We start from the raw sequence: 55,834 nt of genomic DNA on the forward strand, positions 1-55,834 counted from the left end.
AGGTTTGATCAAATTATTGCGCCGCCGGCCTGTCGCCTGCCCTATGCGCGGGCAATTCCTGCTCTGAAAGGGGCGGGGCAGTACCGGCACAGGCATGGGAACGTTTCTCTGAATATCGGGATGAATTCAGAAGAATGCTCAAGTCCTGACGCAGGCGCGCGCAAGGCTGGTGGCAAGGATCCGCAATTTGCGGAACATCCGGACCGGCGCGCCCCGGCGGGCCTGCGCGGGTGACTTGAGTTTGACTTCCCGCGCTTTTACACCTGAGGCATGAAAGCGGGCATGGCGCCCGGAGAAAGACCCCGGGGGAAAGACCCATGCGAATTCACAGCGATCTGGCGGGCATCATCGGCAATACGCCGCTTCTGAAACTGAAAAAGGCCTCAGAGCTCACCGGCTGCACCATCCTTGGGAAATGCGAATTCATGAATCCGGGCCAGTCGGTCAAGGACCGGGCGGCGCTTTACATCATCCGCGACGCGGTGGCGAAGGGGCTGCTCATGCCCGGCGGCACCATTGTCGAGGGAACGGCAGGGAATACCGGCATCGGCCTCGCGCTGGTCGGCAATTCGCTGGGTTTTCGCACCGTGATTGTGATCCCCGAGACGCAAAGCCAGGAAAAGAAGGACATGATCCGCCTCGCCGGGGCGGAACTCGTCCAGGTGCCGGCGGCGCCCTATAAGAACCCCAACAATTATGTGCGCTATTCCGGGCGTCTTGCCGAAGAGCTGGCAAAGACCGGGGATAAGGGCGTGATCTGGGCCAACCAGTTCGACAATACCGCCAACCGCCAGGCCCATATCGAGACCACGGGGCCGGAAATCTGGGACCAGACCGGCGGCAAGGTGGACGGGTTTGTTGCGGCGGTGGGCTCTGGCGGGACGCTCGCGGGGGTTGCCATGGCGCTGCAGCCGAAAGGCGTGAAGATCGGCCTCGCCGACCCGGAAGGTGCCGCGCTTTACAGCTATTACACCAGCGGCGTGTTCGAGAGCCCCGGCAATTCGATCACCGAAGGCATTGGCCAGGGCCGCATCACCGCAAACCTTGAAGGCTTCCGCCCCGATATGGCCTGGCGGATTTCCGATGCCGAGGCGCTGCCGCTGGCCTTTGACCTTCTGACCGAAGAGGGACTCTGCGTGGGGGGGTCTTCGGCCATCAATATCGCCGGCGCGATCCGTATGGCGAAAGAGATGGGGCCGGGCCATACCATCGTCACCGTGCTGTGCGATTACGGCAATCGCTATCAGTCGAAAATGTTCAATCCGGCCTTCCTCAAGGATAAGGGCCTGCCGGTTCCGGAATGGCTGGCGCGCGGCAACCGGCCGCTGCCGGCGGTCTATCAGGATCTCTGAGGGGGACGGGTGGCGGTTTTGTCTCACAGCTCTCTGCGCCGGATGAGGCCGCTTTTTTTCCTGTCGCGCCTGGTGCTGGGGCTCTGGCTGGCGCTGGCGGTTCTGGCGCCCGCGCCTGGCTTTGCCCAGGGCGAGGACCAGAGCCAGCCGCTTGACTATGCCGCCTGGGACAAACTCGCGACCACCGCCGAGGCCGAGCTGGGCTCGGATGCGATCAGCGATGAGCGGCTGGACGAGCTGCGCGCCACCATCGTCGACTGGCGCGCCAGGCTGACTGTGGCACAAAGCACCAATGCCTCGCGCATCGCAACCGTGCGCGAGCAGATCAACGCCCTTGGTCCGACCCCGGCCGGAGATGCGACAGAAGCACCTGAAATCGCTCAGAAACGCAAGGAACTGGGCCAGCAGCTGTCGCTGTTGCAGGCGCCGGGCCTTGCGGCGGAAGAGGCCTATCGCCGCGCCGATGGCCTGATCCGCGAAATTGACGGCAAGGCGCGCGGTCGCCATGCCGATCAGCTGTTGCAGCTCTGGCCTTCGCCGGTGAACCCGGCCAACTGGCCCGACGCCGCGATTGGCATAACCGACACCACGCTGCGGCTCTGGGGTGAGATGAGCAGCGGCTGGACGGACAGCCGCGCCAGGGCACAATTCTGGAATTCGCTGCCGCTGATCCTGCTGCTGCTGGCCGTGGCGGTGGCGACGACGCTGTTCGGACGGCCCTGGATCGAGGCCTTTGCCGATCGGCTCCGCATCGGCAAGACCGAGGCGCGCCGCCGCATCTTTGGGCTGCTGGCTTCGCTGGGGCAGATTATCGTGCCCTCTATCGGCATGGTTGCGCTGTCGGTGGCGCTGATCCGCACCGGATTCATGGGCAAGATAGCCGGCCAGGTGGCGCTGTCGCTGCCCGTGCTCGGGGGCATCATCTTCTTTGCCTTCTGGGTGGCGGCGCGGGTGTTTCCGCGCGTCGATGTCGACCAGGCGATCCTGCCGCTGCAACGGGGCGAGCGCCGGGAGGGCCGTATCCTCTCTGCGCTGATGGGGGTGGTGCTGTCGCTGGAAGTGTTGCGCCGCCTGACCATGGACGGGCAGAATTACGGCGATGCGGTCACCTCGGTCGCGAGCTTTCCGATGCTGGTCGGCGGCGGCATTCTCTTGTGGCGGATGGGCCGGATCCTGCGCCTCAGCCGGGAACAGGGCGAGCAGAACAGCTATGGGGCAAAGCTGCTCGGGCTGCTTGGCCGGGCGCTGAAACTGATCGCGGTGGTGGGGCCGGGCCTCGCGGTTTTCGGCTATGTCACCGCCAGCGCCGCGCTGGTCTATCCGGCGATCATGTCGCTGGGGCTGCTGGCGCTCCTGATCATCCTGCAGCGGCTTTTGGCCGATATCTGGGCGGTGATCTACCCCGCCGCCGATTCCGAGGCCGAGAATGAACGCCTGGTGCCGGTGCTGCTGGGCTTTGCTCTTGCGCTGGTCTCGGTGCCGCTTTTCGCGCTGATCTGGGGCAGCCGCGTCGCGGATCTGAGCGAGATCTGGACCCGGTTCAGCGAGGGGTTTCAGCTGGGCGATACCCGCGTCTCGCCCTCGGATTTCCTGCTTTTCGCGGTGATTTTCGTCATCGGCTATCTGATCACCCGGCTGTTTCAGGGCGCGCTGCGCAACTCGATCCTGCCGCGCACCCGGATGGACCGGGGTGGCCAGAACGCGCTGGTCTCTGGCACCGGCTATGTCGGCATCTTCCTTGCGGCGCTGATCGCGATCAACGCGACCGGGATAGACCTTTCGGGTCTTGCCATTGTCGCCTCGGCCCTGTCGGTCGGTATCGGTTTCGGCCTGCAAAACATCGTACAGAACTTCGTCTCGGGCATCATCCTGATGATCGAGCGCCCGGTTTCCGAGGGGGACTGGATCGAGGTCGGCACCACCCAGGGCATCGTCAAGACAATCTCGGTGCGCTCGACCCGGATCCAGACCTTCGACCGCAATGTGGTGGTGGTGCCGAATGCCGATCTGGTCAGCCAGCGGGTCACCAACTGGACGCGGTTCGGCCTTGCCGGCCGGCTGATCGTGCCGGTCGCCGTGGCCTGGGGCGAGGACAGCCGCCGGGTGGAGATGATCCTGCGCGAGATCGCCGAGGCCCAGCCGATGGTGATCCTGAATCCGGCACCGATCATTGTTTTGCAGGGCTTTACCGGTGGAGTGCAGAATTTCGAGATCCGCGTCATCCTGCGCGATGTGAATTTCCAGGGTACGGTGCGCAGCGATATCAACCACATGATCGCGCAGCGTTTTATCGCGGAAAGGATCAGAATGCCTTCGACCAGCGCCGAAATCACCCTTGGCAATGCGGATGAGCTTGGCGCGGCGCTGAGGGGCGGCGCCGGCGATCAGACCACAGATCCGAAGCTGGCCACAGATCCGGGGCTGGGGCGATAATGCAGCATCATTATCGGTCGAAACCCTATCTCCAGCACAGCGAGTCGCTTGTCACCGGCCATTCCCCCGAGGGCGGCATCCTGCTGGAACGCACCATCTTCTTTCCGACCGGAGGAGGGCAGCCCGGCGATTCCGGTCAGCTGACCTGGGAGGGCGGGCATATCCAGATCGGCACCACCACCCGCAATGGCGACGGCATGGTCGTGCTGGTGCCGGGCCTGCCACAGCCCCTGCCGCCGGTGGGAACCAGGGTTGCGCAAAAGCTCGACTGGGAGCGGCGCTATCGCCATATGCGGATGCATACCGCGCTGCATTTGCTGGCGGCAGTGGTGGCGCGTCCGGTGACCGGCGGCCGGATCGGGGCCGCGAAAAGCCGGCTGGATTTCGATATCCCCGACCCGGCGCCCGATGCGCTGCGGCTGGAGGAAAAGCTGAACCTGCTGATCGACAGCGATCTGAAAGTGACAGAAAGCTGGATCACCGAGGAAGAGCTGCATGCCCGGCCCGAACTGATCCGCACGCTCTCGGTCCGCCCGCCCCAGGGACATGGGCGGTTGCGGCTGATCGGCATCGGCGAGGGTGCGGCCCAGATCGACCTGCAACCCTGCAGCGGAACCCATGTGGCACGCAGCGGCGAGGTCGGGCGGCTGAGCATTGCCGAGATCGTGAAGAAAGGCCGCAGCAACCGACGGATCACGATCCGGCTGGAGAGCTGAGCCCCGCAGCGCCAGTGCCGCTTTGGATCAGGCCTGGCCGCCATTCATTTCGGTTGGATTTGATCTGAACCGGGATCGGCTCGGTGGTTCCATCGCTGGCTCCATCTGTGGTTCCAGCGGCAGGGGCCGCTGGTGGTTAAGAGAACAGAGACCTTTCCGCTTTGCTCTGATCGCCCGCCCGGCGCAGGTGGCCCTGGCAATTTACACACAGTGTTCCCACCGTAAGGGACAGGTTCTCGCCCACCTCGCCGGGCTCAGGCCTCGTTCCCGGCTCATATCCGGCAGAGGAGGTTGCGGCGCGCGAGGCATCCCTTGGGGCTATTGTCGTAGCGGGTTGCACCGTATGAGGAGGATCAGCATTTGATTCGGGGGGCAAATGCCCTGCGATTGTGCTTTCCTGACGCCTGGCCACTCTTCGCGCCTGCCAGACTTGATCCCGATGCGGTAGCGGCGTTTGTTGGGGCGCCTGTCTTGGCTGAGGGGCTTTCCATGTGATTTACGGCCAGAAATACGGGGCCTTAAACCCCTTTTCAGGGCATCTCTGAACCTGTCAACATCATACCCGCTTGCTCCGGGCACCCCATTCCGCCTTCGGGAAATCACCGGGAAGCGCGTCGTCACTGCGCTTCTCCTGCCGTCCTGGAGAGGCGGATCGGGCGGTTATCGGCATCCGAGACGGCGTGTCGTCTGGTGGCGAGGCCCCCCTCTGGTTCAGCCGATCACGCCCACTGGTCTTGGCCCCCTCTTTTGACCGCAGCCCCGAGGCCCTGCGATGCGCTTTGAGGTCCGCGCATCCGAACCCATGGCCTTCGCCCGCTCACAGCGGCCATCACCGCCTTGGGCCCGGCCCCGGAGCGAGCCCCGCATCATCCGGGCGGACACTCCTTTGTCGCTCCACCGCGTCCAGCGGTTGCAGAGGGTCTTTGCGGGGTCCTGCTCCCTCGGGGCCTCCCGCCACCGCAACCCATTGTGATTCCGCAGGACTATACCGCTCAGCACAGGGCGATTATCGACGCGTGGTCTGCGAAAACAGCCTCCCGGACTGTCTTCCGATCTTCAGAACCCGTTGGGAAAGCAGGGCGAGAGCCGCGTCATCCGGGTCGTCGGGAAAACAGTCCACTGGACTGTTTTCTGCCCCTCCTCCATCTGTCTGCCAGCGCAGGGTGCTCGTCAGAAGGGGCTCATCAGGGTCTCTGAAACACGTCAGACATGTGCAATCCGTGGGTCCTGACCTTAGGGGAACAAAGCAGGGGGCGCGGACCGGCAGTGTCTTTTTATGTTTGTCGCTCGCCCTGTCTGCGGACCGAACATTCTCCCCTGGCCGAAGTTTTTGATCAGACGCCGGGGATCAGGCTGCTATTTGAACGGCCCTGACCGCCGGCGGATGGGACGAACGGACCCAGGAATGCGTGGCGCGTTGCATGGGGTCTTCGGTGATGCCTCGCGTGACTGGGGGAAAGCGGAGGCAGGCGGTAGGCCTCCTGTCAGGAGTTGCATTGCCTTGCAGTCGGGCCGGCCGCAGGACTGTTTGCTGATCTGAGCGGCGGTGAGATTATGGCTGGCCGCATTGTGCCGGCCCTGGCAGCGGGCAGCGGTGATCCTGCCACTGGCAGTTCGCCCATTTGCCCAGGCCTTTCACCGCGCCAGCGGCAATGCCTGCCGTTTGCGGCTATGGCTCAGCAACTCCCCCGCGATACGGTTCAGCGGCAGGCTCTCCATCGCCGCACCGATTTCAACCGCCGCACGCGGCATCCCGTAGACGGTCGAGCTCGCCTCATCCTGGGCGATGGTCATAGCGCCAGCCCGGCGCAGCTCCAGCAATCCCGCAGCGCCATCCCGCCCCATTCCCGTCAGCAGCGCTGCCGTGACCGAGGGCGCAAAGCCAACCGCCGAGCGGAACAGCATATCAACCGATGGCGTGTGCCCGGAGACCGGTGGGCCGACGACAAGATCGCAAAGAGGGGGAGAGCCCGGTTTCAGGATCAGATGTCCCGGGCAACCGGCGCCGATCACCACGGTGCCGGGAACCAGCTTCTGCCCGGCGGCGGCGGGAACAACACTGGCGGCACAGCAGCGCGCAAACAGCCGCACCAGGCTGTCCGAGAAACCTGCCCCGGTATGCTGGACGATGGCGCAGGGCGGGCAATTGGCGGGAAAGGCGGAAAGGATTGTCAAAAGCGCGTCGATCCCGCCCGTTGAGGCGCCGATCAGAATGATACGATCGGGCAAAAACTGTCCGTCAGGGGCGGGGCGGGGTGTCGCCGCGTTGCGGCGCACCGGCATCAGGGGCGCAACCGGGCTCTGCCTTTGTGCACTTTCCAGCCAGTCAGCAAGGCTTTGGCCCTCTGTTCCGCTGCCGGTGGGACCGGTTCCCGTTATTGGCCTGCTCTCTCCGGGAGGGCTTTCCGGAATCTCCAGCCAGGCGGTCTCGGAGACGCGAAACAGCGAAAGCAGGCCTTCGAATTCGGGTAACCGCGTGAGTTCGCTGCCGATCAGGGCCAGCGAGGGTTCGCAGCTTTCGCTGAGGATATAGGCTGACGAAAGGTCCTGGGCCTGACCGCAGATCTCATAGCCCGGCAATTCCGCGATGCGCCGGCTCAGCCTCGCGCCGGAGATGGCGCGGGCCGTGGCAATCAGGATTTTGCGTGATTTCATTGGCGCCCTCCCGCTGTGACCGGGTCGGAAAAACCGGTGGTCCCGCCAGAATTTCTGCGGTTCGCGCCGGGGAGGCAGGGTCCTGGCTGGCGGGTCATGGCATTTCTTGTCCGCGTGTTTTGAATGGGTCAGAAAAGAACCGGATCATCGGATACCGGGCTGGCAGGCCAGGGCGCCGCCGGAAGACCCGGGATAATCCGACGGATTTCGGCAAGCCGGACCCTTCGCGCCAGGTCTGCGGGCGTAAGCGGCGCGGACATTCCGGCGCATCCGGCGGCCAGGCTCTCGGTCAGCGATTGCAGATCACCCAGCCGCTGCCCGATGCGGTCGATATCCTGGAGGCGCGCGAGAGGGGGGCCGTCGGAATGGGTCAGCAACGCGTCTTCCAACCCGGCAAGCAGGGCGCGGCTGTCATCAAGCCCCAGGGCAATTGCCGCCAGAAACGCAGTCAGGCCGGGTTGCAGTGGCGTTTCAGTCGGATCGTCGGCTTGGGTGCTGGCGTCTTTCATAGCGGTCCGACCACTCTCTCAATTGCGGTTTTCACTGTGGCGGGGGTAAAGGGTTTGCGGATCAGGTTGTTCAGACCCAGCTCCTGCCCCCGCTTGAGCACCTCGGGCGACGGGGTGCCGGTGATCAGGATGAAGCCGATTTTCTGGGTCGCGGTATTGCCCCGCAGAGCTGCAAGCAGGTCGAGGCCCGAGAGGCCCGGCATGTTCATGTCCGAGATGACGAGGTGAACCGGGCTGGTGGCCAGTTTGCCCAGAACGGCCCCGCTGTCGGATTCGGTGGCGAAATGTTTGATCCCGATCTCTTCGAGAGATTGTGAGATCAGGGCGCGGCTGACCGACATGTCGTCGACCACCATGACACGCAGATTGTCTTTCAGACTCATGATGTTACCTTTTCGGATCCTGGATGCGACGATAGGTTGTGATGCCGGCGCTTAAGAGCTCTTCCAGTGCCGGCCCGGCCACGCGTTCGGAGTGGCCTATGAAAAGCAGGCCGCCCGGGCGCAACAGGGCGGCGAAACGGCTCCAGAGTCTTGCCTGGGTCGGTTTGTCGAAATAGATCGCCACGTTGCGGCAGAAAATGGCGTCAAAGGGGCCTCGCATCGGCCAGTCGCCGACCAGGTTGAGTTCGGCATAACGGATCAGGCTGCTCACCCGCGCGTCGGGCATGAACTTCCCCCCGCTGCCGGGCTGGAGGAAACTCTTGCGGAAAGCGGGCGGAATGCCGCGGATTTCCTCTTCGGGATATGTCGCGGCCCGCGCTTTCGCGATGATGGCCGGATCAATATCGGTGGCGAGGATGCGGATGTTCAGTTTTGCCGCCTCGGGGATCAGGTCGAGAATCCGCATCGCGACCGAACAGGGTTCCTGACCGGTCGAGCAGCCTGCCGACCAGACCCGCAGCCGCTGGCCGGCTCGGAGCCCGGAAAGCCCGGGCTTCAGCAGTTCCTCGGCGAAAATGTCGAAATGGTGGGATTCGCGAAAGAAGCTGGTCACATTGGTGGTGAGCGCGGAGATGAATGCCTCCAGCTCGGCCTGGCAATTGCCCGATTCCAGCCACGAGCAGAAGGTGGCGATATCGGGACAGCGGAAATCCTGTACAAGCCGGGCAAGCCGCGAATGGACGACCTGTTTTTTGTTCTCCTGCAGGGCGAGACCGTATGCGCGCTGTGCGAATGCGGCGACACGGCGGAATTCGGCATCGCTGAAATCCGCATCGGAACGGTCCTGATCACCGGGCGGGCGGGGGGCGGTAAGGGTCATGCTGCCTGTTTCGGTTTGCACTGGATGACGGCTTCGAGGTCGATAACCCTGGTCATGCCTTCTTCCATCTGGATGATGCCGGTGATGGAGGCGCGGGTGCTTTCCGAGCGGATATCGGGGGTTTCCTGGATCTGGCTTTTCGAGACCGACAGGATTTCCGAAACCGCCTCGACCAGCAGGCCCACGGTCTGGTTGCCGATGGTGGCGACCACGACGACATTGCGTGGATTGTCCTGGGTCGGGCCAAGGCCGAACCGGGCCGAGAGATCATAGATCGGGATCACCGAGCCGCGCAGGTTCATCACTCCAAGAACCTCTTTCGGCGCATGCGGAAGGGGCGTGACGGTACTCCAGCGGCGGATTTCGCGCACATGCGAGATGTCGAGTGAAAAGCTCTGCGCACCGGCGAAGAAGGTGACGAATTCGGCGTCGAGGCGGCTGGCGGGGTCAATGGATTGCATGCGAGGCTCCGGTCTGGGGCTGGGGCAGGGCTTGCGCCCGGGTGACCAGCGGCTGGAGGGGGGAGGGCGGCTGAGGCGATGCGGCAGCGACCGCGGGCAGATAGCCTGCATTGCTGCGGCCAGAGATCAGCCCCGACATGTTGGAGGTCAGGGCTTCGGTATCGAGGATCAGGGCAATCTGGCCATCGCCGAGCACGGTTGCCGCAGAAACACCCGGGATCGCTCCGTAATTGGAGGCCAGCCCCTTGATCACCACCTGACGCTGATCAAGCACCGCATCGACGATCAGCGCGCAATGGGTCTGGGCGTCGGTTTCGACCAGCAAAGCCAGCGGTGCCTGCGCCGGGTCGCGCCGGCCAAAACCGAGGCATTCCGCGACATCGATCATCGGCAGGAAGCGGCCGCGAATGGCAAGAAGCCGGTCGGAGGTGCCGAGGAGGTGCAGGTCGGCGGCCGAGGGGCGGATGGTTTCGATCACCGAGGCGATCGGGATGACCATGGTTTGCCCGGCGACGGAAATGACCATGCCGTCCATCACGGCGAGGGTCAGGGGCAGTGAGATGGTGAATTCGGTGCCACTGCCCAGGGTCGAACTGATCGCGATGCGCCCGCCCAGGGCGCCGACGGCATTTTTCACCACATCAAGGCCGACACCGCGTCCCGACAGGTTGGAAATTTTTTCGGCTGTGGAAAATCCGGGCAGGAATAACAGGTTGTCGATTTCGGCATCGGCCAGTTCCGCCCCTTCGGTCACCAGACCGCGCGAGACCGCCTTGGCGAGGACGCGGCTGCGGTCGAGGCCGCCGCCGTCATCGCTGATGGTGATGATCACGCTGCCGGAGCGATGGGCGGCGGAGAGGCGGATTGTGCCTTCCGGGTCCTTGCCGGCGGCAATCCGGGCCGCAGCGCTTTCCAGCCCGTGATCGACCGCATTGCGGATCATATGGGTCAGCGGATCGGCCAGCCTTTCGACCACGGTTTTGTCGACCTCGGTTGCCTCGCCATAGGTGACGAGCCGCGCGGCTTTTCCGGTTGCCTCGGCGGCTTCGCGCACAATGCGCGACATCCGCTGGAAAAGCGGTTTCACCGGCTGCGCGCGGATCGCCATCACCGCTTCTTGCAGGTCGCGGGCAAGCAGGCGGTAATCCTCGGTATGGGTTATGATTTCGGTATCGGCGGGCAGGGAGAGATCGGTGACGCTTTGCTCGATCATCGCCTGGTTGATGATGAGTTCGCCCACCGCGTTGATCAGGCGGTCCACCCGCTCCAGATCGACGCGCAGGGTCGGCTTCGGGCCGCGACCTTCGGCATCTTCCTCGCTCTTTGGCGCGCGTCGGCGCAGCGGGGCTGCGTTTTCGCTGGCTGTGTCCAGTTCAGGCTGAGGAGCGGGCGGCGCTTCGGCGGCTGCGGGGGCCGGTTCCCCGTCGCCCGGAGCGGTTTCCGGAACGGGAGCGGCAGACATGTTCAGAAGCGGAGGGATCGGCGCATCCAGCGTGGCGGGCGGCGCGTCTGCCGGCGTGATGGTCAGGTCACACAACCCGCGCACGAATTCGAAATGGGCGTCGATATCCGCAGCGGATATATGTTCAGAGGGCGCAATTTCCCATGAAACACAGGGCTTTGCCGGGTCGAAATCAGTGAGATCGGGCAGGGTGGAGAGATCAGGGGTGATGTCGACCTCTGCCTGTGCCGCGAGGCTGGTGAGCAGCACCAGCGGGTCATGGCCATTGCTGTAAAGCTGCGGCCAGGGCGTGAAGCGGATCAGGTGGCGCTGTCCCATTGCTGCGGCGGGGCGTTGCGAGGCGTCTGCCGGTGCGTTCGGCGGCAGCGCGACCTGCTCAGGCTGTGTCAGCCCGGAAGCAGGCAGATCGGTCACTGAAAGATCGAATGCGGGCAGATCGGGTGCGGGCAGATCGGGTACCGCGCCGAAATCCAGCGTGATGGCGCTGAAACCGAAATCCTCCTCTGCGGCAGGTTCCTCAAAGCCGGCCTCGGTCAGGCAGGCATCGAGATTGGCCAGAAAGCCCGCGGTGATACCGTCATCAATGCTGCGCTCTTGGCGGGCGGCCTCGACCTGGTCGGCCAGGTGATCGGCCGAGCGCAAAAGCACATGCATGATCTCATCGCTGAGACTGAGCCGGTCGGACCGGATCTCATCCAGCACGGTTTCGAAACGATGGGCAAAGGCGACCAGATCCGACAGTGCGAAGGCGCCGGCGCCACCCTTGACCGAATGCACCGCGCGGAAGACGGCATTGAGGCATTCGCCATCCGCCGCGCCGGTTTCCATCCGTGCGAGCCCTTCGGCCAGCGCCTCAAGCAGATCCTCGCATTCCTCGAAAAACGTGTCGCGGATGGATTGCATGCTCATGCTCATACCTTTCCGGGAAGGGCCGATCCGGGGCCGGAATAGCCGGTGACGCGGCGCAGAATCGCGATCAGTTGCAGATCCTCGAAGGGTTTCACCAGCCAGCCGGTCGCGCCGGCGGCGCGGGCGCGGGCTTTCAGCGCCTCGCTGCTTTCGGTGGAGAGGACAAGGATCGGCACCCGCGCATTGTGATTGCCGGTGCGAATGGCCTCGATCACGCCGAACCCGTCGAGCCGCGGCATATTGATATCGGTGATCACCACATCAGGATCGACCTCGGTGAACATGTCGACGCCGTCCTGGCCGTCATTGGCGGTGGCGCAGGCGAAGCCCGCATTCTCGACCGTTTGCCGCAAAAGTGTGCGGATTGTCAGGGAATCGTCGATGGCAAGAATGCGCAGCGTCATGCGGGCCGGACCTCCTCCGCCGGGAGGAGCCCGAGCGGGGCGGCGAGGCCCAGCCAGCGCAGCTGGTCGATATGGTCGGGCGAGAGGCCGGTGATGCGAAAACCGATCCCCTTTGTCCGCCAGGCATTGGCTGAGACCAGCAGCGTTTCGACCAGGGGGCCATTGGCAAGGCGCAACCGGCTGGCATCAACCTCGACCGGCCGATCCTGGTGACTGCGCAGGAAGGCCAGAATCGACGCATCACCCAGCGGATCCGCGCGTTCTGACAGCTCCAGCCTTTCATACTGCGCGGGCAAACCTGAATCGGGCGGCCCCGAATCTGGCAGTACCGGATCTGGCAGCACCGAATTTGGCATGGCCATGGCCCCCCATTTGCAACATTCCTGATCCCGACATGGATAAACCTGCGAAACTTAAGGAAAGGTTGTCCTGACCGGGTGGAGTGCCTGAAAATTCGTCAATCTTTCGCGGATTTTCGACACCGCCTGTCGGGCCGGGCTCTGGTCTTAGGTCCATATCGCGTCTGGCCCTAATGCCACGGCGGGATTTCCGCGATACTCACTGCAAAGGCGATCTCGCAGGGAAAGGCAGAGCCATGGAAGGCATTCAGGGCATGAACGATTTGGGGCGCGTGGTCGAGGCCGACCGCGCCCATGTCTGGCACCATCTGGCGCAGCATAAGGCCTTCGAGACCGCCGATCCCCGTGTGATCGTCGAAGGGAAGGGCATCCGCGTCTGGGATGCCAAAGGCAAGGAATATATCGACGCGGTCTCGGGCGGCGTCTGGACGGTGAATGTCGGTTACGGTCGCGAAAGCATCGCCGATGCGGTGCGCGACCAGCTGGTGAAGATGAACTATTTCGCCGGCGCTGCGGGCTCGGTCCCGGGCGCGCTGTTTGCGGAAAAGCTGATCACCAAAATGCCGGGCCTGACCCGGGTTTACTATTCGAACTCGGGCTCCGAGGCGAATGAGAAGGTCTATAAGATGGTGCGCCAGATCTCGGCGCGGCATCACGGCGGCAAGAAGTGGAAGATCCTCTACCGGGATCGTGACTATCACGGCACCACCATTGCCGCGCTGGCCTCCGGTGGCCAGGATGAGCGGTCCAGCCAATACGGGCCGTTTCCGGAGGGCTTTGTGCGGGTGCCGCATTGCCTCGAATATCGTAAGCAATGGGATGTCGAGAATTACGGCGAGCGCGCGGCGGATGCCATCGAAGAGGTGATCCTGCGCGAGGGCCCGGACACGGTCGGCGCCATCGTGCTGGAGCCGGTGACCGCCGGCGGCGGCGTTATCGTGCCGCCGAAAGGCTATTGGGAGCGGGTGCAGGAAATCTGCAAAAAATACGATATCCTGCTGCATATCGACGAAGTCGTTTGCGGCATGGGCCGCGCCGGCGCCTGGTTCGGCTATCAGCTTTACGGCATCAAGCCCGATTTCGTGACCATGGCGAAAGGTGTTGCCTCGGGCTATGCGGCGATCTCCTGCACCGTCACCACCGAGCGGGTGTTCGATATGTTCAAGGATGACGCCTCGGATCCGATGAGCTATTTCCGCGACATTTCGACCTTTGGCGGCTGCACTTCGGGGCCGGCGGCGGCGCTGGAAAACATGCGGATCATCGAGGATGAGGATCTGATCGGCAATACCGTCGCCATGGGCGAGCGCTGCCTGAACAATCTCAGCGCGCTGATGGAGAAGCATAAGGTGATCGGCGACGTGCGCGGCAAGGGCCTGTTCCTTGGCGCCGAGCTGGTGGCGGACCGTCAGACCAAAGAGCCGGTGGCCGAAAAGCTTGCGGCCCAGGTCGTGGCGGAATGCGGCGCTCAGGGCGTGATCATCGGGGTGACCAACCGTTCGCTCCCGGGTTTCAACAACACGCTCTGCCTTGCGCCGGCGCTGATCGCGACGCCGGACAATATCGACGAGATCACCGGCGCCATCGACGTGGCCCTGACCCGCGTTTTCGGCTGATCTTACGGCAGGACGGAAAGGGCTGCGGGGAAACCTCGCGGCCCTTTTTTCGTTTCAGGCGGTAAAGGCGGGGTGCAGGCCGAGCAGCCCGGCAGGGGCAGAACCGGTCAGCCCGCGCGAGAGCACATAGTCCGGCGGGATGCCCGCGCAGCCGAGCCCATCGCGGGAAGCAAAGCCAAAGCGCCCGTAATAGCCCGGATCACCGACCAGGGCCGCGCCCGGATATCCCGCATCCCTCAGCCGCCCAAGCGCCGCCTCCATCAGGCCCGAGCCGACCCGCTTGCCCTGAAAGCCCGGCAGAACCGAGACCGGCGCGATCAGGGCAAATCCGCTTTGCCCGCCGATCCCGCAGGGCGACGCCGCGATATGGCCAATGATCTGCCCTGCGACCTCGGCCACCAGCGACAGGATCAGCGCGTCCGAATCCCTGAGCCTGCCCACCAGCGCGGCCTCATTGCCATCGCGATGCGGTGCTTCACGAAAGGCGAGGGTGATCAGCGCGGCAATGGCGCCGTGATCCCCCGTCGTCTCGTCACGGATCTGCATCCCGCCCTCCTTCGCTCTGGTTCTGGACGCCCGCCGACGGGCGGCATATCCTGGGCCGCGATGCAGGGGAGGATATGGATGCTCAAGGGAATTGACCACCGGCTGAATGCCGACGTGCTGGGCACGCTGCGCGCGATGGGGCATGGCGATATGCTGATCCTTGTCGACACCAATTTTCCCGCCCATGCGGTGGCGAAAGAGACGGTGCTGGGCCGGCCTTTGCTGATGGAGAACCTGACCGCGGCCGAGGCGGCGAATGCGATCCTTTCGGTGCTGCCGCTGGATGATTTCGTGCCGGATTTCGCGGGACGGATGGAGGTTGTCGGTGATACCGACGCCCGCCCGCCCGTGCAGCTTGAGGTCCAGGCAGAGATCGACCGTGCCGAGGGCTGCGCCCGCCCGCTGCCCGGGATCGAACGCTTTGCCTTTTACGATCTCGCGAAACAGGCCTATGCGGTGGTGGTGACCGGCGAGCGCCGGTTCTATGGCTGTTTCATGTTCCGCAAGGGCGTGATCCCGCCCGAAGCGTGACGTCCGCCCTCTGAACCCCGCCGCCCGAACCCCGCCGCCTGAAGTCCTGCCGCCTGTCCCCAGTTCCGGAGCCAATGATGACCGCCCCAAAACCTGTCGTGGTGCTTGGTATTTTCAACGCCGATGCGGTCTACCGCGCCAAACGCCAGCCGAAGATCGGCGAGACGATCATGGGCGAGGATTTCAAGCTGGAGCCGGGCGGCAAGGGCTCGAACCAGGCGGTGGCGGCGGCGAAGGCAGCGGGGCCGGGCGGTGCGGCCCATATCATCACCCGGCTGGGACGCGATGATTTCGCGAAAATGGCGCATGCGGTCTGGGCGGAGGCAGGGGTGATCCCCGAGGTGACCGAGGATGCAGCCAGCCATACCGGCTCGGCCTTTATCTTCATCGAGGCGGCAACGGGGAATAATGCGATCATTGTCGCGGCCGGGGCAGGGGGGCGCATCGCCGCCGCCGATCTTGAGGCGCGGGCCGCGCTGATCCGGGGCGCCGGTGTCTTTGTCACCCAGCTGGAACAGCCGATCGGGGCAGCGGAAGCAGGGCTGCGCATCGCGCGGGAGGCCGGGGTGATCACGATCCTCAACCCCGCGCCCGCGGCAGAGCTGGAGGATGCGCTGCTGGCGCTGTGCGATTTCATCACCCCCAATGAGTCCGAGGCGGAACTGCTGACCGGGATCCCCGTCACCGATATCGACAGCGCGGGCGCCGCCGCCGATGCGCTGCTTGCGCGCGGTGTTGGTGCGGTGGTGGTGACGCTTGGCGCCAATGGCGTCCTCTACCGCGACCGCGAGACGCGGCTGCATATCCCCGTCGTCAGCGCCGGCCCGGTGGTGGAAACGACCGGCGCGGGGGATGCGTTCAACGGCGGCTTTGCGACCGCGCTTTCCGAGGGGATGGAGATCGGCGCCGCGCTGCGGTTCGGCAATGCGACCGCCGGCCTCAGCGTCACCCGCCCCGGCGCCGCCGCCGCCATGGCCACGCGCGCGGAAATCGACGCGCTTCTGGCGCGGGGCTGATCCGGTTTCCTGCCGCGTCGCATTTGGTTGGCTGCGGAGCCTCCGGCGGGGATGTTTGGAGGCGGCGGTGGCTGTTTGTGCTTTTAAGTCAATGAGGTAAGTCAGCGACTCACCCCATGGCGTCACACAGATGTGTCACACATTCCCGGCCCGTGGTTGCAAATCCCGCCTCTTTTCGGGGGCCGTCATGGGCAAACACCTTCATCTATTCCGGCGCGGGAGCGTCCTCTGCTGGCGCAGACGGGTGCCGGGGTTATCCACGTCTATCGACATGTTGCAGCTGTCTTTGCGGACCGGATTGCGGGCGGAAGCCTGTATGATCGCCCGGAAGCTGACCGTCGAGAGTGATCGCATGTTTGATGATCTGACCCGCAACTGATCTCGGCAGAGGGCGCCCGCACCTGGCTGCCCCACGTGATCACGGAAGAACTGGCCCCGATCCGCCGGCTGGATCGGGTGACCCGGCTGGATCCGCTGGGCCGGGCTGCGAGCGATATCCGGGCCGACCGGGCCACCGCCACCGCCTGGCGGCTGATGGCCGGGCACGGCCCCCGGGGCCGATCCTGAGCCGCCAATCATCGACCGCCTGATCGGGGATGGCGCCCCCCTGCCGATTTGTCGACGCTGGAGACCACGCTGGCCATGCTGGCGGGTGACATGCGGTCAGAGGTGAGGATGTGCCGGACCGCATCCGAATTCAGAACGGTGACGGGATCGGAACAACCTCCCGACAACTCGGCCCTGTTGCAGCTGCGTCGCCTGCTGATCGGGGGCCGCGCGGCGGCCTATGCTCAACGGGAAACCGTGCTGGGGGCAGAGAGCCAGATCATGGCCGATATGGCAGAGCAGATCGCGGCCGGGATCATGGCGCGGGACCGTCTGGGCTGGCCTGAGCAGGATGCCCCGCCCGATGCCGACCCGGGACCGAGCCAGCGGCAGCCGGTGCCCGCCTGCTCCAACCCCCTCCAATCGTGGCGGCACCGCCGCCGCAGCCTGCGCCGGCAGAGGTCTTCGACCCCTCGGTGCAGGCTACGACGGAACGGCTGAATGCGGCCCGGCTGGAGATTCGCAAGCATCTGGTTCAGAAGGATGGCCTCCCGAACGGACGTCCGAGACCATGGAGCGGTCGCGGCTGGTGACGGCCCGGCTGTTCACGCAGGCTCCCGGCGTTGAGGATGCCGCCAGGCACATCTGTCATTGTTCCGCGATATCTGGCGGCTCTTGCCCGGCAGCTGGGGCAAGAGCAAAGAGGATGTCACCCGCCCTGTCGAAGAGGCTTTCACGCAGGCGGCCAGGCTCGCGCCCTGGCAGGCCAGTTTCGCTGTGGCCACGATCAACCGGCATCTTGATGTGATGGCGCTGATCCTCGCCCGGGCTGAAGAGGATGGCATTCCGGTTGATCCCAGGCTGCAACCGAAGAAGCTGCGGCTGCGCGGGCGCAAGCGCGCCCGTGACAAGCGGGCGGGTTTCAAGGAGGCAGATCTCAACCTGCTGTTCCGGCACACGATCTGGACGGGATGCGAAAGCCAGCGTCATCGCAATGCCCCTGGAAAGCGGGCCATCAGGGACGGCCTCTGCTGGGCGCCGCTGATCGCAGCCTATACCGGCGCGCGGCGCGAGGAGATCGGTGGGATGATGTGCGACGACATCCGCGAGGAAGACGGCATTAAGGGGGGCATAAGTAGGGGTTTCTCGTGGCGTGAGCTGAGGAGATTCGAATGAGGAAGAGCCGTTTCACGGAACCGCAGATCATGGCTGTGCTTCGTCAGGCCGAGACAGGTTTGGTTCTCATTCTTTCTCTCCGTTTGCTGAGCGTGCCCACAACGATATGCCGGGGCGCGGGACATCTCATTATAGGTCAGCTCAACGTCGCGATCTGGCCGGGAAGGCTGTGGCGACGAAGGGGGTCGGCATCGCGCTGGCTTGCCGGGCCTTTGGTGTGAGCGAGACCTGCTTTCGCTACAGCCCGAAGCGCGATGCCGGGAATGAGTTCATAGAAGACCTTCTGTAGGGTCTGACAACGGCGCACCGGACTGGGGCTTTGGGCTATGCTTGCCTCACACATGCGCAACGTCCAGGGTGGAAGGCATGAGCCGCCACTGGTTCAAGGCCATGCCGGACGCCCTGGAACCACAAGCGTGTTCATCGAATCTGCTGTGACCTGGAGCTGAACCTGCGGATCAAACCCAGGCGAAGGATCAGCCGTGACAAACCGGAAGAGCTCAGTGTCCCAGAGGCGCCGAACACGGTCTGGTCGATGGACGTCATGGCTGACCGTCTGGCCGATGGCCGCCAGTTCCGGCCTTTGCCAGTTCCGGCTTTTGAATGTGCTGGGCGACTTCAGCCGCGAGGGCCTTGGGCATTGAGGTCGACTTCACATTCGTCGGGAAAACGGTCCATCGGACCGTTTCCTGATCCTCCTCCACATCGCGTGGGCGGAAAGCCGCTGGCCATCAGGGTGGAGTTGCCAATGGTTGCGCCACTGGTTCGGGGGCAACCATTGGCGACGGCCCGGAATACATCCGCTCCACGTTGATGATCCGGGCGTCGACGCAGGGCATCGCCCTGAACCACATCCAGCCCCGCAAGCCGCAGCAGAACGCTTACATCGAGCATTACAACAGGGCTCGCCATTGGGCTCGAACCAATGGCGCCTTCAATGGCTCGCTCCTGTTGCGGCGCGCCAGCTTCTGGACGGTGATGGTTTGGCTTCTGGACGAAATTTATCTGTCAGGATCGTTGCGGGGGTGGGGCTCGTCCGCCATATCCTGACTGCTCCCGACCAGCCCAAGCCGGTCGCAGATCAGCATTCACAGGATCACGGCTCGACATCGTCCCTGGTCACACCCAGCTCTGCCAGTGCAGCCGGCACGTCCTCGCCGATCACGGCGGTGATCTGGTCCGGGGCCGCTGGCCCGCCGATGCGGATCAGCGCCTGGGCGCGGGCGGCGGCGGTCATGTCTGCACCCCATTCGGGGGCGGTCAGCGCAGAGACCGCCGCCTCTGGAAACACCGGCGAGACCGGGCCTGATGCGACCGCGTAGCGATTGCCGGCAGCGTCCTGCCAGATCGCAGCGCCATAAGTCTGATCGTCAGCCTCGCTGTAGCCAATCACCCGGGCCAGCTGGTTTGCGTCCTGGATCAGGGCGGCGGGGCAAGCGATGGTGATGCGGATCTGATCAGGCATAGAGACCTCCCCAATATGCGCGGATCCCGGCCTCTTCGGTCGGGCTGAACGCCCCCTGGCGCAGGATCACATCGGCCTGTGTCGCGCCAACAGCGGACGGGATCAGGGCGTTGGTCGGGTTGGTGACCGTATCGACCGTGACCACGCCGGCAGCGCTGACCCAGGCGCGGCCATAGGTGCCGGCGGGCGGCGTGACAGACAGGCTGTCGCCGCCATCATTGGACAGGTGCCAGATATTTGGCACCCCTGCCTCGGTCACGTCTTCGCCGGTTGTGACCCGCTGATAGGGCGTCATGGCAGGGCCTGCCTCGATCTGCCCCCACCCAGAGCTGCAACGTTTTCGAACCCGCCGAGGCCCGGTTGATTACAGGATAGACGCTGGATACCGCCCCAACCGTCACAGTCCAGGACTGGCGCGCCCAATCGCTGGTGGTCGTAATTACAGGGCTGCGCTGTTCCAGCTCACTCGCGCTGTAGGTGGCCATCGTAAACGAGGACGGGCCGAATCCGGGGCCAGATCGCACCCATGCCGAAACAGTATAAGTGCCGGGCTGCAAAAAATCGCCGCGCTGCAATGACGCTGCGCCCAGAGGGCCGAGCGTCAGACGGGCCGCCGTCATGCGGCCATCCGGCGCAATGGCCTGATTATCTGCAACCGTGGTATCGAGATTTTTCGTCCAGACCGGCTGGGCGTATTGCTCGCTATAGGTCAGCAGGTTGCGCCGCCCGCCCCGAGGCCAGCGGGCAGTAGCAGGTCGGGCTAGGGCAACCTCCTGACTGGCATGGTATCCTGCGATCAGCCGCAGGGTCGGGCGGCAGACGAAGCCCGCCGCCGCATTGGTGTTGATCCGCAGCAGGCTGCCCGGGCGGGCGTAAAGGTCTGCCTCGGTGGCTGCCGGAGGCTCGGTCAGCGTCCCGGCAATGGCTGGCTGTGTCCCCTGCTGGCGCGCCCGCCCGTCACCGCTGACAATCTCCATGTCAAAGCGGTAAAGGCCCTCGACCGCCGCCGTATGGACAGGCTGATTGGCGGTGCTGATAGTGTATTCTGCGGCAGACAGCTCCGGGCCAAGGGCGCCGTCCTGAGAGCGATCCGGCACAATCGCAACCTGCTGGCCTGCCGCCGCCACCTGCGCCACCACGCCGGTCGCGGTCTGCCAGAGCCGCGCCTGGGTCGGATCGTACCAAAGGCCGCCCAAAGGTCGCCGGGAGCCGCAGTGATCCGCCAGACCCGATGCGTCAGGTGCCGCGTTGGCACAGATAAGGGGGAAGGCGCGACCGGGATCAGGGGCCGCGCGCTCCCTTCGCGGTTTCCGATCCGGCAACAGGCTGGTGGCATTCCTGATGATGATATCCGGCCGCGGGGAAGTTTTTGAGAAACTGTCACACTGGGGTTACAAAACCGAAGCATGACCACCGCAGAAGGGAGCTGCCCGCTTGAGGGCTTCCCGAAACCCGAACGGACGTGGTCATGACGGTCCTGCCTCTTTTGATGATACTCGCGGTGCTTGCAGCCGCCGGTTTCATCCTCGGTCGCCAGCGTGCGCTGGCACTGGCCGGGGGTGACACGAAAAAACTCCATTCCCTGCCTGCCTATTATGGCTGGCATGCCGCGATCATGGCCTTTGTACCGGCGTTCTGTGCGCTGATCGTCTGGCTTCTGATCCAGCCCTTCTTTATCGAACGCGCCGCGCTGAGCCAGCTGCCGGCGGCGGTGCTGGAAGATTCGACGGCCAGCACGCTTGCCATGGCCGATGTGCGTCGTGTGGCGGCCGGGCTTGATACGGCGGTCGCGCAGGGCGCGATGACCGAAGCCGCCATCGAGACGATGGATGCCACCGTCACCGACCTGCGCGGAGAGCTTGGCAAGGTCGGCGTCGCACTTGGATCGGCGGTCTCGTCCGAAGTGCTGGCGGCAGCGAAGCAATATCGCGAATCGGTGGCCTCGGCCTCGGTCGTCAGGGCTGTCGTGATCATCCTGATCGCGGTCGCGGCGCTGGCCCGGGCGCTGAAACTCACCGCGCCGGACTTCTGGGCGCGAAACCGCGTCGAGAAGGTGGTGCTCTGGCTTTTGATGCTGGCCTCGCTGATCGCGATCCTGACCACGGTTGGCATCATCTGGTCGCTGCTGTCGGAAAGCTTCAACTTCTTCAGCCAGTATCCGATCGGCGATTTCTTCTTCGGTCTGACCTGGAACCCGAAATTCGGCGGTGGCTCGGATCTGGGCTTCATCCCGCTGTTCTGGGGCACCATCTACATCACCATCATCGCGCTGCTGGTCGCGGTGCCGCTGGGCCTTTTCGCCGCGATCTACCTGGCGGAATATGCCTCGAAGCGCACCCGGGCCTGGGTCAAGCCGATGATCGAGGTGATCGCCGGCATCCCGACGGTTGTGTACGGCCTTTTCGCGCTGATCACCGTTGGCCCCTTCCTGCGTGACTTCTTCGCCGCACCGATGGGGCTGGGAAACTCGGCCGCCTCGGTGATGACGGCCGGCATCGTGATCGGTCTTCTGAACATCCCGTTCATCTCGTCTCTTTCTGACGACATCATCAACGCGGTGCCGCAATCGCTGCGCGATGGGGCCTTTGGCCTTGGCTCGACCAAATCCGAGACCATTCGCCAGGTGGTGCTGCCGGCAGCGCTTCCGGGTGTCGCCGGGGCGATCCTCATGGGCGCCTCGCGCGCCATCGGTGAGACGATGATCGTGGTGATGGGCGCCGGTGCAGCGGCCAAACTCAGCCTCAACCCGTTTGAAGCCATGACCACAATGACGGTGAAGATCGTCGGTCAGCTGACCGGGGATACCGATTTCAACAGCCCTGAAACCCTTGTGGCTTTCGCACTGGGCATGACGCTCTTCGTCATCACGCTTCTTCTGAACGTGATGGCCGTCTGGATCGTGCGGAAATACCGGGAGCAATACGAATGAGCGATATTTCCGCAAACGGCCCGGCCTCCGCAGGGAAGCCCAGGGTCTCGATCCTTGGCCAGTCGGCCCGGATGAAATCGAGAAACCGCGTCGAGGGCATCTTCAAGACGCTTGGCCTGACGGCGATCCTCTTCAGCCTTGCCATCCTCGCACTGATGATCTTCACGATCTTCCGCGATGGCAGCTCGGCCTTCTTCCAGACCAGGGCGGCTTTCCCGATCACGCTTTCGGCCGAAATCATCGACCCCGCCGGCAATCGCAACCGCGATGACCTGACGAAGCAGACCACGATGACCTATAACAAGGTCCTCAACGAAGCCTTCCTGGCAGCACTCGCGGCCCAGGGGATCAAAACGGATGATGTTCCGGAAAAGGAAATCACCGCGATGATCTCGAAAGGGGCGGCGGGGGAGATCAGAGCCGATGTGCTCGCCGATCCTTCGCTGGTGGGGCAGACCATCGAGGCGAATATCGTGCTGGGTGGCCGGATCGACGGTTATATGAAGGGCCGCGTCACCCGTGAAAGCGCCGAGCGCGACTCGAATGTGACGATGGGCCAGCTGGATATCGCGGACCGGATGAAAGAGGCCGGGATGCTGGCCACGGTCTGGAACTGGGATTTCATCACCAATACCGACAGCTCGGATACCCGTCCCGAGACCGCCGGTCTGGGCGTCGCGATCCTTGGCTCGGCCTATATGATGTTCCTTGTGCTGATCATGTGTGTGCCGGTTGGCGTGGCCGCCTCGATCTACCTGGAAGAGTTTGCGCCCAAGAACAAATGGACCGACCTGATCGAGGTGAATATCGCGAACCTCGCCGCCGTGCCGTCGATTGTGTACGGGATCCTCGGCCTTGCGATCTTCATCAATATTCTCGGCGGCCAGATGGGCGTCGAGGCGCTGAAGATGTCGGCCTCCCTGGTCGGTGCGCTGGTTCTGTCGCTGCAAACGCTGCCGACCATCATCATCGCGACCCGTTCGGCGATCCGCGCGGTGCCGCCCTCGATCCGCGATGCGGCGCTTGGGATCGGTGCCTCGAAAATGCAGACCGTGTTCCACCATGTGCTGCCGCTGGCGATGCCGGGCATTCTGACCGGCACCATTCTGGGCCTCGCCTCGGCTCTGGGGGAAACTGCGCCCCTGCTGCTGATCGGCATGGTGGCTTTCGTGGCCAATTATCCGGCCGCGCCCTGGGATGGCGGTTTCTCGGATCCGGCGACCGCGCTGCCGGTTCAGGTCTATTCCTGGGCCTCGCGCTCGGACCCGGCCTTTATTGAACGCTCAAACGGTGCCATCATCGTCCTTCTGGTCTTCCTTCTCATCATGAACGTCACGGCCATCATCCTGCGCCGTCGGTTCGAGCGCCGCTGGTAAGCAGCGAACAGGCAAAGCGAGTTATGAACATGAACGATATGCGAATTGCTGATCGTGCCGTCGACACCCACGGCATCCGGATCAAAGCCAGCGCGGTGCAGGTCTATTATGGCGAGAGCCATGCCATCAAGGATGTCTCGGTCGACATCCTCGACAAGGCGGTCACCGCTTTCATCGGGCCGTCGGGCTGCGGGAAATCGACCTTCCTGCGCACGCTGAACCGGATGAATGACACGATCCCGATCTGTAAGGTCCAGGGCAGCATCCTGCTGGATGGCGAGAATATCTATGACAAGCGGGTCGACCCGGTGCAGCTGCGCGCCAAGGTCGGCATGGTGTTCCAGAAGCCGAACCCCTTCCCGAAATCGATCTATGACAATGTGGCTTATGGCCCGCGCATCCATGGCCTGACCCGCTCGAAGGCGGAACTCGACGGGATCGTGGAATCGAGCCTCCGGAAGGCCGCGCTCTGGAATGAGGTCAAGGACCGCCTTCATGCCCCGGGCACCGGGCTTTCCGGTGGTCAGCAGCAGCGTCTGTGCATCGCCCGCGCCGTGGCGACCTCGCCGGAAGTGCTGTTGATGGATGAACCCTGTTCGGCGCTTGACCCGATTGCCACCGCGCAGGTGGAGGAGCTGATCGACGAGCTGCGCTCGAACTTTTCGGTGGTGATCGTGACCCACTCGATGCAGCAGGCCGCCCGCGTCAGCCAGAAAACCGCTTTCTTCCACCTCGGCAACCTGGTGGAATATGGTGAGACCTCGCAGATTTTCACCAACCCGAAAGATCCGCGCACCGAATCCTATATCACCGGCCGCATCGGCTGACGGGAGAAGAGACCATGCAAGACAGTCACATCGTTTCTTCTTTCGACCGCGATCTGGAAGGCGTTCAGGCCCAGGTGATGAAGATGGGCGGTCTGGTCGAGAAGGCGCTTCTCGACGCGGCCGAGGCGCTTGAACTGCGTGACGAGGCGCTGGCGGGCAAAGTGCGCGCCGCGGATCAGGCGATCGACGGGCTGGAAGAGATGATCCAGACCGAATGCGCCCGCATCATCGCACAGCGCGCGCCGACGGCCTCGGATCTGCGCACCGTGCTGACGGTGATGCGGCTTGCAACCGCGCTGGAGCGTTCGGGCGATTACGCGAAGAACCTCGCCAAGCGCAGCCTCGTGCTGATGGGTATGGCGCCGGTCGGCACCGCCACCGGCACCGTGCGGCGGATGGCGAAGCTGGTGGTGCAGCAAATGTCGGATGCGCTGGATGCCTATATCGCCCGCGATGCGGTGCGCGCGCGCGAAATCCGCGCCCGCGATCAGGAAATCGACCAGATGTATTCCGGTCTCTTCCGCCAGCTTCTGACCTATATGCTGGAGGATCCGCGCACGATCACCGCCTGTATGCATTTGCATTTCATCGCGAAAAACATCGAACGCGTCGGCGATCACGCCACCGGCATTGCCGAGCAGGTGATCTATCTGGTCGAGGGAGAACTGCCCTCGGATGACCGCCCGAAACATGATGCCGTGTCCGAATCGATCTGATCCGCGCGGGTTGAAGGAGTAAATGATGGCACAGGACGGCAGACCGACCGTGCTCCTGGTCGAGGACGAGCCCGCGCAGCGGGAGGTCCTCGCCTATAATCTCGACGCCGAAGGGTTCCGGGTGGTGCCGGCCGATAATGGGGAGGATGCGCTGATCCTTGTCGAGGAAGAGGCGCCCGATATCATCATCCTCGACTGGATGATGCCGAAGCTTTCCGGCATCGAAGTGTGCCGGCGGCTGAAGATGCGGCCCGAGACCCGCGCGACCCCGATCATCATGCTTTCGGCCCGGGCCGAAGAGGTGGACCGGATCCGGGGCCTCGAGACCGGGGCGGATGATTATGTCATCAAGCCCTATTCGGTGCTGGAGCTGATGGCCCGCACCCGTGCACAGCTGCGCCGGGTCAGGCCCTCGACCGCCGGGGTGGTGCTTGAGTTCGGCGATATCCGGCTCGATCCCGAGACGCATCGGGTCTACCGCTCGGATAAGGTGCTGAAGCTGGGGCCGACCGAGTTCCGTCTTCTGACGACGCTGATGGAGAAGCCGGGCCGGGTCTGGTCGCGCGAGCAGCTTCTGGACCGGGTCTGGGGGCGTGACATCTATGTCGATACGCGGACGGTCGATGTGCATGTCGGGCGGCTGAGAAAGTCGCTGATGCAGTTTGGCGGCGATGATCCGGTCAGGACGGTGCGGGGCGCGGGCTACGCCCTCGGCTGAGGGGGGGGGCGCCCCTTCGGGGCGCTTCAGCCTCCGGCGGGCGTGTTTTGCCGGATTGAAATCGGGAAGGGCCCGCTGGTGGATCGGCGGGCCCTTTTCTCTCGGGGTGTCTCTGGCAGGGAGCGGATGCCTCCGGCGGGAGTATTTTCGTCAAGAGGAAGGGGCGGGGCTGCGGGAAGGGGTTGTTTGGCTCAGTCGCGCGGGTTGAGGAGTTTGCCGAGCACCGCATTGGCGTGGATTGTGCCGAGGCGTGCGCCGTTTTCCACCACGGCGAGCGTGCCGGTGCCGCCGGCTATCGCCTCCATCACCTCGCGCACCGGCATTTCGGGATGGATCTCGCGGCCGGCAGGGGGCGGCGGTGTGGTGCCGGTCTCCATCACGTCGCGCGCGGTCAGCACAGCAAGCGGGTTCATATGCGCCACGAAATCGGCGACGTAATCCGAAACCGGATTGGCGATGATTTCCCGCGCGGTGCCGCATTGCACGATGCGCCCGCCCTCCATCAGCGCGATGCGGTTGCCGAGTTTGAAGGCCTCATCAAGATCGTGGCTGACGAAGATGATCGTGCGTTTGAGCCGTGCCTGGAGATCGAGGAGTTCGTCCTGGAGATGGGCGCGGATCAGCGGGTCGAGCGCCGAGAAAGGCTCGTCCATCAGGAGGATCGGGGCTTCGGTGACAAAGGCGCGGGCGAGACCGACGCGTTGCTGCATGCCGCCGGAAAGCTCTCCGACCTTGCGCTCGGCCCATTGGCTGAGATTGACCAGTTTCAGCTGGCGGTCGACCCGTTCGCGCCGCGCGTCGGCGGAGAGGCCAGCGAGTTCAAGGCCCAGGCCGACATTGTCCCTGACCGTGCGCCAGGGCAGCAGCCCGAATTGCTGGAACACCATGGCGATGCGGCTGGCGCGCAAGGCCCGCAGCCCCTCGGCGCTGGCTTTGGTGACCGAGACCATCCTGTCGCCGTCATGGACGCGCACCTCGCCCCGCACCACCGGGTTCAGCGCGTTGACGCCGCGCAGAAGCGTCGACTTGCCAGAGCCGGAAAGGCCCATCAGGACAAGGATCTCGCCCTCGGCCACGCTGAGCGTGCAGTCATGGACGCCCAGCACCTGGCCGGTGCGGGTCTGGACCTCGGCGCGGGTCATGCCCTCATCCATCAAAGGCAAAGCGCGGTCGGGATGTTCGCCGAAGACGATGGAGACGCGGTCGAATTCTACAGCATTTCTGGTCATTTGCTTCTCACCCGCAGCATACGGTCCAGCATGACGGCCACCACCACGATGATCAGCCCCGATTCAAATCCGAGCGCGGTATTGCTTTGCCCAAGCGCCCGCACGACGGGGATGCCCAGCCCGTTGGCGCCAACCATCGCCGCGATCACCACCATCGACAAGGACAGCATGATGGTCTGGTTGAGGCCCACCATGATCTGGGGCAGGGCCCAGGGCAGCTCGACTTTCAGGAGCTTCTGGCGTGGTGTGGCGCCAAAGGCGGTGGCGGCCTCGGTCAGCGCGGTGGGGGTCGAGGAGACGCCAAGATAGGTCAGGCGGATCGGTGCCGGCAGCACGAAGATCACCGTGGCGAGGAGGCCCGGCACCATACCGAGGCCGAAAAACACCACCGCCGGGATCAGATAGACAAAGGTTGGCAGCGTCTGCATCAGGTCAAGCACCGGCGACAGGGCGGCATAAAGCTTTGGCCGATGCGCGCAGGCGATGCCGATGGGGACGCCGATGATCATACAGGTCAGGCAGGAATAGAACAGCAAAACAAGCGTTTGCGTGGTTTCCTTCCAGTACCCCTGGTTGAGAATGAAAAGAAATCCCAGCAAGACCAGCAGGCAGATCTTCCATGATCTTTGCCGCCACCAGGCGAGGGCGGTGATGATCGCCACCACCACCAGAGGATGCGGATACTGGATAAGGCTCAGTGTCGAATTGATCAGCCAGCCAAGCCCGTCGCTGATCGCATCGAAAAAACCGCCGAGATGGGTCTTCATCCAGTCGACGACCGATTTCGCCGTTGCTCCGACCGGGATCTTGCTGATTTTCTCGATGCCGAAAAAAGCCAGAACCGATGCGAAAAATGCGTCCATTGCAACCTGTCCATCCGGGGCGAAAAGGGTCAGCGGCAGGGGCTGAGCCCGCTTTGCCAGGCGGCAAAACAGGGATCACCCCGCCGGCAGGGGGGGATGGGGCCGGACGGAACCCGGCCCCGACCGGATCAGGGCAGCGCGGCTTCGACCGCCGCCACGGCATCGCCGCCGTCTTTGGTGGTCACTCCGGCCAGCCAGGGCTTCCAGCTGTCGGGATTGGCCTTGAGCCAGGTTTTCGCGGCCTCATTCGGATCGGTGCCGTCGTTGAGGATCGCGCCCATGATCTCATTTTCCATCGCCAGCGAGAATTCCAGGTTTTCCAGGAACTTGCCGGTATTGGCGCATTCGGCCACATAGCCCTTGCGGGTATTGGTGTTCACGATGGCGCCGCCGAAATCCGGGCCGAACACATCATCGCCGCCCGAAAGATAGGTCAGCTTGAAATTGGCGTTCATCGGATGCGGCTCCCAGGCGAGGAAGACGATCGGTTTGTCGGAGGAGGTATTGCGCTCGACCTGGGCCAGCATGCCTTGCTCCGAGCTTTCGACGATCTCGAACTTGCCCAGACCGAACTGGTCGGCACCGATCATGTCGAGGATCAGGCGGTTGCCGTCATTGCCGGCCTCGATGCCATAGATCTTGCCCTCCAGCGCCTCGGCCTGGTCTTTGATATTCGAGAAATCAGAGATCCCGGCGGCCGCGCCGGCCGCATTGGTCGCCAGCGTATATTTCGCGCCGGTGAGGTTCGTGCGTACGGTATCGACGGTGCCCGCCTCGCGATAGGGCGCGATATCACCCTCCATGGTCGGCATCCAGTTGCCAAGGAAAACATCGACATCGCCCTCGGCAAGGCCGGCATAGGTCACCGGCACCGAGAGGATCTTCACCTCGGTCTCATAGCCGAGCGCCTTCAGCACCTCGGTGGTGGCGGCGGTGGTGGCGGTGATATCGGTCCAGCCGACATCCGAAAAGACGATCTTGTCGCAGCCCGCCGCCTGAACGGCACCGGCAAGCGTGAGGGTCGCGGCAGTGGCGAGAAGGATGGAACGCAGGTTCATGTCGGCTCCCGGTCTGTTGGCCCGTCGGTTGGACGGTGTCAGTTGAAAGTTATTGTTGATTGACGAGTCAATAAACTTCATGCTTTTCCCATATGGCAAGAGTTTTGTTGGATATGGGCAGATGCCGAAGCTTGGAATGGAGCCTATCCGAAAGGATGCGCTGATCAAAGCCACCATTGTCGAGATAGGGCGGAATGGCTCGCTGGATGTGACGGTCAGCCAGATCGCGAAACGCGCCGGCATGTCCTCGGCGCTGGCGCATCATTACTTTGGTTCTAAAGAAGAAATCTTCCTTGCGGCAATGCGGCATATCCTGTCGCTTTACGGGGCCGAAGTGCGCGGCGCGCTGGCGGTGGCGGATGGGGCAGAGGCCCGGGTCCGGGCCATTCTGCGCGCCTCTTTCAGCCCTGGAAATTTCCGCCGCGAGGTGGTGGGGGCCTGGCTGAATTTCTGGGTTCTGGCGCAGACATCCGAGGGCGCACGCCGTTTGCTGGCGATTTATCAGGGGCGGCTCAGGTCGAATCTTCTGGCGAGCTTGCGTGAAATCGCCGGGGATCGGGCACCGGAACTGGCCGAGGCACTCGGTGCGATGATCGACGGGCTTTACCTGCGCGAGGTGCTGAAATCGGGCACCCCTGACGGCGCCCGGGCGGCGCAGATGGCGAAGTCCTATCTGGATGCGGAACTGGGAAAGGTGGTTAAGGCATGAGGGCACAACCAAAGGCCAGCCATTTCATCGGCGGCTCTTATGTCGAGGATACCGCCGGGGCAGAGATCCAGGTGATCTATCCCGGCACCGGCGAGGTGATCGCGCGCCTCCATGAGGCGACGCCGGCGCTGGTGGAACAGGCTCTTGCCTCGGCGGCGCTGGCGCAAAAGGCCTGGGGCCGGATGCGCCCCGTCGAGCGCGCGCGGGTGCTGTCGCGCGCGAGCGCCATCATCCGCGAACGCAGCGAGGAGCTGGCGCTGCTGGAGACGCTCGATACCGGCAAACCGATCCAGGAAACCCGTGTGGCCGACTGGCCCTCGGGTGCCGATGCGCTGGAATATTTCGCGGGCCTCGCGCCCACGGTAATGGGTGAGACGATCCCGCTGGGCCAGGACATGGTCTATACCCTGCGCGAGCCTCTGGGCGTCTGTGTCGGCATCGGTGCCTGGAATTACCCCAGTCAGATCGCCTGCTGGAAATCGGCCCCGGCGCTGGCGATGGGCAATGCGATGATCTTCAAACCGTCCGAAGTCACCCCGCTCGGCGCGCTGAAACTGGCCGAGATCTATATCGAGGCGGGCCTGCCTGCCGGTCTTTTCAATGTGTTGCAGGGCAGGGGCGCGGTCGGGGCGGCGCTGATTTCTGATCCCCGCGTGGCCAAGGTTTCGCTGACCGGCTCGGTTCCCACCGGGCGACAGGTCTATGCCAAAGCCGCCGAGGGGCTCAGGCATGTCACGATGGAACTCGGTGGCAAATCGCCGCTGATCATCTTTGATGACGCGAGCCTTGAGGATGCGGTTGGCGCGGCGATGCTGGCGAATTTCTATTCTGCGGGCCAGGTCTGCTCCAACGGAACCCGGGTTTTCGTGCAAAAGGGGCTGAAAGAGCGCTTTCTCGCGCGCCTCGCCGAACGCGCCCGGCTGATCCGCCTGGGCGACCCGATGGATGAGGCGACACAGATGGGGCCGCTGGTCTCCGGGGCGCAGCTGGAAAAGGTCACCGGCTATATCGCGCGGGCAAAGGCTGGCGGCGCGCGGCTGATCACCGGCGGCGGGCGGGGGCCATCGAATGACGGCTGGTTCGTTGAGCCGACCGTCTTTGCCGATGTCACCGACGATATGGAACTGGCGCGCGAAGAGGTGTTCGGCCCGGTGATGGCGGTCCTTGATTTCGACAGCGAAGACGAGGTGATCCGGCGCGCCAATGCCACCGAATTTGGTCTCGCGGCGGGGGTTTTCACCCGCGACATCGCCCGCGCCCATCGGGTGATCGCAAGCCTTGAGGCGGGCACCTGCTGGATCAACGCCTATAACCTGACCCCGGTGGAGGCGCCGTTCGGCGGCGCGAAACTCTCGGGTGTCGGACGTGAAAACGGCCATGCGGCCATTGGGCATTACAGCCAGGTGAAGTCGGTCTATCTGGGCCTCGGCCCGGTCGACGCGCCTTATTGAACGGTTAAGAGGCCGGGCCTGACCCCGGAACAATGCGCAACAGGGCGGCGGCCCGGCTGGCGGAGCATTCTCCGCCGGGCGGGAGGTGTTTGCCCGCCGGGGAGAGTGAGATGGTCGCGGATTACGTCATTGTCGGTGCGGGTTCGGCGGGTTGCGCCATGGCTTACCGGCTGACCGAAGCCGGCAAGCGGGTGACGGTGATCGAACATGGCGGCTCGGATTTCGGGCCCTTCATCCAGATGCCGGGCGCTTTGTCCTATCCGATGAATATGGGCATCTATGACTGGGGCTTTCAGTCCGAGCCCGAGCCGTATCTGGGTGGGCGCGTTCTGGCTACGCCGCGCGGCAAGGTGATCGGGGGCTCGTCCTCGATCAATGGCATGGTCTATGTGCGCGGCCATGCGAAGGATTTTGATACCTGGGCGGCGATGGGGGCGGATGGCTGGTCCTATGCCGATGTGCTCCCTTATTTCAAGCGGATGGAGCATTCCCATGGCGGCGAGGGGCCGGAATGGCGGGGGCAGGACGGGCCTTTGCACATCACCCGTGGCCCGCGCGACAACCCGCTCTTCAACGCCTTTATCGAGGCAGGCGCGGCGGCCGGCTATCCGGTGACCCAGGATTATAACGGTCGCCAGCAAGAGGGTTTCGGCCCGATGGAGGCGACGATCTGGAAGGGCCGGCGCTGGTCGGCGGCGAATGCCTATCTGAAACCGGCCCGGGCCAGCGGCAATCTCCAGGTGATGCGCGGTTTTGCCCGCAAGGTGGTGATCGAGAATGGTCGCGCGGTCGGGGTCGAGGTCGACACAAAGGCCGGGCGTCAGGTGATCCGGGCAGGGGCGGAGGTGATCCTCGCGGCCTCCTCGATCAACTCGCCGAAACTGCTGATGCTGTCGGGTATAGGCCCGGCGGCGCATCTGCGCGAACACGGGATCGCGGTTGTGGCCGACCGGCCGGGCGTCGGTGCCAATCTCCAGGACCATATGGAGATCTATATGCAATTCCAGGCGACACAGCCGATCACGCTGTATAAATACTGGAATCTGTTCGGAAAAGCCTGGGTCGGGGCGAACTGGCTCTTTCTTGGTCGCGGCCCGGGGACATCGAACCAGTTCGAGGCCTGCGGCTTCATCCGCTCGCGCGAGGGCGTGGAATACCCCGATATCCAATACCATTTCCTGCCCATTGCCGTGCGCTATGACGGCAAGGCGGCGGCCGGCGGGCATGGGTTCCAGGTCCATACCGGGCCGATGCGCTCGAAATCGCGCGGCTCGGTGAGCTTGCGCTCGGGGCGTCCCGAGGACGCGCCGGTGATCCGCTTCAACTATATGTCGGACCCGGAGGATTGGGTGGATTTCCGCGCCTGCGTGCGGCTGACGCGCGAAATTTTCGCGCAGGAACCGATGGCGCATTATGTGAAAGCCGAGATCCAGCCGGGCGCAGGCGTGCAGTCGGATGCAGAGATCGACGCCTTCATTCGCGACCATGCGGAAAGCGCCTATCACCCCTGCGGCACCGCCCGGATGGGGCGGCGCGACGATCCGATGGCGGTGGTCGATCCGGAATGCCGGGTGATCGGGGTCGAGGGGCTGCGGCTTGCCGACAGTTCGATCTTCCCGCAGGTGACGAATGGCAATCTCAACGGCCCCTCGATTATGACCGGCGAAAAGGCTGCCGATCACATTCTGGGTCGCCAGCCCTTGCCGGCGCTGAACAATGAGCCCTGGATAAATCCCGCCTGGAGGACCAGCCAGCGCTGATTTCTGCCGATTTGATCCGCGTCAAAGTGGTGTGATGGATTAGGTATTAATCTCTCCTCAACACGGAAGAAGGAGACTGCCGATGTCGAACACGCCGCATACGCTGCAAGAGGAATTCCCGGGCGAGGAGGCCCGCATCACCGAGCTGAAGACCTCGAATACGCGCTTCGCGAAACTGCTTGAGGAATATGACACGGTGAATGACCAGGTCCACCGCGCCGAGACCCGGATCGACGCGGTGTCGGAAGAGCATGAGGATGCCCTGCGCCGCACGCGCTCGCGGGTCAAGGATCAGATCTATGCGATGATCAGGGACCGCTGAATTCCAGAACCGCTGAGATCCAGAACCGCTGAGGACTGGCTCAGGAAATGCGGGCGGGGGCAGCGATGCTCCCGCCCGTTTTCGATGCGGCTTTGCCGGTGCAGGTGCCAGTGCGGGGGGCTTACCAGCCCAGCCGGTCGCGCAGCGAGAACCAGGTCATGGCGGTGACCAGCAAGGGCCAGCGCAGCGCCTGACCGCCGGGAAAGCGGCGATAGGGCAGGTCTGCGATCAGATCGAAACCGCCGCTTTGACCTGAGGCCCGACCGGCAATCGCCTCGGAGATCAGCTTGCCGGCGAGCGTCGCCAGCGCCACGCCATGGCCGGAATAGCCCGAGGCCGAGAGCACATTCTTTGCGGGGCGTGCAAAACAGGGCATCCGGTTGACGGTGATCGCCAATGTGCCGCCCCAGGCGTAGTCGATTCTGGTATTGGCGAGCTGAGGGTAGATCTCCAGCAGCGGTTTGCGGACCACCTTCGCGACATCGGGAAAGCGGTAGCCATAGCTTTCCGCGCCGCCGAAGATCAGGCGGTCATCTTCCGACAGCCGCCAGTAATTCACCACGAATTTGGTGTCATGCACCGCGATGGGTTCCGCCAGCACTTCTTTCGCGCGGGCGCCCAGCGGTTCGGTCGCGACCACGAAATTGTTGATCGGCATGACGCGGGCGGCGATGGTCTTTTCCAGAGAACCGACATAGCCGTTCACCGCCAGCACCAGATGGTCGCAGGTGATGCGGGCCTTTGCCGTCGCGGCCACCGGCTTGTCGCTGTAAACCAGCCGGGTGACTTCGCTTTGCTCGAAAATCCGCACCCCGGCGGCGGTCGCCAGTTTCGCCAGTCCGATCACGAAATTCAGCGCATGGATATGGGCGCCGCCGCGGTCGATATCGCCGCCTTTGAACGCATCTGACCCTACCAGAGCGCTGAGGCCCTCGCGGTCCAGCGGCTCGATCTCATGGTAATCATAGTCGCGTGCCAGTTTCTCGGCGTAATGCTTCGCGTGTTCGACCTCTGAGTCATGCCAGCAGGCATGGGCAATTCCGGGGCGCCAGGCCACGCCCTCCATCCCCGCGCTGAGCGTTTTCACCAGGGCTTTCGCATCCTGCGCCATGTCCCAGAGCCGGCGCGCGGCCTCGCGGCCGGCAGTCTTTTCCAGCCAGTCCTGGTCCTGGCGCTGGCCCGATCCGACCTGGCCGCCATTGCGGCCCGAGGCGCCAAAGCCGACGCGATGCGCCTCAAGCACCACGACGGAAAGACCCATTTGCGCCAGATGCAGCGCAGCCGAGAGGCCGGTATAGCCCGCCCCGACCACGCAGACATCTGCCCGGATGTCACCGCTTGCACGCGGGAAAGCATCCAGCGCCACGCGGGTCGCCGCATACCAGCTGTCGGGATATTCGCCCGAGCGGTCATTGGCGTGCAGAAGATTGACCGCCATCACACGTTCAGGAGCAGATGCTCACGCTCCCAGGGGCTGATGACCTGCAGGAACTCTTTGTATTCGTTGCGTTTCACCGAATCGTAGCATTTGACGAAATCAACGCCCATCACCTCTTTCAGGGCCTCGTCCTCATCCAGCAGATCCAGCGCATCGCCAAGGTTCACAGGGATCTCATCCGAGTCGATATAGGCCGAGCCGGTGAATTCCGGGCGTGCCGCTTTCTTCTCCATCAGCCCGAGATAGCCGCAGGCCAGCGTCGCCGCGATGCCGAGATAGGGGTTGCAATCCATTCCCGGCAGGCGGTTTTCGATCCGCCGCGCGGCGGGGCCGGAGATCGGCACGCGCAGGCCGGTGGTGCGATTGTCGCGGCCCCATTCAAGGTTGATCGGCGCCGCGAAATCCGGAACGTAACGGCGGTAAGAGTTCACATAGGGCGCCATCAGCGCAATCGCCGCGCCCATATGGTTCTGCATCCCGGCGATGAAATGGTTGAAGGCCTCGGTCTCGGCCCCTTTGACGCCTGCGAAGATGTTTTTGCCGGTTTTCACATCCACGACAGAGGTGTGGATATGCATGGCCGAGCCGGGCTCGCCCGCGATGGGCTTCGCCATGAAAGTTGCGAAACAGTCATGGCGCAGAGCGGCCTCGCGGATCAGGCGTTTGAAGAAGAACACATGATCGGCGAGTTCCAGCGGATCGCCATGGGCGAGGTTCAACTCAATCTGACCGGCGCCGCCCTCCTGGAGGATGCCGTCGATCTCCAGCCCCTGGGCTTCGGCGAAGTCGTAAATATCGTCGATCACCTTGCCATATTCGTCGATGGCGGAAAGGCTATAGGCCTGTTTCCCCGCCGCGCGCCGCCCCGAGCGCCCCATCGGCGGGATCACCGGCTGGTTCGGGTCGAGGTTGCGGGCGGTCAGGAAGAATTCCATCTCGGGCGCGACCACCGGTTTCCAGCCCTGTTCGGCGTATAGCCCGATGATCCGGCGCAGCACGTTCCTGGGCGAAAAGGGCACCAGATTGCCCTGCTGGTCTTTCGCGTCATGGATCACCTGGAGCGTGATATCGGCGGTCCAGGGCGCGGCGGTCGCGGTGGACCAGTCGGGTTCCAGGATCATATCCGGCTCGGTAAAGGCATCGAACGGGCTGTCGGCCCATTCGCCGGTGATCGTTTGCAGGAAGATTGAATTCGGCAGGAAGTAATTGGTTTGTTTCGCGAATTTACCGGCCGGCATCGCCTTTCCGCGCGCCACACCGGCAATATCGCCGATCACGCATTCCACCTCATCCACGCGGCGATTGCCGATATAATCCCTGGCTGCTTCGGGCAGTTTTTCAGTCCATTTGGACATGGTTCACACTCTGGTTTGGGCGCGCGCCCGCGCGTCACGCGCTGCGCTGCGCTGCGCTGCCCGGGTTTGGTGAGAGAGAAAGAAATCCGCGATCTTTCCGGCCATCGTATTCGTGCCAAGGGGCGCGTCGATCTTCTCGGTCGCAGAATCCAGCGTTTCCTGTGGCACCAGACCGGGGCCGCGATATTTGATCAGCCCTTCGATGAAATCTTTCTTAAATTCCGGATGCGGCTGCACGGTGAACATGCGGTCATCATACAAAAGCCCGGCATTCGAGCAGAAATCGGTCGAGGCGATCACCTCGGCCATTTCGGGTTTCTCGACCACCTGATCCTGGTGCCAGGCGTTCAGCGTGATGGTCTCATCTCCGAAATGGTAATCGGTCGGGCCGACCGACCAGCCGCCTTTGTATTTCTCGACCCGCCCGCCCATCGCTTGCGCAATGATCTGATGGCCGAAACAGATGCCGACGACCGGCACATGTTCCGCATAGGCCGCGCGGATAAAGGCTTCGAGCGGCTTGATGAAAGGGTGATCCTCATAGGCGCCGAAACGCGAGCCGGTGATCAGCCAGCCATCGCAATCATGGACCGAGGCCGGAAACTCCATCTCCATCACGGTGAAGCGGCGGAATTCCAGCCCGCGATCCGCGAGCAGGCGCTCAAAAAAGTCGGGATAATCGCCCATCGTGGGTTTCAGGGCGTCGGGGGAGGCTCCGGTTTGCAGGATGCCGATGATCATGGGGGTGACCCTGAGAATTGCTGTCACGGGAGATGGTGGGTCCGGCCCCGCCTTTGGTCAAGGGGGGCCGGTAAGCGTCACACGGTATCGAGATAGAGTTCGACCAGTTCCTCGGGCGAAAGCTCGGCGGTGTAATGCAGCTCCTGACGCTTGGTCATCACCATATTGGCGATGAGTTCGGGCGGCAGGAAGCGCGCGACATGTGGCGAGAATTCGAACGCGTCGATGGCGCCCTGCCAGGTGGTCGGGATCTGCGGCAGCTCCAGCGCATAGGAATTGCCGCTGATCGGTGCGACCGGTTCCTTGCCGTCTTCGATCCCGGAAAGCGCCGAGCCGAGGATTGCAGCGAGCATCAGATAGGGGTTCACGTCACCGCCGGCCACGCGATGTTCGATCCGCCGCGCCGCCGGATTGCCCGAGGGAATGCGGATCGCGGCGGTGCGGTTCTCATAGCCCCAGCAGATCGAAGTGGGCGCATGGGCATCGGGCACCAGGCGGTCATAGCTGTTCGAATGCGGCGCAAAAAGCAGCGTCGAATCGTGCATCGCCTCAAGGCAGCCGGCCACGGCATGGCGCAGCACGGCGGTGCCTTTGGGGCCGCCGGAATCGAAGATATTGTCGCCCTTGCGGTCGATCACCGAGAAATGCGTATGCAGCCCCGAGCCGGAATAATCGGCATAGGGTTTCGCCATGAAGCTTGCGGCAAAGCCGTGACGGCGCGCGAGGCCCTTCACCAGCATCTTGAAGAACCAGGCATCATCGGCGGCGCGCAGCGCGTCGTCGCAATGCATCAGATTGACCTCGAACTGGCCAAGCCCGGTTTCCGAGGTGGTGGTGTCCGCCGGGATATCCATCGCCTCGCAGGCGTCATAGAGATCGGTGAAGAACACGTCGAACGCATCCAGCGCCCGGATCGACAGCGCCTCGGCCGCCTTGCGGCGCTTGCCGGAACGGGGGCTCAGCGGCACCTGCATCGTCTTGCCGCTGTCGTCGATCAGGAAGAATTCCAGCTCCATCGCGCAAACCGGGGTCAGGCCCCGTTCCTTGTAGCGGTCAACGACCGCGCGCAAAGCATGGCGGGGATCGCCCTCATAGGGCTTGCCGTTTTCGCGATACATCCAGATCGGCAGCAGTGCCGAAGGGCTTTCCAGCCAGGGCATCGGCATAAAGCCACGCTCGGTCGGGCGCAGCGTGCCGTCCTGGTCGCCCTCTTCGAACACCAGCGGGCTGTCGTCGATATCCTCGCCCCAGATGTCGAGGTTCAGGACCGAATAGGGGAAACGAACGCCGCTTTTCACCACGTTATCGGCAAAACGTGCCGGGACGCGCTTGCCGCGCGCCTGCCCATTGAGATCGGCCGCCGCCACACGAATCGTGCGGACCTGCGGGTGTTTTCTGAGCCAGTCCTTCATCATTGATTAAAACCAGCAAGCACGGACGCGTCCCCGCGCCATGGCTCGTGGTGGCCTGAATACCATCCCAAAAGATGGCCGGCCCACAAGATGCGCAAGGATCCGGACCATGCCCTGGTCCTTCCCTTGGTTTGATCGCCTCTCCCGCCGGGCATATGGCCCCGATTAAACGCTGTGATCGAGCGGGTCCGGGCGGGTGCCCGGATAATTTGATCAAATATAGGATACTAGCGGATCAACTGAGGACGCAAGCGAATTCTTTTCCTCTGATGCGAGGGGAGGTGGCGGTTAAGCCGTTTGTTCACCAGGCCGAAGATTCCGATCAGACACAGGGTCAGGACGATGAAATAGAAGGCAACGATCGGATAGGGGATGAAGGGGTTGAAGGTCTTGTCCGCGAAGTAATTGGCGTAATAAAGCGCATCGCCGCGCTGCTGAAAGGCGGGGAAGCTGGAAAAGAACACCAGCGTGGTGGCGTGGAACAGAAAGATCGCCTCATTCGTATAGGCGGGCCAGCCAAGCCGCATCATGGTTGGCCATTCGATGCGGAAGAACCGCTCGCGCCCGGTGATGCCATAGGCGTCGGCAGCCTCCAGATCGCCTTTCGGCACCGTCATCAGCGCGCCGAAAAAGATCTCGGCGCTATAGGCCGAGGTGTTCAGGAACAGCGTGAAAGCCGCCCCCGCCCAGGCATTGGCCAGCCAGGCGGTCGGGATGGTGAACAGCCCGAATACATCGACCGAACCGCGCAGCACGGTGGTGATGAAGAAATAGATCAGGAAGAACTGGATAAAGAGCGGCGAGCCGCGGAAGATGAAGATATACCACTCGGCCGGCTTGCGGATCCATCTGTTGCGCGAGGCCTTGGCCAGCGCGAGGCCGATGGCAAAGACAAAGCCCAAAGCCAGCGCCAGGATGCCGAAATAAAGGTTCCACAGCATCCCCGACCCGATCAGCACGAACTGATCGCACAGGGTGATATTGGTTGTCGGCAAGGCATTCTCGCCGATCCCGACGGAACGCAGCCAAAAGGCCTGGACGGTTTCCCAGCAGGTCATGCCGCATCCTTCCTGAGGGTTTCGCCGGCGCGGGTTGCCTGGCCATGGGAAAGGCGGCGGGTGAGGCGGGCAAGGCCGATCTCGGAAACCCGCGTCAGCGCGAGGTAAAAGACCAGCAGGCCGAGGAAGTAATAAAGCCGCCAGTCGCCATGCGGATAATCAAAGCGCGCCGATTTCGAAGAGCCCAGCTCGCGCGCCCAGTAAACGATGTCCTGGATCCCGAGGAGGAACAGCAGCGGCGTCGCCTTGATCAGGATCAGCCAGAGATTCGACAGCCCCGGCAGCGCATAGGTCCACATCTGCGGCACCAGAATGCGGCGGAAGGTCTGGCGCGGGGAAAGCCCGTAAGCCTCGGCGGTCTCGATCTGGGCGCGGGGGACCGCATCCATGGCGCCTTTCAGAACATTGGCCGCGAAGGCTCCGAAAACAATGGCAAAAGTCAGAACGGCCAGGGTGAAGGCATAGGCCTGATGCACGAAAAGCGAGGCGTTGTTGGGCGGTACTTTCGCCGCCGGACAGACGCGGAATTCAAGGCCCTGGCGGATCGGCTCGGACCAGTCGGGGCAGCGGACCTGATGGGTCAGCCATTCGATCCCCTGATCCAGCGCGATGACGAAAAACAGGAAGAAGACGATATCGGGCACGCCGCGCACCATGGCAGTGTAGATCTTGCCCAGCCATCTGAGCGGCGCGATATGCGAGCGCGCCGCCATGGCGCCGCCAAAGCCGAAGGCCAGCGCCGCCGGTGCAGCCACCAGCAACAGCGCCATCACCGTCAGGAAGGAGAAATAGAACTCCATATGCTTGGGCGTGGTGAGATAGCAGGAAAGCCAGCTCAGCCCCTCGAGGGTCTTCGGATCGGCGCAGAATTCTAACATAAGCGGGCCCTGGCTCGGCAGTCACGATCAGGGTCCCGACGGGGGCTGACCGGTGGCGGAGGGGAACCCCTGCGGGCGGTCAGGCGACCGGCCCGCAGGAGACAGATCCGGATGCCCGCGCGACCTCTCGGCCAGGCGGGCGGGGCCGGGATCAGAACGGGGTGTAATTGCCGTTGAACCACTCATCGGTCAGCTTGTTCAGCGAACCATCGGCCTTCATCGACTGGATGGCGGCGTCGAATTTCGCTTTCAGCTCGGTATCGGACTGGCGCAGGCCGATGCCGATACCTTCGCCCAGCAGTACATCCTCGCCAACGATGTCGAGCCCGTCGCCCACCTGGGTCAGCAGGTAATCCTTGTCGGCCATCACGGCGGCGGCCTGGCCGTTGCGCACCGCAGCGACGGTTTCATCCGGAGTTGCGAATTCGAGGAGCTTGGCGCCCGAAGCCGCCACATGCGCCGCCTGGATGGTGCCGGTCTGTGCCGCGATCACACCGGTATCGACCGGCGTGTCAGCCGCCATGGCCGCATAGGAAGACGGCGAGGGCTGGGTGTAGTTTTCCGAGAAAGCGATCTTTTCGCGGCGTTCGGGCGTGATCGACATGCCGGCCATGATCGCGTCGTAATTGCCCGATTGCAGGTTCGGGATGATCGAATCCCAGTCATTCTTGACGAAGACGCATTCCAGTTCGGCGCGCTTGCACAGCTCGGTGCCCAGCACGATCTCGAACCCGTCCAGCTCGCCTTTGTCATTGATGAAGTTATAGGGCTCATAGGCGCCTTCCGAGGCGATCCGCACCGGATCGGCGGCGGCGATCCCGGCGCCAAGGGCGGTGAGGGCGGTAGCGAGCAGCAGTTTCTTCATTGTCATCTCCCGAAAGATTGCTTTTCTGGTTATGGGGCGGTTCCGGTTTCAGAACCAGTGGTCGTGCATTTTGTCCAGCGTGCCATCGGTCTTCATGGCCTGAATAGCGCTGTCGATTTCGGCTTTCAGGGCATTCCCTTTGCAGACGGCGATGCCGGTTCCCTCATCGGGGATTTCCTGGCTGTAGACATAGGTGAGGCCCTGGCCGGCGATCATCGCGTCCAGATCCTCGCGGCTGGAAAAGGGGCCAAGCGCCAGATCGGCCTCGCCGCGCGCAACCGCGCCCAGTACCAGCGGCTCCGAGCCGTAGGACTGGAAATCCAGCTTTTGCTGGCGCAGCCAGGTCTCGTGCATGGTGCCCGATTCCACTGCGATCCGCGCATTTTCGGGGGGTGGCGCATCGGCAAAGCCCACGAACCATTCCAGCGAATTGCCAAAGGTATAGGGCATCGACATATCCACCACCGCGCGGCGCTCCGGCGTGATTGCCATGCCGCCCAGCACCACATCGAACCGCCCCTCGGCCACGCCGGGGATCAGCTCGCCAAAGGGGGCGATCTCCCACTGGCAGTCATGGCGGGTGCGGGTGCAGATCTCGCTCATCACATCGTAGTCAAAGCCCGACAGCGTTCCCGCCCCATCGCGCAGGATATAGGGGGGGAACGTGTCCTCGGTTCCGATCAGCAAGGTCCGGTCATCGCTGCCCGAGGCAAGCCAGACCGTCGCGAAGATGCCCGAAATGGTGGCGATGCAGGACATCGGGGCCTCAGACCATGGTGGCCGACAGAAAGCCGCGCAGACGTTCGGATTTCGGCTGCACGAACAGCTTCGTCGGCGGGCCTTCCTCTTCGATCCGCCCCTGGTGGAGGAAGATCACATGATCCGAGCAATCCGAGGCCAGTTTCATGTCATGGGTGACAAGGATCATGGTGCGGCCCTCATCGGCCAGCGCCTTGATCACCTTGACGACCTCCTGCTCCAGTTCGGGATCCAGCGCTGAGGTCGGCTCATCGAACAACAGCGCGCGCGGCTCCATGCACAGCGCGCGGGCAATGGCGGCGCGCTGCTGCTGGCCGCCCGAAAGCTGCGCCGGCCAGGCATCGGCCTTGTCGGCGATCCCCACCTTGGCCAGATATTCCCGCGCCTTTTTCTCGACCTCGGCCGGGTTGCGTTTCATCACGGTGACCGGGGCCTCCATGACATTTTGCAAAATCGTCATATGGGCCCAGAGGTTGAACTGCTGGAAAACCATGGAAAGATTGGTGCGGATGCGGGTGACCTGGGCGCGATCAGCCGGGTGGCGCGCCATGCCCTGACCCTTCCAGCGCACCGCTTCGCCCTCAAAGAGCACATCGCCCTGCTGGCTGTCCTCCAGCAGATTGCAGCAGCGCAAAAGGGTGGATTTCCCCGAACCGGATGAGCCGATCAGCGAGATCACATGACCGCGCGGCGCGGTAAGATCGACGCCTTTAAGCACTTCGAGCGGGCCATAGGACTTATGCAGCCCCCGGATCTCGATTACGGGCACCTCTGCCATAAGCCTGATATCTTCCCCTGTTGTTCTTTTCGCCCGTTCTTTTCGCACCGGGCCCGTCCTTCTGTCAGGTTACCGCTGCGTTATCGGTCAGTAGGGCGCAGATCTGCGCGGTTTGCAACGTGGTTTTGCAGCGCGGAAGGGGCGTCGCCCGGCAATACGCCGTTTCCCTTGCGGCAATCTGTAAGGTCGGGCCGTGGAGTCAGTCAGAAGGCCGGGCCGAGGGTCGGGCAGAGGGGCCGGGCGGGCCCGGATCGGGCACTGCGCGGTAATCCGCCCCGGAGGCCGGGACAAGGCCATAAAGATGCAGAACCGCCTGATCCGCCGGGGAAAGCGCGTCTATTGCCGCCTCCAGCGCAGCAAAGACCGCAGCCTGATCGAGGTCCCGGCCGGCGATGAAAGGCAGCGCGGGGGTCGGCATGGTGCGGGTGATTTCCTTCAGCCCGGCGGAATCGCCGCTCCCGTCCTCAGCCATGATCGCCCAGGTGACGGCGTCGATCGCGGCAAGATCGGCCTTGCCGACGCTGACTGCCCTGGCCGAGGCGCGATGGCTGCCGCTGCGATGCTGCGGGTTCAGCCGGATCCCCGCCTTCGCGGCATGATGCGCCGGCGCGGCCCAGCCCGATTGCGAGAGATCGTCATTCCAGGCAAAATCCGCGCCGTCGAAATTGATGAAACTCTGGCGCGGATCATCCGAACGGGCGACCAGTACGGAATGATACTGCCCCGCAGGTGTGTGCGGCAGGCGGTGATCCCCGGCGCCGATCAGCGTGACGCGCCCCATCAGATGCGCGCGAAACGGATAGCCGCAGCATTGCGCCAGCACGAGATCAGGCGAGAGCCAGCCCGCCATATAGGCCCCTTCGCCCCGGGTCAGCCCATCGGGCGCCACGATCCCGTGCGCGCGCAGCCCTTCACGGATCAGTGCCCAGAGCAGGTCATTCGCTTCCGCAGTCCTGGCCGTGTCATACATGCCGAGCGCTGCAATCACAGGCTGCGCTCCGCCCGCTGCCGGGCCTGGGCGCTTTCGACATCGGTAAGGCCAAGAAGGCTTGAGACCATGCGCAACAGCCGGTCCTCTTCGGGATCGCGGCTGCCATCCGACAAAGCCACTGACCAGAGCGCCTGCATCAGCCCGCCGCGATCCTCGGGCGAGGTGACAGCCTTGAGCGCACGGGTGAAGCGCACGGTATCGGGGGCCTCCGCCTCCAGCGCCTCCGCCTCGGCCCGCAGCGCCGCCGCCGCGAAAGCGTCGAGCTGGTGGCGGGTCATCAGGATGCGGTCGATCCGCTCGACCTCCTCAATGGCATAAAGCCCGTCCGTCCGCGCCAGCCGCACCAGCAGCGCAGCCAGCGCCAGCCGGGCATCGGTATCCTTTAAAGGTTCGGGGGCGGGGGCCAGCAGCTGGCGCAACAGGTTCTGAATCATGGACCCGAGTTTAGCGCGAAGACCGGCCCCGCGCCAGCGCCGCCACCTCACGCCCTTGTCAGTCTGCGGGAGCCTCCGGCGGGGATATTTAAGAGACAGATGAAATCAGCCAGGCTTTTCATCTGTCCGGAAATATCCCGGGGGTGAGCGGCGCAGCCGCGAGGGGGCTGGCCCCCTCTGCCCGATCAGCCCAGAGCGGCGAAGATCCGGTCAAGCCGCGCGCATTCCGCCTTGATCCCAAAAGGCGGGTTCACGATGAATATGCCGGTGCCGATCATCCGGTGCCCCTCGCGCGCCGGCGGAAAACGCAGCTCATGGCGCAGCGCCTCGGGGAAGTTCGCCTCCAGCGCGCGCAGCATCGGCACATGCGGCGCATCGCGCAGGATCGGATACCAGAGCATCAGCACCCCTACATTCCATTTCCGCGCCACCTGGGTGAAGAATTTCGGGATATGGTCGTAGTCGGATTTCACCTCATAGGGCGGATCGACCAGCATCAGCCCGCGCCTCGGCACCGGCGGCGTCAGCGACAGCGCGAAGTCGAACCCGTCCTCTTTGCGGATATGCGCGCCCCAGGAGCCCAGCACCCCGACCAGCGCGGTGTTCTCCTGCGGATGCAGCTCGGCCAGATGCAGCCTGTCGGTCTCGCGCAGCCCCAGTGCCGCGATCAGGGGCGAGCCGGGATAGGCATCCGCCCCGAACATGGCGCGGGTTTCCTCCAGCCGCCCGGGGTAGGGGTGATCCGCCGGGAACGCATCCGGGAAAGCATCTGTGAGCCGCCCGATCCCCTGCGCCGCCTCGCCGGTCTTCAGCGCCTCGGGGCCCGACAGCCGGTAAAGGCCGCGCCCGGCATGGGTCTCGATATAGGAGACGGGCTTCTCCTTTTGCACCATGTAATCGAGCGTCCAGGCCAGCAGCGCGTGTTTCTGCACATCGGCCAGGTTCCCGGCATGGAAGGCGTGTTGGTATGACAGCATGGTGGGCCTCGTTGTTCTGATCCTGGCCTTACACCGCGCGGTCGATCCGGGTCGAGAGGTGGATCAGGCTTTCCGAGCTTTTCACCCCGGTCATGGCGCCGATCTGGTCCAGCACCTGATCGAGGATCTGCGTATTGGGGCAGGCGATCTGCAGCAAAAGATCGAACCGCCCCGAGGTCGTATAGACCTTTTCGACCTCATGGATGGATTTCAGCCGGGTCAGAATCGCCGCCTGGCCGCGCGGCTCGATGGTGACCAGCACCGAGGCCCGCAGCCGCCCCTCGCGCGCCGCCTCGCCCAGTTTCAGCGTGTAACCCGCGATAATGCCCGTGTTTTCCAGCCGCTCAAGCCTCGCCTGGATGGTTGAGCGCGCCACCTTCAGCCGCCGCGCCAGTGTCGCCACCGAGATGCGCGCATCGGCGCTGAGAAGGCCGATCAGGCTTCTGTCGAGTTCATCCATGCAATTTGTCTCCCTGTATCGTCATAATAACGATGAATTCAGTCATTTCTATAGTTTTGTTCGGTGAAGTTGTCACACATATGCAGCATCCTTCTTGCAGGAAAAGGGCGGCTCATACGCACCTGGCCTGGTTTCTTCAAACCACGCAGGTGCCCGACCCGAATGCCTGGGGAGGGCGAAGCGTCTTGTTGGCAGAAAGGGAAACGCCGATGGGACTTTCACGGACGATCTTCAACAATCCGACCGAATTCATCCGGCTGCATCAGCCTGAAAATCCGGTGCTTTTCTTTGCTCCGGCCATTGCCCAGGCCGCAGCTCGCCGCTTTTTGCAGGGCTTTCCCGGCCTTGTGACCTATGCGGTGAAATCCAATCCCGGCGAAGAGATGATCGAGAATCTGGCGGCGGCCGGGATCCGGGGTTTCGACTGCGCCTCGCCCTTCGAGATCGACCTGATCCGTGACCTCGTTCCCGATGCCGCGATCCATTACCACAACCCGGTGCGCTCACGGGCCGAGATCGCGCATGCGGTTGCGAAAAACGTCAAAAGCTACAGCGTGGATTCGCGGTCCGAGCTGGCCAAGCTGATCGAAATGGTGCCGGCGGAATCCTGTGAGATTTCGGTCCGGTTCAAGCTGCCGGTGGGCGGTGCCGCCTATAATTTTGGCGCCAAATTCGGCGCGACCGCGGAGCTCGCGGTGGAACTGCTGAAAACCGTCGCCGGGGCGGGCTATATCCCCTCGCTGACCTTCCATCCGGGCACCCAATGCACCGATCCGGAGGCCTGGGCGACCTATATCCGCAAGGCCGCCGAAATCTCGGCCGAGGCCGGGGTGGAGATCGCGCGTCTCAATGTCGGGGGCGGTTTCCCGAACCATCGCCTTTCGGCGGTGACACCGGATTATGATGCGATTTTCGAAGCGATCGGCCGTACCGCCGATGAGGCTTTCGGCGATGCCCGCCCCGCGCTGGTCTGCGAGCCGGGCCGCGCGCTTTGCGGCGATGCCTTCACGCTTGTTGCCCGCATCAAGGCGATCCGCGACGACAGCCATGTCTTCCTCAATGATGGCGTCTATGGCTCGCTGAATGAAATGCCGCAGATCGGCATGATCGACCGTCTTCAGGTGCTGTCGCCGGAGGGTGTGCTGCGTAAGGGTGACGCCCAGCCGCGCATCACCTTTGGCCCGACCTGCGATTCGGTTGACCGCCTGCCGGGCGAACTGACCTTCCCGACCGACGCCCAGGAAGGCGACTTTGTCGTGCTGCATGGCATGGGGTCCTATTCGGTGGTCACCAACAGCCGTTTCAACGGTTTTGGCGAGTTGCAGATGGCGACGGTCCTTTCGCTGACAATCTGACGTGATTTCCACGACTTCCCTTTGCCCCGCCGCTGGACAAACCCGGCGGCGGGGCTAGTCTTTTGTGGGAAGGGGCCGGCAGCGGTCCACCTGGAAAGGACCCGCATCATCGGCCTGCGCTCGCTCTTTTCGCGTTTCTTCCGGCCGCGCCCGCGCGCGGTGGCAGAGCCTGCCAGCCCCGCGCCGCCGGGTATTGCGCGGGGGCGGGTGGATCATGTGGTGATCCTTGACGGCACCATGGCCTCGCTGCGGGAAGATGAGCGCACCAATGCCGGCCGGGTCTTTCTGCTGCTGTCGACCGGCAAGGCCCAGGTCGGGCGCTCGCTTTATTACGACGAGGGGATCCCCTGGCGCGGCTGGCGGCGCATCATGGATGTGATCGAGGGGCGGGGGCTCGAAGAGCAGATCCTGCGCGCCTATGGCCATCTTGCCAGCCATTACCGCGAGGGCGACCGCATCTTCCTCTTTGGCTATTCGCGTGGCGCTTTCGCGGCGCGCAGCCTTGCCGGGGTGATCGCGAAAGTCGGCCTCCTGCGCCAGGATGCGGCAACCGAGCGCAATCTGCATCTGGCCTGGCGCTGGTATCAGCGGCGCGGCAATGATGAGGGCGTCCGGGCCTTCCGCGAGGCCAGCTGCCATGCGCGGACCCCGATCCGGATGATCGGCGTCTGGGATACGGTCAAGGCGCTTGGCCTGCGCTTTCCGCTTCTGTGGATGCTGACCGAGGGGCGCTATGCCTTCCACGATCCGCATCCGGTGCAGGATCTCGATTTCGCGCTGCAGGCGCTGGCGCTGGATGAGACGCGGGTGGTTTACGAGCCGGTGCTGTGGCAGAGCCATCCGGGTGGCGAGGGGCCGGGGCAGGGCGGCGGCGCCCATGTCGAACAGGTCTGGTTCCGGGGCGCCCACGCCGATATCGGCGGCCATCTGGGCCGTTTCGACGCGGCGCTGCCTTTGTCGAATATCCCGCTTGTCTGGATGCTGGACCGCGCGGCACAGGCCGGTCTTGATCTGCCCTCAGGCTGGCGCAAACGCTTCCCCTGCGACCCGGCGGCACCGATGATCGGCACATGGGCCGGCTTTGGCGCCGCCTTCCTCTATCGCCGGCGGCGGCGGATCGGACGGGACCCGAGCGAAAGGCTGCATGAAAGCGTGCCCGAGACCGAAAGGCTGCGTTGGCGCCTCGCGCGGCAGGGGGCCTCCGGTCAGGGTGTCCCGGGGCAGGACGTCCCCCGTCAGGGCGCGGCAGCTGACGACGCGGTCAGCCAGACCAGCAAGGCCAGCATCCCGATCAGCAAGGGCTGATGGATCAGGTAGATCGCCAGCGAATGGCGACCGGGCCAGGCCAGGGCGTTCAGCAGGCGCGAGGGCGGCGGCGAGATCCGGCGCCAGATGTCGAATCTCGCAAAGATCCGCGCCACCGCCATGCCGGCCAGAAACGGCGCGAACCAGGGAAAAACGGGCTCGAAATCTGCCGTAAGCGGCACCTGGCCGGATAGCCCGATCCAGGTCAGAAGCCCGCCAAAGGCCGGATCCGACCAAAACCAGGGCAGGGCGAAGACCAGGGCCGCAACAGCAAGCAGAACCGGCGCCAGCATACGCAGGAACAAAAGGCCCAGCAGCGAGGACACCGCGATGGAATGCAGGATCCCGTAAAAGATCCAGAATTCCGGCATCGCAAACCAGGTCACCACCGAAACCAGTGCCGCCGCCGCGACAATCTTTGCCAGCCGTCGGAAAAAGGCAGGCCAGCGGATCGCAGTGGAATACGACATCCAAAGGCCCATGCCGGCAAGAAAGAGGAAACTGCCGGCAGTCAGCCGCGCGAAATACCAGAAAAACCCGGTGAAAGCCGTTGCGGGCGGGATCAGGCCGAACATGCCCAGATCCAGAGTGAAATGGAACACGACCATGCACATAAGTGCAAGGCTGCGGGCGAGGTCGATCAGAATCAGTCTTTGCGGCACGGAATCCTGCTTTCTTTCGGCCCATATTTACTGACGCCATTCGCGGGCGTTTGCAAACTCACAACCCGTTTGCCTGATCGCAGCCATTCCCCAATGACCATTCCCCGACAGCACCCACCAGGATTTCGACCGGCTCTGTCAGGTCTGCGCATAGTCCATCGGCGAACTCACCTCGACCGGAGGCAGGCGCGGCCGCCGGTCCCGGGTCGTGCTGCTGTATCGTCGGCTTCTTCCTGCGGTCGGAAAGTTTCACCCGCGCGCATCAGGACCGGGCCGACGACGACAGTCCGAAGGATGCTCAGGAAAGCAACCCCGACCACCTCCGCGCTGGCCCGTGACGACCCCGCCCGCCTGCCCTCATGGCACCATAGCCTGGGCCATGAGGGCAGGCCGGAGCGCGATGCACTCCGGGAGGAGGGTTTGATTTCATCCTCGCCAACCTAGCCGCAATCAGGCCTGGCTCCCGGTTGTCGGCCGCCCGAGGCTGCCCCAACACAGGTCAGGCCGGGCAGGGTAGCAAATCGTCGGTCAGTAGGGGCTATGCGCGCTGTTCTGCCCCGGATCAACCCCGGTAACCCCGCGGGACTGGCGGCTCGCCGCACCGGATGATCAGGGGCGCGGGCATGCTGACAAAGCCATCCACCCCTGTTGGTGCGCAGGTTGCTCTGATCACAGCCTACGCGCCCGCCAGCTTTGCATCGCTTGCCGTCACCCTGGATCAAGGGTTGTACCAGAAAGGCAGGAATTAATTTGTTATCAGCAGGATATGATCATTTCCTCTTGATGAAAATACTCCCGCCGGAGGCATCCGCCCGCCTTCACAGGCGCATCCGGTAGCGGATATGCCCGTCGCTTTTCACAAAGGAATCATACAGCGCCCGCGCGCGGCTGTTCGTCTCATTCGTGTGCCAGTAAAGCCGGTTCCAGCCCTTTTTCCTGCCAAGCGCGATCAGGTCTTCGATCAGGGCCCGCCCGATCCCCGCGCCGCGCGCGGTCCGGGTCACGCAGAGGTCTTCCAGGTAGCAATCCTCGCCGATCACCCAGGTCGAACCATGGGTCATGTGGAGCGCAAAGCCCAGCAGCCGGCCCTCTTGCAGCGCGACCCGCCCCCAAAGGGGCGAGACCGGGTCGAGAAGGCGCGCCCAGGTATTTTCGGTCACCTCATCCGGCAGGGTTACCTGGTAGAAAGCCAGATATTCATCCCAGATGCCGCGCCAGGCGGCATGGTCCCCGGCCGCCAGGTCCCGTATTTCCAGCGCCGCGCTCATGCGATGCGGTCCAGCACCCGCGCCCAGGAGCGGATGCCTTTATGGAAGCTTTTCACATCGTATTTCTCATTCGGAGAATGGATCGCGTCATCGTCATTGGCAAAACCGATCAGCATCGCATCCATCCCCAGCACCGTTTTGAAGAAACCCGCAATCGGGATCGAGCCGCCCATGCCGACAATCACCGCCTCGCGGTTCCATTCATCCGACAGGGCCTGGCGGGCGGCCTCGAATTCCGGACGGTCGGTATTCATCACCGCCGCCGGCGAGCCTTCGGGAGTGTTGTCCCAGGTCACGCTTGCATCCGTCGGCAGCCGGGCCTCGACATGGGCGCGGACCTTCCGGCGCAGGTCGTCGGGGTCCATATCGCCGACCAGCCGGCAGGTGATCTTGCAATGCGCCTCGGCCGGAATCACGGTTTTCGACCCTGCACCCTGATAGCCGCCCCAGAGACCGTTGATCTCCAGCGTCGGGCGCGCCCATTGCTGCTCCAGTGTCGAATAGCCCACCTCGCCATGCGGCACGGTATAGCCGACCGATTCGAGGTAATCCTTTTCGTCAAAGCCGCAATCTTCCCATTGCGCCTTCAGTGCATTCGAGACCTCATGCACCCCCTCATAGAAGCCTTCGACCGCGACGCGGCCCTGATCGTCATGGAAGCTTGCGATGATTTTCGCGATTTCGCGCAAGGGGTTGAGGCCAGGCCCGCCGTAATGGCCGGAATGGAGGTCGATCCGCGGCCCGTGCAGGGTGAATTCATCCTTGAGCATGCCGCGCAGCTGGCCCGCAATCGACGGCACCCCGGGCGAGACCATCGAGGTGTCGCAGATCAGCGCGATGTCCGAGGTCAGCTCAGCCGCATTCGCCTCCATGAAGGGGATCAGCGAGGGCGAGCCGGATTCCTCTTCTCCCTCAAGGAAGATGGTGATGCGGCAGGGCAGTGCACCGTTTACCGCCTTCCAGGCGCGGCAGGCCTCGATAAAGGTCATCAGCTGGCCCTTGTCATCTGACGATCCACGGCCCCGGATCACATCGCCTTTGGCGGTCGATTCCACAACCGGATCAAAGGGATCACGGTGCCAGAGCGAAAGCGGATCAACCGGCTGCACATCGTAATGGCCGTAGAACAGGATATGGCGCGGGCCCTCGCCGGCATGGGCGACGACCATCGGATGGCCGGGGGTGGGGCGGGCGCTGGCCTCAAACCCAAGCGCCTGAAGATCCGCGACCAGCCAGTCGGCGGCACGGGCGCAATCGGCCTTCCAGGCCGGATCGGTCGAGATCGAGGGGATGCGCAGCAGTTCTTTCAGCCGCTCGATCGCGTCCGGCAGGGCCTGGTCTATCCCGGCAAGGATCTCATCCAGGCGGTTCTTGCTGGCGGTTGCACTCATCACGGGTCCCTCCGGTCATTGGCTGCGCGAAACCTGCCAGGCGCGGGGCCGACTGTCCAGAGCAGCCGCAGAGATAGCGGCTTTGTGTCCTGGCCAAAGGTGTCGCCTCTGGTCCCTTTGGAGAGGTAGCATTCCGCCTCGCGTACCGTTAAAGCTGCATTTAGAATGATTATACAAGGCAGCGACAATTCGTCGGGTTACATTCGCAGGTGACATGACGCATATCAAAGCCGGGCGGCCCATTCTGTCACAGAATGGCGCGTGCCAAGGACGTGAGGACGGACCCATGAATTACGATGCCGCGCTGGATGCCGCTTTGGGCAAACTGCATGAAGAGGGGCGGTATCGCACCTTCATCGACATCGAGCGCCGCAAGGGGCAGTTCCCGCATGCGATCCGCACCCGCCCCGATGGGTCCGAGCAAGAGATCACCGTCTGGTGCGGCAATGATTATCTGGGCATGGGGCAGCACCCCGAAGTGCTGGCCGCGATGCATGAGGCGCTGGAGGCCACCGGCGCCGGTTCCGGCGGCACCCGCAATATCTCGGGCACCACGGTCTATCACAAACGGCTTGAAGCCGAGATTGCTGATCTGCATGGCAAAGAGGCGGCGCTGGTTTTCTCCTCGGCCTATACCGCCAATGATGCGACGCTTTCGACTTTGCGGGCGATCTTCCCCGGGCTGATCATCTATTCCGATGCGCTGAACCATGCCTCGATGATCGAGGGGATCCGCCGGGGCGGAGGTGAGAAGCGGATTTTCCGCCATAATGACCTGGCGCATCTGCGTGAATTGCTGGCGGCGGATGATCCGGCGGCGCCGAAGCTGATCGCCTTTGAATCGATCTATTCGATGGATGCCGATGTGGCGCCGATTGCGGCGATCTGCGACCTCGCCGACGCGTTCGGCGCGCTGACCTATCTCGATGAAGTCCATGCCGTCGGCATGTATGGCGCGCGCGGCGCGGGGCTGGCAGAGCGGGATCGCCAGATGCACCGGATCGACATCGTGAACGCCACTCTGGGCAAGGCTTTCGGGGTTTTTGGCGGCTATATTGCTGCATCTGCGAAGATGGTTGACGCCGTTCGCTCCTATGCGCCGGGCTTTATTTTCACCACCTCGATTCCTCCGGTGGTTGCGGCGGGCGCCGCTGCGGCGATCCGTTTCCTCAAGGGAGAGGGCGGGCGGGCGCTTCGTAAAAAGCATCAGGACCAGGCCCGGATTCTCAAACTGCGTCTGCGCGCTCTGGGTCTGCCGATCATTGATCACGACACACATATTGTGCCGGTTCATGTGGGCAACCCCATCCATTGCAAGATGCTCTCGGATATGCTGCTGGACCAGTTCGGCATCTATGTGCAGCCGATCAATTTCCCCACCGTGCCGCGCGGCACCGAACGGCTGCGCTTCACGCCTTCGCCGGTGCATGGCGCGGCGGAAATCGAGCATCTGGTGAAAGCCATGGATCAGCTCTGGGGGCATTGTGCGCTGAATCGCGCCGAAGCGTCAGCCTGATCACTCTCGCATGTGCAAAAGATCTTGCCCTGTGTTAGCGTTTTAGCAATACGAAGCGAGGTGAGTCGCGCGAACGTGAAGACTCACCCGGTTAATCAGCCCGGAAATGCCGGCGCCGGACAGGGCGTGGCGCTTCGGGCGGCAGGCGCAGGCTGGGGGACAGGCATCGCATGATCAGCTGGAGGTCAAAACCTCAGGCAGCGGATGAGGAAAAGCCGAAGGGCTTTGACGATTTCGATTTGCGGCTTGGCGATATCATGCGCGGTGAACGCGCGACGCTGGGCAAATCCCTTCTTGATGTGCAGCGCGAGCTGAAGATCAAGGCGACCTATATCGCTGCGATCGAGAATGCCGATATTTCCGCCTTTGAATCGCCCGGCTTTGTGGCGGGTTATGTGCGCTCCTATTCCCGTTACCTCGGGATGGATTCGGATCTCGCTTTCGCGCGCTTTTGCAAAGAGGCGAATTTTACTCCGGCCCATGGCATGTCGGCCCAGGCGGGAACGCCGCGCGCCGCCCAGGCGCGACCGCGCAGCGATTTCTCTGAGCCGCTGGCCAATCCGAACCTGACCTTCGTGCCGCGCGGCGAAAGCTGGCTCTCGAAGGTTGAGCCCGGCGCTGTCGGCTCGCTGGCAGTTCTGGTCGCGCTGATCGGGGCCATTGGGTATGGCGGCTGGTCGATCCTGCAGGAAGTGCAGCGCGTGCAGCTGGCTCCGGTGGATGAGGCGCCCTCGGTGGTGGTGTCTATCGACCCGCTGCAACAGGATGTGTCCCAGCAATCGGCCATGATCGACGAGGCGAGCCGGACCCCGGTGACGCAGACCGCCCAGGCCGGGGCAGAGCCCGATCTGATGGACCGGCTTTACCGTCCGCAGGCGCTGGATGTGCCGGTGTTTGAATCGCGCAATGGCCCGATCGGCTCGATTGATCCGCGGGCTGGCGGGGCTGCTTCCGGTTCTGTCAATGGCACGGTCAGCGGCGTCATTGCCGCCGCTCCGGGTGAGGCGGCGCAGGGTGGCGTGATCCAGGTCACCGCTGATGCGCCTCCGGGTGTTCAGATCCTTGCGGTGCGTCCGGCCTGGATGCGGGTCAGCTCGGCCGATGGCACGGTGCTGTTTGAAAAGATCCTGAACACCTGCGAAAGCTATCAGCTGCCGGCGCTGGAAGATGTGGCAAGCCTGCGCACCGGCAATTCCGGCGGCGTCTATTTCGTTGTGGGTGGCAAGACCTATGGTCCGGCCGCGCCGGGCGCCAATGTGGCCTCGAATATCGCGCTCTCGCCCGAGGCGGTGACTGCCAAATATGCCGAGGCCGATCTGGCGAAAGACCGCGATCTGGCGCGGATTATGACGGCGGATGCCAGCGGAGGGGTGCCGAACCTCGCCGCCAGCTGTGCCACCACGACGCCGGCCCAGTAAGACGCCCACCCGGTAAATGCCGCACTGGCTTTAATGTTATCCGGCCCGGGTTCCGGGCCGGTTGCTGTATGGCACGGGCAGGATTACACAGGCTGGGACAGAACCGGAGTATGCGGGAATGAGTCTCAACCCGATCCGCCCCTGGCGGAATATCGAACGCCGCCAGAGCCGGAAGATCATGGTCGGCAACGTGCCGGTCGGGGGCGATGCACCGATCTCGGTGCAGACGATGACCAATACGATCACTTCGGATGTGCGGGCGACGCTTGACCAGGTGATAAGGGCGGCAGATGCCGGCGCGGATATTGTGCGCGTCTCGACCCCGGATGTGGACTCGACGGTGGCACTGCGTGAAATCTGCCGCGAAAGCCCGGTGCCGATCGTGGCGGATATCCATTTCCACTACAAACGCGCCATCGAGGCAGCCGAGGCCGGCGCCGCCTGTCTGCGCATCAACCCGGGCAATATCGGTGACGCAAAACGCGTGGCCGAGGTGGTGAAGGCCGCGAAGGATCACGGCTGCTCGATTCGGATCGGGGTGAATGCGGGTTCGCTGGAAAAGCACCTGCTGGAGAAATATGGCGAACCCTGCCCGGATGCGATGGTGGAAAGCGGGCTCGACCATATCCGCATCCTGCAGGACCATGATTTCCACGAGTTCAAGATCTCGGTGAAGGCCTCGGACGTGTTCCTGGCGGCGGCGGCCTATCAGCAGCTGGCCGCGGCGACGGATGCGCCGATCCATCTGGGGATTACCGAGGCCGGAGGGCTGACGGCCGGCACGGTGAAATCGGCGGTGGGGCTGGGGAGCCTTTTGTGGTTCGGGATCGGCGATACGATCCGCGTCTCTCTCTCGGCCGATCCGGTCGAAGAGGTCAAGGTCGGCTATGAGATCCTGAAATCGCTGGGGCTGCGGACGCGCGGCGTACAGATCATCTCCTGCCCCTCCTGTGCGCGCCAGGGCTTTGACGTGATCAAAACGGTCGAAAAGCTGGAGCGGCGGCTGGAACATATCAAGACGCCGATGAGCCTGTCGATCATCGGCTGCGTGGTGAACGGGCCGGGAGAGGCACTGATGACCGATATCGGCTTTACCGGAGGCGGGGCCGGCAATGGCATGGTCTATATGGCCGGCAAGCAAAGCCATAAGATGAACAATGACCAGATGATCGACCATATTGTCGAACTGGTGGAGAAACGCGCTGGTGAGATCGAGGCTGAAACAGTCAAGGCAGCGGAATAGAGGCCTCCCGCAATCTGACCAGATTGCGGGTCGATTTCTTTGAAGAAATCGGTCCGGATCCTTTGAAGGATCCGGGGGCCGGTCTTAGCCTTCGCGCTGGCGCTCGACGATCTGGCGCATGCCGTCCAGCGGCACATAACCGCGCACCATGGC

57 protein-coding genes and 2 pseudogenes (1 of these 59 running past the window's edge) are annotated in these 55,834 nt (G+C 63.6%); 26 read left to right on the plus strand and 33 right to left on the minus strand.

Annotated elements, in window-relative coordinates:
- The 4 genes from DRF71_RS28375 to DRF71_RS02875 form a co-directional block, all read left to right on the plus strand.
- A partial coding sequence (locus DRF71_RS28375; RefSeq protein WP_232831271.1) for a hypothetical protein occupies positions 1-234 on the plus strand: 234 nt, incomplete at its 5' end.
- 83 nt (positions 235-317) lie between these two features.
- On the plus strand, positions 318-1,352 hold the full coding sequence (locus DRF71_RS02865) for a cysteine synthase A (RefSeq protein ID WP_112309069.1): 1,035 nt from the start codon (positions 318-320) through the stop codon (positions 1,350-1,352).
- 42 nt (positions 1,353-1,394) lie between these two features.
- Positions 1,395-3,785, plus strand: a complete 2,391-nt coding sequence (locus tag DRF71_RS02870; RefSeq protein WP_112309070.1) for a DUF3772 domain-containing protein — start codon at positions 1,395-1,397, stop codon at positions 3,783-3,785.
- Entirely contained in the window at positions 3,785-4,501 is a 717-nt protein-coding gene (locus DRF71_RS02875; protein WP_112309071.1) for an alanyl-tRNA editing protein, read from the plus strand. The genes DRF71_RS02870 and DRF71_RS02875 overlap by 1 nt, the downstream gene beginning before the upstream one ends.
- 711 nt (positions 4,502-5,212) lie before the next feature.
- Here the strand turns inward: DRF71_RS02875 and DRF71_RS29310 are convergent.
- From DRF71_RS29310 to DRF71_RS02920, 9 genes and pseudogenes are all read right to left on the minus strand, one after another.
- A pseudogene (locus DRF71_RS29310) lies at positions 5,213-5,524 on the minus strand (transposase); the annotation flags it as partial.
- 612 nt (positions 5,525-6,136) lie between these two features.
- The gene (locus tag DRF71_RS02885) at positions 6,137-7,156 is read right to left on the minus strand and encodes a chemotaxis protein CheB (RefSeq protein WP_112309073.1); all 1,020 of its coding nucleotides are present in this window, start codon (positions 7,154-7,156) and stop codon (positions 6,137-6,139) included.
- 128 nt (positions 7,157-7,284) lie between these two features.
- Positions 7,285-7,665, minus strand: a complete 381-nt coding sequence (locus DRF71_RS02890) for a hypothetical protein (protein ID WP_112309074.1) — start codon at positions 7,663-7,665, stop codon at positions 7,285-7,287.
- Positions 7,662-8,048 carry a response regulator gene (locus DRF71_RS02895; RefSeq protein ID WP_112309075.1) on the minus strand — a complete coding sequence of 129 codons (387 nt, stop codon included), beginning with the start codon at positions 8,046-8,048 and terminating at the stop codon, positions 7,662-7,664. Before DRF71_RS02895 ends, DRF71_RS02890 begins: the two co-directional genes overlap by 4 nt.
- A 4-nt stretch (positions 8,049-8,052) precedes the next feature.
- Positions 8,053-8,928 carry a CheR family methyltransferase gene (locus DRF71_RS02900; protein ID WP_112309076.1) on the minus strand — a complete coding sequence of 292 codons (876 nt, stop codon included), beginning with the start codon at positions 8,926-8,928 and terminating at the stop codon, positions 8,053-8,055.
- A complete protein-coding gene (locus DRF71_RS02905) occupies positions 8,925-9,389 on the minus strand; it encodes a chemotaxis protein CheW (RefSeq protein WP_112309077.1) in 465 nt (154 codons plus the stop codon). Before DRF71_RS02905 ends, DRF71_RS02900 begins: the two co-directional genes overlap by 4 nt.
- Positions 9,376-11,760, minus strand: coding sequence for a chemotaxis protein CheA (locus DRF71_RS02910; RefSeq protein ID WP_112309942.1), 2,385 nt, complete (start codon positions 11,758-11,760; stop codon positions 9,376-9,378). Before DRF71_RS02910 ends, DRF71_RS02905 begins: the two co-directional genes overlap by 14 nt.
- Positions 11,761-11,762: 2 nt before the next feature.
- Positions 11,763-12,164, minus strand: coding sequence for a response regulator (locus tag DRF71_RS02915; RefSeq protein WP_112309078.1), 402 nt, complete (start codon positions 12,162-12,164; stop codon positions 11,763-11,765).
- On the minus strand, positions 12,161-12,460 hold the full coding sequence (locus tag DRF71_RS02920) for an STAS domain-containing protein (protein WP_157970896.1): 300 nt from the start codon (positions 12,458-12,460) through the stop codon (positions 12,161-12,163). The genes DRF71_RS02915 and DRF71_RS02920 overlap by 4 nt, the downstream gene beginning before the upstream one ends.
- Positions 12,461-12,759: 299 nt before the next feature.
- Here DRF71_RS02920 and tpa point away from each other — a divergent pair, with 299 nt between their 5' ends.
- On the plus strand, positions 12,760-14,139 hold the full coding sequence (tpa, locus tag DRF71_RS02925; RefSeq protein WP_112309080.1) for a hypotaurine--pyruvate aminotransferase Tpa: 1,380 nt from the start codon (positions 12,760-12,762) through the stop codon (positions 14,137-14,139).
- Between the two features lie 54 nt (positions 14,140-14,193).
- Here tpa and DRF71_RS02930 read toward each other — a convergent pair whose 3' ends face one another.
- Positions 14,194-14,685, minus strand: coding sequence for a GNAT family N-acetyltransferase (locus DRF71_RS02930; RefSeq protein ID WP_112309081.1), 492 nt, complete (start codon positions 14,683-14,685; stop codon positions 14,194-14,196).
- A gap of 78 nt (positions 14,686-14,763) precedes the next feature.
- Here DRF71_RS02930 and DRF71_RS02935 point away from each other — a divergent pair, with 78 nt between their 5' ends.
- The 7 genes and pseudogenes from DRF71_RS02935 to DRF71_RS29320 all read left to right on the plus strand — a co-directional run.
- Positions 14,764-15,216, plus strand: coding sequence for an RbsD/FucU family protein (locus DRF71_RS02935; RefSeq protein ID WP_112309082.1), 453 nt, complete (start codon positions 14,764-14,766; stop codon positions 15,214-15,216).
- A gap of 77 nt (positions 15,217-15,293) precedes the next feature.
- Positions 15,294-16,232 (plus strand): ribokinase, encoded by a 939-nt coding sequence (locus tag DRF71_RS02940; protein WP_112309943.1) that lies wholly within the window; start codon positions 15,294-15,296, stop codon positions 16,230-16,232.
- Positions 16,233-16,419: 187 nt separating this feature from the next.
- Positions 16,420-16,611, plus strand: coding sequence for a DUF6538 domain-containing protein (locus tag DRF71_RS29315; protein ID WP_408634516.1), 192 nt, complete (start codon positions 16,420-16,422; stop codon positions 16,609-16,611).
- Between the two features lie 35 nt (positions 16,612-16,646).
- Entirely contained in the window at positions 16,647-16,799 is a 153-nt protein-coding gene (locus DRF71_RS27160; RefSeq protein WP_157970897.1) for a hypothetical protein, read from the plus strand.
- A gap of 48 nt (positions 16,800-16,847) precedes the next feature.
- On the plus strand, positions 16,848-17,279 hold the full coding sequence (locus DRF71_RS02945) for a hypothetical protein (protein ID WP_157970898.1): 432 nt from the start codon (positions 16,848-16,850) through the stop codon (positions 17,277-17,279).
- A 150-nt stretch (positions 17,280-17,429) separates the two neighbouring features.
- Positions 17,430-17,954, plus strand: a complete 525-nt coding sequence (locus DRF71_RS02950) for a site-specific integrase (protein WP_112309084.1) — start codon at positions 17,430-17,432, stop codon at positions 17,952-17,954.
- A pseudogene (locus DRF71_RS29320) lies at positions 17,951-18,866 on the plus strand (hypothetical protein); the annotation flags it as partial. The gene DRF71_RS02950 and the pseudogene DRF71_RS29320, both read left to right, overlap by 4 nt.
- A gap of 184 nt (positions 18,867-19,050) precedes the next feature.
- On the opposite strand, the gene DRF71_RS02970 reads toward DRF71_RS29320, so the two are convergent.
- The 3 genes from DRF71_RS02970 to DRF71_RS02980 are packed head-to-tail and all read right to left on the minus strand — an operon-like array spanning position 19,051 to position 20,615.
- Complete coding sequence (locus tag DRF71_RS02970) at positions 19,051-19,419, minus strand: hypothetical protein (RefSeq protein WP_112309087.1); 369 nt, start codon at positions 19,417-19,419, stop codon at positions 19,051-19,053.
- Complete coding sequence (locus DRF71_RS02975; protein WP_198672050.1) at positions 19,412-19,663, minus strand: hypothetical protein; 252 nt, start codon at positions 19,661-19,663, stop codon at positions 19,412-19,414. The genes DRF71_RS02970 and DRF71_RS02975 overlap by 8 nt, the downstream gene beginning before the upstream one ends.
- Entirely contained in the window at positions 19,635-20,615 is a 981-nt protein-coding gene (locus DRF71_RS02980; protein ID WP_112309089.1) for a phage head spike fiber domain-containing protein, read from the minus strand. The genes DRF71_RS02975 and DRF71_RS02980 overlap by 29 nt, the downstream gene beginning before the upstream one ends.
- A 272-nt stretch (positions 20,616-20,887) precedes the next feature.
- On the opposite strand from DRF71_RS02980, the gene pstC reads away from it, so the two are divergent.
- Genes pstC through phoB form a run of 5 tightly spaced genes read left to right on the plus strand, consistent with a single transcriptional unit; the run spans position 20,888 to position 25,985 of the window.
- Positions 20,888-22,348 carry a phosphate ABC transporter permease subunit PstC gene (pstC, locus tag DRF71_RS02985; RefSeq protein ID WP_112309090.1) on the plus strand — a complete coding sequence of 487 codons (1,461 nt, stop codon included), beginning with the start codon at positions 20,888-20,890 and terminating at the stop codon, positions 22,346-22,348.
- Positions 22,345-23,724, plus strand: a complete 1,380-nt coding sequence (gene pstA, locus DRF71_RS02990) for a phosphate ABC transporter permease PstA (RefSeq protein ID WP_112309091.1) — start codon at positions 22,345-22,347, stop codon at positions 23,722-23,724. The genes pstC and pstA overlap by 4 nt, the downstream gene beginning before the upstream one ends.
- A gap of 29 nt (positions 23,725-23,753) precedes the next feature.
- Positions 23,754-24,551 carry a phosphate ABC transporter ATP-binding protein PstB gene (pstB, locus tag DRF71_RS02995; protein ID WP_112309092.1) on the plus strand — a complete coding sequence of 266 codons (798 nt, stop codon included), beginning with the start codon at positions 23,754-23,756 and terminating at the stop codon, positions 24,549-24,551.
- A 14-nt stretch (positions 24,552-24,565) separates the two neighbouring features.
- The gene (gene phoU, locus DRF71_RS03000; protein ID WP_112309093.1) at positions 24,566-25,267 is read left to right on the plus strand and encodes a phosphate signaling complex protein PhoU; all 702 of its coding nucleotides are present in this window, start codon (positions 24,566-24,568) and stop codon (positions 25,265-25,267) included.
- Positions 25,268-25,292: 25 nt separating this feature from the next.
- Entirely contained in the window at positions 25,293-25,985 is a 693-nt protein-coding gene (phoB, locus tag DRF71_RS03005; RefSeq protein ID WP_112309944.1) for a phosphate regulon transcriptional regulator PhoB, read from the plus strand.
- A gap of 191 nt (positions 25,986-26,176) precedes the next feature.
- Here the strand turns inward: phoB and choV are convergent, their stop codons facing one another.
- From choV to choX, 3 genes are all read right to left on the minus strand, one after another.
- Positions 26,177-27,214 (minus strand): choline ABC transporter ATP-binding protein, encoded by a 1,038-nt coding sequence (gene choV, locus DRF71_RS03010; protein ID WP_112309094.1) that lies wholly within the window; start codon positions 27,212-27,214, stop codon positions 26,177-26,179.
- Entirely contained in the window at positions 27,211-28,077 is an 867-nt protein-coding gene (choW, locus tag DRF71_RS03015) for a choline ABC transporter permease subunit (protein ID WP_112309095.1), read from the minus strand. The genes choV and choW overlap by 4 nt, the downstream gene beginning before the upstream one ends.
- 128 nt (positions 28,078-28,205) lie before the next feature.
- Positions 28,206-29,135, minus strand: a complete 930-nt coding sequence (gene choX / locus DRF71_RS03020; protein WP_112309096.1) for a choline ABC transporter substrate-binding protein — start codon at positions 29,133-29,135, stop codon at positions 28,206-28,208.
- A gap of 121 nt (positions 29,136-29,256) precedes the next feature.
- Between choX and betI the strand changes: the two genes are divergently transcribed.
- The 4 genes from betI to DRF71_RS03040 all read left to right on the plus strand — a co-directional run bounded on the left by betI (position 29,257) and on the right by DRF71_RS03040 (position 33,377).
- Positions 29,257-29,844: a choline-binding transcriptional repressor BetI gene (gene betI / locus DRF71_RS03025; RefSeq protein ID WP_112309945.1), complete on the plus strand. Its 588-nt coding sequence runs from the start codon at positions 29,257-29,259 to the stop codon at positions 29,842-29,844.
- Complete coding sequence (betB, locus tag DRF71_RS03030) at positions 29,841-31,295, plus strand: betaine-aldehyde dehydrogenase (protein ID WP_112309097.1); 1,455 nt, start codon at positions 29,841-29,843, stop codon at positions 31,293-31,295. Before betI ends, betB begins: the two co-directional genes overlap by 4 nt.
- A gap of 110 nt (positions 31,296-31,405) precedes the next feature.
- A complete protein-coding gene (betA, locus tag DRF71_RS03035; protein WP_112309098.1) occupies positions 31,406-33,055 on the plus strand; it encodes a choline dehydrogenase in 1,650 nt (549 codons plus the stop codon).
- A gap of 82 nt (positions 33,056-33,137) precedes the next feature.
- On the plus strand, positions 33,138-33,377 hold the full coding sequence (locus DRF71_RS03040; RefSeq protein WP_112309099.1) for a YdcH family protein: 240 nt from the start codon (positions 33,138-33,140) through the stop codon (positions 33,375-33,377).
- Positions 33,378-33,498: 121 nt separating this feature from the next.
- Here the strand turns inward: DRF71_RS03040 and DRF71_RS03045 are convergent, their stop codons facing one another.
- The 13 genes from DRF71_RS03045 to DRF71_RS03105 all read right to left on the minus strand — a co-directional run bounded on the left by DRF71_RS03045 (position 33,499) and on the right by DRF71_RS03105 (position 45,523).
- Positions 33,499-34,815, minus strand: a complete 1,317-nt coding sequence (locus DRF71_RS03045) for an NAD(P)/FAD-dependent oxidoreductase (RefSeq protein ID WP_112309100.1) — start codon at positions 34,813-34,815, stop codon at positions 33,499-33,501.
- A complete protein-coding gene (locus DRF71_RS03050; protein ID WP_112309101.1) occupies positions 34,815-36,170 on the minus strand; it encodes a glutamine synthetase family protein in 1,356 nt (451 codons plus the stop codon). The genes DRF71_RS03045 and DRF71_RS03050 overlap by 1 nt, the downstream gene beginning before the upstream one ends.
- A gap of 3 nt (positions 36,171-36,173) precedes the next feature.
- Positions 36,174-36,911: a type 1 glutamine amidotransferase gene (locus DRF71_RS03055; RefSeq protein WP_112309102.1), complete on the minus strand. Its 738-nt coding sequence runs from the start codon at positions 36,909-36,911 to the stop codon at positions 36,174-36,176.
- Between the two features lie 77 nt (positions 36,912-36,988).
- The gene (locus tag DRF71_RS03060; RefSeq protein WP_112309946.1) at positions 36,989-38,323 is read right to left on the minus strand and encodes a glutamine synthetase family protein; all 1,335 of its coding nucleotides are present in this window, start codon (positions 38,321-38,323) and stop codon (positions 36,989-36,991) included.
- 227 nt (positions 38,324-38,550) lie between these two features.
- Positions 38,551-39,381 (minus strand): ABC transporter permease, encoded by an 831-nt coding sequence (locus tag DRF71_RS03065; protein ID WP_112309103.1) that lies wholly within the window; start codon positions 39,379-39,381, stop codon positions 38,551-38,553.
- Positions 39,378-40,259: an ABC transporter permease gene (locus DRF71_RS03070; protein ID WP_112309104.1), complete on the minus strand. Its 882-nt coding sequence runs from the start codon at positions 40,257-40,259 to the stop codon at positions 39,378-39,380. The genes DRF71_RS03065 and DRF71_RS03070 overlap by 4 nt, the downstream gene beginning before the upstream one ends.
- A gap of 151 nt (positions 40,260-40,410) precedes the next feature.
- Positions 40,411-41,124 carry a transporter substrate-binding domain-containing protein gene (locus tag DRF71_RS03075; protein WP_112309105.1) on the minus strand — a complete coding sequence of 238 codons (714 nt, stop codon included), beginning with the start codon at positions 41,122-41,124 and terminating at the stop codon, positions 40,411-40,413.
- 48 nt (positions 41,125-41,172) lie between these two features.
- Complete coding sequence (locus tag DRF71_RS03080; protein ID WP_112309106.1) at positions 41,173-41,883, minus strand: substrate-binding periplasmic protein; 711 nt, start codon at positions 41,881-41,883, stop codon at positions 41,173-41,175.
- 7 nt (positions 41,884-41,890) lie between these two features.
- Positions 41,891-42,661, minus strand: coding sequence for an ABC transporter ATP-binding protein (locus DRF71_RS03085; RefSeq protein ID WP_112309107.1), 771 nt, complete (start codon positions 42,659-42,661; stop codon positions 41,891-41,893).
- A 199-nt stretch (positions 42,662-42,860) separates the two neighbouring features.
- Entirely contained in the window at positions 42,861-43,649 is a 789-nt protein-coding gene (locus DRF71_RS03090; protein WP_112309108.1) for a phosphate/phosphite/phosphonate ABC transporter substrate-binding protein, read from the minus strand.
- Positions 43,646-44,086 carry a tellurite resistance TerB family protein gene (locus DRF71_RS03095; RefSeq protein WP_112309109.1) on the minus strand — a complete coding sequence of 147 codons (441 nt, stop codon included), beginning with the start codon at positions 44,084-44,086 and terminating at the stop codon, positions 43,646-43,648. Before DRF71_RS03095 ends, DRF71_RS03090 begins: the two co-directional genes overlap by 4 nt.
- A 185-nt stretch (positions 44,087-44,271) precedes the next feature.
- Positions 44,272-45,063 (minus strand): 23S rRNA (adenine(2030)-N(6))-methyltransferase RlmJ, encoded by a 792-nt coding sequence (gene rlmJ, locus DRF71_RS03100; RefSeq protein WP_112309110.1) that lies wholly within the window; start codon positions 45,061-45,063, stop codon positions 44,272-44,274.
- Positions 45,064-45,091: 28 nt separating this feature from the next.
- Positions 45,092-45,523, minus strand: coding sequence for an Lrp/AsnC family transcriptional regulator (locus tag DRF71_RS03105; protein WP_112309111.1), 432 nt, complete (start codon positions 45,521-45,523; stop codon positions 45,092-45,094).
- A 209-nt stretch (positions 45,524-45,732) separates the two neighbouring features.
- Between DRF71_RS03105 and DRF71_RS03110 the strand changes: the two genes are divergently transcribed.
- Both DRF71_RS03110 and DRF71_RS03115 read left to right on the plus strand, forming a co-directional pair.
- Positions 45,733-46,878 carry a type III PLP-dependent enzyme gene (locus DRF71_RS03110; RefSeq protein WP_112309112.1) on the plus strand — a complete coding sequence of 382 codons (1,146 nt, stop codon included), beginning with the start codon at positions 45,733-45,735 and terminating at the stop codon, positions 46,876-46,878.
- Between the two features lie 108 nt (positions 46,879-46,986).
- Positions 46,987-48,183: a DUF2235 domain-containing protein gene (locus DRF71_RS03115; protein WP_408634524.1), complete on the plus strand. Its 1,197-nt coding sequence runs from the start codon at positions 46,987-46,989 to the stop codon at positions 48,181-48,183.
- Here DRF71_RS03115 and DRF71_RS03120 read toward each other — a convergent pair.
- The 3 genes from DRF71_RS03120 to DRF71_RS03130 all read right to left on the minus strand — a co-directional run bounded on the left by DRF71_RS03120 (position 48,114) and on the right by DRF71_RS03130 (position 51,504).
- A complete protein-coding gene (locus DRF71_RS03120; protein WP_112309113.1) occupies positions 48,114-48,845 on the minus strand; it encodes a DUF1624 domain-containing protein in 732 nt (243 codons plus the stop codon). The two genes, DRF71_RS03115 and DRF71_RS03120, sit on opposite strands and share 70 nt — an antisense overlap.
- 818 nt (positions 48,846-49,663) lie before the next feature.
- Complete coding sequence (locus tag DRF71_RS03125) at positions 49,664-50,113, minus strand: GNAT family N-acetyltransferase (RefSeq protein WP_112309114.1); 450 nt, start codon at positions 50,111-50,113, stop codon at positions 49,664-49,666.
- Positions 50,110-51,504: a M20/M25/M40 family metallo-hydrolase gene (locus DRF71_RS03130; protein ID WP_112309115.1), complete on the minus strand. Its 1,395-nt coding sequence runs from the start codon at positions 51,502-51,504 to the stop codon at positions 50,110-50,112. The genes DRF71_RS03125 and DRF71_RS03130 overlap by 4 nt, the downstream gene beginning before the upstream one ends.
- A gap of 286 nt (positions 51,505-51,790) precedes the next feature.
- Here DRF71_RS03130 and hemA point away from each other — a divergent pair, with 286 nt between their 5' ends.
- From hemA to ispG, 3 genes are all read left to right on the plus strand, one after another.
- A complete protein-coding gene (gene hemA / locus DRF71_RS03135; RefSeq protein WP_112309116.1) occupies positions 51,791-53,020 on the plus strand; it encodes a 5-aminolevulinate synthase in 1,230 nt (409 codons plus the stop codon).
- Positions 53,021-53,190: 170 nt separating this feature from the next.
- Positions 53,191-54,438 carry a helix-turn-helix domain-containing protein gene (locus DRF71_RS03140; RefSeq protein ID WP_112309117.1) on the plus strand — a complete coding sequence of 416 codons (1,248 nt, stop codon included), beginning with the start codon at positions 53,191-53,193 and terminating at the stop codon, positions 54,436-54,438.
- A 118-nt stretch (positions 54,439-54,556) separates the two neighbouring features.
- Complete coding sequence (ispG, locus tag DRF71_RS03145) at positions 54,557-55,681, plus strand: flavodoxin-dependent (E)-4-hydroxy-3-methylbut-2-enyl-diphosphate synthase (protein WP_112309118.1); 1,125 nt, start codon at positions 54,557-54,559, stop codon at positions 55,679-55,681.
- Between the two features lie 84 nt (positions 55,682-55,765).
- On the opposite strand, the gene DRF71_RS03150 is transcribed toward ispG, so the two are convergent.
- On the minus strand, positions 55,766-55,834 hold the 3' portion of the coding sequence (locus DRF71_RS03150; protein ID WP_112309119.1) for a DsbA family protein. 681 nt of this gene lie beyond the right edge of the window; the window shows 69 of its 750 coding nt (coding positions 682-750); its start codon lies off the right edge, out of view; it ends in the stop codon at positions 55,766-55,768.

Origin of the sequence: Pseudogemmobacter bohemicus (assembly GCF_003290025.1) — a bacterium.
Lineage (GTDB): Bacteria > Pseudomonadota > Alphaproteobacteria > Rhodobacterales > Rhodobacteraceae > Pseudogemmobacter > Pseudogemmobacter bohemicus.

Excerpts from the sequence above, each read along its gene's own strand:
- ispG (WP_112309118.1), top strand. The coding sequence starts at position 54,557 with ATGAGTCTCAACCCGATCCGCCCCTGGCGGAATATCGAACGCCGCCAG.
- DRF71_RS03125 (WP_112309114.1), bottom strand. The coding sequence starts at position 50,113 with ATGAGCGCGGCGCTGGAAATACGGGACCTGGCGGCCGGGGACCATGCC.
- phoU (WP_112309093.1), top strand. The coding sequence starts at position 24,566 with ATGCAAGACAGTCACATCGTTTCTTCTTTCGACCGCGATCTGGAAGGC.
- DRF71_RS03050 (WP_112309101.1), bottom strand. The coding sequence starts at position 36,170 with ATGTCCAAATGGACTGAAAAACTGCCCGAAGCAGCCAGGGATTATATC.
- choX (WP_112309096.1), bottom strand. The coding sequence starts at position 29,135 with ATGAACCTGCGTTCCATCCTTCTCGCCACTGCCGCGACCCTCACGCTT.
- DRF71_RS02905 (WP_112309077.1), bottom strand. The coding sequence starts at position 9,389 with ATGCAATCCATTGACCCCGCCAGCCGCCTCGACGCCGAATTCGTCACC.
- betA (WP_112309098.1), top strand. The coding sequence starts at position 31,406 with ATGGTCGCGGATTACGTCATTGTCGGTGCGGGTTCGGCGGGTTGCGCC.
- rlmJ (WP_112309110.1), bottom strand. The coding sequence starts at position 45,063 with ATGCTGTCATACCAACACGCCTTCCATGCCGGGAACCTGGCCGATGTG.
- pstB (WP_112309092.1), top strand. The coding sequence starts at position 23,754 with ATGAACGATATGCGAATTGCTGATCGTGCCGTCGACACCCACGGCATC.
- DRF71_RS03130 (WP_112309115.1), bottom strand. The coding sequence starts at position 51,504 with ATGAGTGCAACCGCCAGCAAGAACCGCCTGGATGAGATCCTTGCCGGG.
- DRF71_RS02930 (WP_112309081.1), bottom strand. The coding sequence starts at position 14,685 with ATGCAGATCCGTGACGAGACGACGGGGGATCACGGCGCCATTGCCGCG.
- DRF71_RS02935 (WP_112309082.1), top strand. The coding sequence starts at position 14,764 with ATGCTCAAGGGAATTGACCACCGGCTGAATGCCGACGTGCTGGGCACG.
- DRF71_RS03105 (WP_112309111.1), bottom strand. The coding sequence starts at position 45,523 with ATGGATGAACTCGACAGAAGCCTGATCGGCCTTCTCAGCGCCGATGCG.
- DRF71_RS03055 (WP_112309102.1), bottom strand. The coding sequence starts at position 36,911 with ATGATCATCGGCATCCTGCAAACCGGAGCCTCCCCCGACGCCCTGAAA.
- pstC (WP_112309090.1), top strand. The coding sequence starts at position 20,888 with ATGACGGTCCTGCCTCTTTTGATGATACTCGCGGTGCTTGCAGCCGCC.
- DRF71_RS03140 (WP_112309117.1), top strand. The coding sequence starts at position 53,191 with ATGATCAGCTGGAGGTCAAAACCTCAGGCAGCGGATGAGGAAAAGCCG.
- DRF71_RS02910 (WP_112309942.1), bottom strand. The coding sequence starts at position 11,760 with ATGAGCATGCAATCCATCCGCGACACGTTTTTCGAGGAATGCGAGGAT.
- DRF71_RS02865 (WP_112309069.1), top strand. The coding sequence starts at position 318 with ATGCGAATTCACAGCGATCTGGCGGGCATCATCGGCAATACGCCGCTT.
- DRF71_RS02875 (WP_112309071.1), top strand. The coding sequence starts at position 3,785 with ATGCAGCATCATTATCGGTCGAAACCCTATCTCCAGCACAGCGAGTCG.
- DRF71_RS02915 (WP_112309078.1), bottom strand. The coding sequence starts at position 12,164 with ATGACGCTGCGCATTCTTGCCATCGACGATTCCCTGACAATCCGCACA.
- phoB (WP_112309944.1), top strand. The coding sequence starts at position 25,293 with ATGGCACAGGACGGCAGACCGACCGTGCTCCTGGTCGAGGACGAGCCC.
- tpa (WP_112309080.1), top strand. The coding sequence starts at position 12,760 with ATGGAAGGCATTCAGGGCATGAACGATTTGGGGCGCGTGGTCGAGGCC.
- hemA (WP_112309116.1), top strand. The coding sequence starts at position 51,791 with ATGAATTACGATGCCGCGCTGGATGCCGCTTTGGGCAAACTGCATGAA.
- DRF71_RS29315 (WP_408634516.1), top strand. The coding sequence starts at position 16,420 with ATGGGCAAACACCTTCATCTATTCCGGCGCGGGAGCGTCCTCTGCTGG.
- DRF71_RS02900 (WP_112309076.1), bottom strand. The coding sequence starts at position 8,928 with ATGACCCTTACCGCCCCCCGCCCGCCCGGTGATCAGGACCGTTCCGAT.
- betB (WP_112309097.1), top strand. The coding sequence starts at position 29,841 with ATGAGGGCACAACCAAAGGCCAGCCATTTCATCGGCGGCTCTTATGTC.
- DRF71_RS03070 (WP_112309104.1), bottom strand. The coding sequence starts at position 40,259 with ATGTTAGAATTCTGCGCCGATCCGAAGACCCTCGAGGGGCTGAGCTGG.
- DRF71_RS03110 (WP_112309112.1), top strand. The coding sequence starts at position 45,733 with ATGGGACTTTCACGGACGATCTTCAACAATCCGACCGAATTCATCCGG.
- betI (WP_112309945.1), top strand. The coding sequence starts at position 29,257 with ATGCCGAAGCTTGGAATGGAGCCTATCCGAAAGGATGCGCTGATCAAA.
- DRF71_RS02885 (WP_112309073.1), bottom strand. The coding sequence starts at position 7,156 with ATGAAATCACGCAAAATCCTGATTGCCACGGCCCGCGCCATCTCCGGC.
- DRF71_RS02890 (WP_112309074.1), bottom strand. The coding sequence starts at position 7,665 with ATGAAAGACGCCAGCACCCAAGCCGACGATCCGACTGAAACGCCACTG.
- DRF71_RS03040 (WP_112309099.1), top strand. The coding sequence starts at position 33,138 with ATGTCGAACACGCCGCATACGCTGCAAGAGGAATTCCCGGGCGAGGAG.
- DRF71_RS03080 (WP_112309106.1), bottom strand. The coding sequence starts at position 41,883 with ATGTCCTGCATCGCCACCATTTCGGGCATCTTCGCGACGGTCTGGCTT.
- DRF71_RS02895 (WP_112309075.1), bottom strand. The coding sequence starts at position 8,048 with ATGAGTCTGAAAGACAATCTGCGTGTCATGGTGGTCGACGACATGTCG.
- DRF71_RS02870 (WP_112309070.1), top strand. The coding sequence starts at position 1,395 with ATGAGGCCGCTTTTTTTCCTGTCGCGCCTGGTGCTGGGGCTCTGGCTG.
- pstA (WP_112309091.1), top strand. The coding sequence starts at position 22,345 with ATGAGCGATATTTCCGCAAACGGCCCGGCCTCCGCAGGGAAGCCCAGG.
- DRF71_RS03045 (WP_112309100.1), bottom strand. The coding sequence starts at position 34,815 with ATGGCGGTCAATCTTCTGCACGCCAATGACCGCTCGGGCGAATATCCC.
- DRF71_RS03095 (WP_112309109.1), bottom strand. The coding sequence starts at position 44,086 with ATGATTCAGAACCTGTTGCGCCAGCTGCTGGCCCCCGCCCCCGAACCT.
- DRF71_RS03085 (WP_112309107.1), bottom strand. The coding sequence starts at position 42,661 with ATGGCAGAGGTGCCCGTAATCGAGATCCGGGGGCTGCATAAGTCCTAT.
- choW (WP_112309095.1), bottom strand. The coding sequence starts at position 28,077 with ATGGACGCATTTTTCGCATCGGTTCTGGCTTTTTTCGGCATCGAGAAA.
- DRF71_RS02970 (WP_112309087.1), bottom strand. The coding sequence starts at position 19,419 with ATGCCTGATCAGATCCGCATCACCATCGCTTGCCCCGCCGCCCTGATC.
- DRF71_RS02940 (WP_112309943.1), top strand. The coding sequence starts at position 15,294 with ATGACCGCCCCAAAACCTGTCGTGGTGCTTGGTATTTTCAACGCCGAT.
- DRF71_RS03065 (WP_112309103.1), bottom strand. The coding sequence starts at position 39,381 with ATGACCTGCTGGGAAACCGTCCAGGCCTTTTGGCTGCGTTCCGTCGGG.
- choV (WP_112309094.1), bottom strand. The coding sequence starts at position 27,214 with ATGACCAGAAATGCTGTAGAATTCGACCGCGTCTCCATCGTCTTCGGC.
- DRF71_RS03060 (WP_112309946.1), bottom strand. The coding sequence starts at position 38,323 with ATGAAGGACTGGCTCAGAAAACACCCGCAGGTCCGCACGATTCGTGTG.
- DRF71_RS03075 (WP_112309105.1), bottom strand. The coding sequence starts at position 41,124 with ATGAAGAAACTGCTGCTCGCTACCGCCCTCACCGCCCTTGGCGCCGGG.